The sequence below is a fragment of the Pseudomonas sp. LBUM1646 genome (assembly GCF_059716165.1).
In genome coordinates, this window is sequence record NZ_CP166810.1 from 2,738,362 (window position 1) to 2,795,438 (window position 57,077).

Annotated in this window: 50 protein-coding genes and 2 pseudogenes (1 of these 52 running past the window's edge); 28 read left to right on the top strand and 24 right to left on the bottom strand. The window is 59.1% G+C overall.

The annotated features are described in order from the left end of the window. The first annotated feature begins 444 nt into the window (after positions 1-444). The 4 genes from ACA071_RS12610 (at position 445) to ACA071_RS12625 (ending at position 7,356) form a co-directional block, all read left to right on the top strand. Positions 445-2,274 carry a DUF1302 domain-containing protein gene (locus ACA071_RS12610; RefSeq protein WP_497644648.1) on the top strand — a complete coding sequence of 610 codons (1,830 nt, stop codon included), beginning with the start codon at positions 445-447 and terminating at the stop codon, positions 2,272-2,274. A 31-nt stretch (positions 2,275-2,305) separates the two neighbouring features. After that, positions 2,306-3,670, top strand: coding sequence for a DUF1329 domain-containing protein (locus tag ACA071_RS12615; RefSeq protein WP_497644649.1), 1,365 nt, complete (start codon positions 2,306-2,308; stop codon positions 3,668-3,670). 152 nt (positions 3,671-3,822) lie between these two features. Then, the gene (locus ACA071_RS12620) at positions 3,823-4,899 is read left to right on the top strand and encodes a WD40/YVTN/BNR-like repeat-containing protein (protein WP_497644650.1); all 1,077 of its coding nucleotides are present in this window, start codon (positions 3,823-3,825) and stop codon (positions 4,897-4,899) included. Between the two features lie 27 nt (positions 4,900-4,926). After that, entirely contained in the window at positions 4,927-7,356 is a 2,430-nt protein-coding gene (locus ACA071_RS12625; RefSeq protein ID WP_497645296.1) for an efflux RND transporter permease subunit, read from the top strand. A gap of 12 nt (positions 7,357-7,368) precedes the next feature. On the opposite strand, the gene ACA071_RS12630 is transcribed toward ACA071_RS12625, so the two are convergent. Beyond that, positions 7,369-7,770 (bottom strand): hypothetical protein, encoded by a 402-nt coding sequence (locus ACA071_RS12630; protein WP_497644651.1) that lies wholly within the window; start codon positions 7,768-7,770, stop codon positions 7,369-7,371. A 101-nt stretch (positions 7,771-7,871) separates the two neighbouring features. Next, positions 7,872-8,186, bottom strand: a complete 315-nt coding sequence (locus tag ACA071_RS12635) for a DUF2388 domain-containing protein (RefSeq protein ID WP_497644652.1) — start codon at positions 8,184-8,186, stop codon at positions 7,872-7,874. A gap of 317 nt (positions 8,187-8,503) precedes the next feature. Between ACA071_RS12635 and ACA071_RS12640 the strand changes: the two are divergent. The 3 genes and pseudogenes from ACA071_RS12640 to ACA071_RS12650 form a co-directional block, all read left to right on the top strand. Continuing rightward, positions 8,504-9,259 (top strand): annotated as a pseudogene (locus tag ACA071_RS12640) (HAMP domain-containing protein); the annotation flags it as partial. Between the two features lie 132 nt (positions 9,260-9,391). Continuing rightward, a complete protein-coding gene (locus ACA071_RS12645) occupies positions 9,392-10,117 on the top strand; it encodes a methyl-accepting chemotaxis protein (RefSeq protein WP_497645297.1) in 726 nt (241 codons plus the stop codon). A gap of 66 nt (positions 10,118-10,183) precedes the next feature. Next, positions 10,184-10,849, top strand: a complete 666-nt coding sequence (locus ACA071_RS12650) for a polysaccharide lyase family 7 protein (protein WP_497644653.1) — start codon at positions 10,184-10,186, stop codon at positions 10,847-10,849. A gap of 129 nt (positions 10,850-10,978) precedes the next feature. Here the strand turns inward: ACA071_RS12650 and ACA071_RS12655 are convergent, their stop codons facing one another. Continuing rightward, positions 10,979-11,380, bottom strand: coding sequence for a winged helix-turn-helix transcriptional regulator (locus tag ACA071_RS12655; protein WP_497644654.1), 402 nt, complete (start codon positions 11,378-11,380; stop codon positions 10,979-10,981). A 100-nt stretch (positions 11,381-11,480) separates the two neighbouring features. Here ACA071_RS12655 and ACA071_RS12660 point away from each other — a divergent pair, with 100 nt between their 5' ends. Then, positions 11,481-12,419, top strand: a complete 939-nt coding sequence (locus ACA071_RS12660; protein WP_497644655.1) for an aromatic alcohol reductase — start codon at positions 11,481-11,483, stop codon at positions 12,417-12,419. A gap of 150 nt (positions 12,420-12,569) precedes the next feature. Here the strand turns inward: ACA071_RS12660 and ACA071_RS12665 are convergent, their stop codons facing one another. Then, positions 12,570-13,001 (bottom strand): nuclear transport factor 2 family protein, encoded by a 432-nt coding sequence (locus tag ACA071_RS12665; protein ID WP_463260272.1) that lies wholly within the window; start codon positions 12,999-13,001, stop codon positions 12,570-12,572. A 184-nt stretch (positions 13,002-13,185) separates the two neighbouring features. Between ACA071_RS12665 and ACA071_RS12670 the strand changes: the two genes are divergently transcribed. From ACA071_RS12670 to ACA071_RS12680, 3 genes are read left to right on the top strand one after another with little or no spacing between them, the layout of a single operon-like run. Then, complete coding sequence (locus ACA071_RS12670) at positions 13,186-13,407, top strand: hypothetical protein (RefSeq protein ID WP_497644656.1); 222 nt, start codon at positions 13,186-13,188, stop codon at positions 13,405-13,407. Next, on the top strand, positions 13,407-13,838 hold the full coding sequence (locus ACA071_RS12675) for a DNA methylase (RefSeq protein WP_497644657.1): 432 nt from the start codon (positions 13,407-13,409) through the stop codon (positions 13,836-13,838). The genes ACA071_RS12670 and ACA071_RS12675 overlap by 1 nt, the downstream gene beginning before the upstream one ends. Next, positions 13,835-14,563, top strand: a complete 729-nt coding sequence (locus tag ACA071_RS12680; protein ID WP_497644658.1) for a DUF72 domain-containing protein — start codon at positions 13,835-13,837, stop codon at positions 14,561-14,563. Before ACA071_RS12675 ends, ACA071_RS12680 begins: the two co-directional genes overlap by 4 nt. A 26-nt stretch (positions 14,564-14,589) precedes the next feature. Here the strand turns inward: ACA071_RS12680 and ACA071_RS12685 are convergent, their stop codons facing one another. Continuing rightward, entirely contained in the window at positions 14,590-15,021 is a 432-nt protein-coding gene (locus ACA071_RS12685) for a lysozyme inhibitor LprI family protein (protein ID WP_497644659.1), read from the bottom strand. A 460-nt stretch (positions 15,022-15,481) separates the two neighbouring features. On the opposite strand from ACA071_RS12685, the gene mqo reads away from it, so the two are divergent. After that, positions 15,482-17,128, top strand: a complete 1,647-nt coding sequence (mqo, locus tag ACA071_RS12690; RefSeq protein ID WP_497644660.1) for a malate dehydrogenase (quinone) — start codon at positions 15,482-15,484, stop codon at positions 17,126-17,128. Positions 17,129-17,504: 376 nt separating this feature from the next. On the opposite strand, the gene ACA071_RS12695 is transcribed toward mqo, so the two are convergent. Both ACA071_RS12695 and ACA071_RS12700 read right to left on the bottom strand, forming a co-directional pair. Beyond that, on the bottom strand, positions 17,505-19,127 hold the full coding sequence (locus ACA071_RS12695; protein WP_497644661.1) for a DUF1254 domain-containing protein: 1,623 nt from the start codon (positions 19,125-19,127) through the stop codon (positions 17,505-17,507). A 110-nt stretch (positions 19,128-19,237) separates the two neighbouring features. Next, entirely contained in the window at positions 19,238-21,724 is a 2,487-nt protein-coding gene (locus ACA071_RS12700) for an arylsulfatase (protein ID WP_497644662.1), read from the bottom strand. Between the two features lie 202 nt (positions 21,725-21,926). Here ACA071_RS12700 and ACA071_RS12705 point away from each other — a divergent pair, with 202 nt between their 5' ends. Beyond that, a complete protein-coding gene (locus tag ACA071_RS12705) occupies positions 21,927-23,021 on the top strand; it encodes a formylglycine-generating enzyme family protein (RefSeq protein WP_497644663.1) in 1,095 nt (364 codons plus the stop codon). A gap of 478 nt (positions 23,022-23,499) precedes the next feature. On the opposite strand, the gene ACA071_RS12710 is transcribed toward ACA071_RS12705, so the two are convergent. Next, on the bottom strand, positions 23,500-23,664 hold the full coding sequence (locus ACA071_RS12710; protein ID WP_497644664.1) for a hypothetical protein: 165 nt from the start codon (positions 23,662-23,664) through the stop codon (positions 23,500-23,502). A 12-nt stretch (positions 23,665-23,676) separates the two neighbouring features. Continuing rightward, positions 23,677-24,450 (bottom strand): SDR family NAD(P)-dependent oxidoreductase, encoded by a 774-nt coding sequence (locus ACA071_RS12715; protein WP_201187667.1) that lies wholly within the window; start codon positions 24,448-24,450, stop codon positions 23,677-23,679. A 165-nt stretch (positions 24,451-24,615) separates the two neighbouring features. Here ACA071_RS12715 and ACA071_RS12720 point away from each other — a divergent pair, with 165 nt between their 5' ends. After that, positions 24,616-25,539: a LysR substrate-binding domain-containing protein gene (locus ACA071_RS12720; RefSeq protein ID WP_497644665.1), complete on the top strand. Its 924-nt coding sequence runs from the start codon at positions 24,616-24,618 to the stop codon at positions 25,537-25,539. A gap of 278 nt (positions 25,540-25,817) precedes the next feature. Continuing rightward, on the top strand, positions 25,818-26,129 hold the full coding sequence (locus ACA071_RS12725) for a DUF6124 family protein (RefSeq protein ID WP_497644666.1): 312 nt from the start codon (positions 25,818-25,820) through the stop codon (positions 26,127-26,129). An 85-nt stretch (positions 26,130-26,214) separates the two neighbouring features. On the opposite strand, the gene ACA071_RS12730 is transcribed toward ACA071_RS12725, so the two are convergent. The 3 genes from ACA071_RS12730 to ACA071_RS12740 are packed head-to-tail and all read right to left on the bottom strand — an operon-like array spanning position 26,215 to position 27,807. Next, a complete protein-coding gene (locus tag ACA071_RS12730) occupies positions 26,215-26,592 on the bottom strand; it encodes a hypothetical protein (protein ID WP_497644667.1) in 378 nt (125 codons plus the stop codon). Positions 26,593-26,634: 42 nt separating this feature from the next. Then, on the bottom strand, positions 26,635-27,057 hold the full coding sequence (locus tag ACA071_RS12735) for a DUF4952 domain-containing protein (protein WP_497644668.1): 423 nt from the start codon (positions 27,055-27,057) through the stop codon (positions 26,635-26,637). Next, positions 27,058-27,807 (bottom strand): hypothetical protein, encoded by a 750-nt coding sequence (locus tag ACA071_RS12740; protein WP_497644669.1) that lies wholly within the window; start codon positions 27,805-27,807, stop codon positions 27,058-27,060. It abuts the gene before it with no gap. 338 nt (positions 27,808-28,145) lie between these two features. Between ACA071_RS12740 and ACA071_RS12745 the strand changes: the two genes are divergently transcribed. From ACA071_RS12745 to katG, 3 genes are all read left to right on the top strand, one after another. Further along, positions 28,146-29,213, top strand: a complete 1,068-nt coding sequence (locus ACA071_RS12745; protein ID WP_497644670.1) for an NAD(P)-dependent alcohol dehydrogenase — start codon at positions 28,146-28,148, stop codon at positions 29,211-29,213. 222 nt (positions 29,214-29,435) lie between these two features. Then, positions 29,436-30,287: a TylF/MycF/NovP-related O-methyltransferase gene (locus tag ACA071_RS12750; RefSeq protein WP_497644671.1), complete on the top strand. Its 852-nt coding sequence runs from the start codon at positions 29,436-29,438 to the stop codon at positions 30,285-30,287. 420 nt (positions 30,288-30,707) lie between these two features. Next, a complete protein-coding gene (katG, locus tag ACA071_RS12755; protein ID WP_497644672.1) occupies positions 30,708-32,963 on the top strand; it encodes a catalase/peroxidase HPI in 2,256 nt (751 codons plus the stop codon). A 571-nt stretch (positions 32,964-33,534) separates the two neighbouring features. Here katG and ACA071_RS12760 read toward each other — a convergent pair. Then, entirely contained in the window at positions 33,535-34,179 is a 645-nt protein-coding gene (locus ACA071_RS12760) for a hypothetical protein (protein WP_497644673.1), read from the bottom strand. A gap of 277 nt (positions 34,180-34,456) precedes the next feature. On the opposite strand from ACA071_RS12760, the gene ACA071_RS12765 reads away from it, so the two are divergent. Next, the gene (locus ACA071_RS12765) at positions 34,457-35,149 is read left to right on the top strand and encodes a M24 family metallopeptidase (protein WP_497644674.1); all 693 of its coding nucleotides are present in this window, start codon (positions 34,457-34,459) and stop codon (positions 35,147-35,149) included. Between the two features lie 62 nt (positions 35,150-35,211). Here the strand turns inward: ACA071_RS12765 and ACA071_RS12770 are convergent, their stop codons facing one another. The 4 genes and pseudogenes from ACA071_RS12770 to ACA071_RS12785 form a co-directional block, all read right to left on the bottom strand. Continuing rightward, entirely contained in the window at positions 35,212-35,436 is a 225-nt protein-coding gene (locus ACA071_RS12770) for a hypothetical protein (protein WP_497644675.1), read from the bottom strand. 103 nt (positions 35,437-35,539) lie between these two features. Beyond that, positions 35,540-35,917, bottom strand: coding sequence for a low affinity iron permease family protein (locus tag ACA071_RS12775; RefSeq protein WP_497644676.1), 378 nt, complete (start codon positions 35,915-35,917; stop codon positions 35,540-35,542). A 199-nt stretch (positions 35,918-36,116) separates the two neighbouring features. Continuing rightward, the gene (locus tag ACA071_RS12780) at positions 36,117-38,696 is read right to left on the bottom strand and encodes a bifunctional diguanylate cyclase/phosphodiesterase (RefSeq protein ID WP_497644677.1); all 2,580 of its coding nucleotides are present in this window, start codon (positions 38,694-38,696) and stop codon (positions 36,117-36,119) included. A 278-nt stretch (positions 38,697-38,974) separates the two neighbouring features. After that, positions 38,975-39,199: pseudogene (locus ACA071_RS12785) on the bottom strand (DUF899 family protein); the annotation flags it as partial. A 127-nt stretch (positions 39,200-39,326) separates the two neighbouring features. Here ACA071_RS12785 and ACA071_RS12790 point away from each other — a divergent pair. From ACA071_RS12790 to ACA071_RS12800, 3 genes are all read left to right on the top strand, one after another. Next, the gene (locus ACA071_RS12790) at positions 39,327-40,538 is read left to right on the top strand and encodes a winged helix-turn-helix domain-containing protein (RefSeq protein WP_497644678.1); all 1,212 of its coding nucleotides are present in this window, start codon (positions 39,327-39,329) and stop codon (positions 40,536-40,538) included. Between the two features lie 35 nt (positions 40,539-40,573). After that, the gene (locus tag ACA071_RS12795) at positions 40,574-41,203 is read left to right on the top strand and encodes a Vgb family protein (protein ID WP_497644679.1); all 630 of its coding nucleotides are present in this window, start codon (positions 40,574-40,576) and stop codon (positions 41,201-41,203) included. 187 nt (positions 41,204-41,390) lie between these two features. Next, positions 41,391-41,753, top strand: coding sequence for a hypothetical protein (locus ACA071_RS12800; RefSeq protein ID WP_497644680.1), 363 nt, complete (start codon positions 41,391-41,393; stop codon positions 41,751-41,753). On the opposite strand, the gene ACA071_RS12805 is transcribed toward ACA071_RS12800, so the two are convergent. After that, positions 41,748-42,536, bottom strand: a complete 789-nt coding sequence (locus ACA071_RS12805) for an alpha/beta hydrolase (protein WP_497644681.1) — start codon at positions 42,534-42,536, stop codon at positions 41,748-41,750. The two genes, ACA071_RS12800 and ACA071_RS12805, sit on opposite strands and share 6 nt — an antisense overlap. Before the next feature lie 168 nt (positions 42,537-42,704). On the opposite strand from ACA071_RS12805, the gene ACA071_RS12810 reads away from it, so the two are divergent. Both ACA071_RS12810 and ACA071_RS12815 read left to right on the top strand, forming a co-directional pair. Next, a complete protein-coding gene (locus ACA071_RS12810) occupies positions 42,705-43,196 on the top strand; it encodes a hypothetical protein (RefSeq protein ID WP_497644682.1) in 492 nt (163 codons plus the stop codon). 30 nt (positions 43,197-43,226) lie between these two features. Next, positions 43,227-43,463, top strand: coding sequence for a hypothetical protein (locus ACA071_RS12815; RefSeq protein ID WP_497644683.1), 237 nt, complete (start codon positions 43,227-43,229; stop codon positions 43,461-43,463). A 29-nt stretch (positions 43,464-43,492) separates the two neighbouring features. Here ACA071_RS12815 and yghX read toward each other — a convergent pair whose 3' ends face one another. Then, positions 43,493-44,383 carry a YghX family hydrolase gene (gene yghX / locus ACA071_RS12820; protein WP_497644684.1) on the bottom strand — a complete coding sequence of 297 codons (891 nt, stop codon included), beginning with the start codon at positions 44,381-44,383 and terminating at the stop codon, positions 43,493-43,495. Between the two features lie 24 nt (positions 44,384-44,407). After that, positions 44,408-44,908: a transporter suffix domain-containing protein gene (locus tag ACA071_RS12825; protein ID WP_497644685.1), complete on the bottom strand. Its 501-nt coding sequence runs from the start codon at positions 44,906-44,908 to the stop codon at positions 44,408-44,410. Positions 44,909-45,087: 179 nt separating this feature from the next. Between ACA071_RS12825 and ACA071_RS12830 the strand changes: the two genes are divergently transcribed. From ACA071_RS12830 to ACA071_RS12840, 3 genes are read left to right on the top strand one after another with little or no spacing between them, the layout of a single operon-like run. Then, complete coding sequence (locus ACA071_RS12830) at positions 45,088-46,620, top strand: efflux transporter outer membrane subunit (RefSeq protein WP_497645298.1); 1,533 nt, start codon at positions 45,088-45,090, stop codon at positions 46,618-46,620. After that, the gene (locus tag ACA071_RS12835) at positions 46,613-47,752 is read left to right on the top strand and encodes an HlyD family secretion protein (RefSeq protein WP_497644686.1); all 1,140 of its coding nucleotides are present in this window, start codon (positions 46,613-46,615) and stop codon (positions 47,750-47,752) included. The genes ACA071_RS12830 and ACA071_RS12835 overlap by 8 nt, the downstream gene beginning before the upstream one ends. Continuing rightward, on the top strand, positions 47,742-48,764 hold the full coding sequence (locus ACA071_RS12840) for a DUF2955 domain-containing protein (protein ID WP_497644687.1): 1,023 nt from the start codon (positions 47,742-47,744) through the stop codon (positions 48,762-48,764). Before ACA071_RS12835 ends, ACA071_RS12840 begins: the two co-directional genes overlap by 11 nt. On the opposite strand, the gene ACA071_RS12845 is transcribed toward ACA071_RS12840, so the two are convergent. From ACA071_RS12845 to ACA071_RS12855, 3 genes are all read right to left on the bottom strand, one after another. Then, positions 48,754-49,209 carry a hypothetical protein gene (locus ACA071_RS12845; protein WP_497644688.1) on the bottom strand — a complete coding sequence of 152 codons (456 nt, stop codon included), beginning with the start codon at positions 49,207-49,209 and terminating at the stop codon, positions 48,754-48,756. The two genes, ACA071_RS12840 and ACA071_RS12845, sit on opposite strands and share 11 nt — an antisense overlap. A gap of 40 nt (positions 49,210-49,249) precedes the next feature. Then, entirely contained in the window at positions 49,250-53,386 is a 4,137-nt protein-coding gene (locus ACA071_RS12850) for a CheR family methyltransferase (protein ID WP_497644689.1), read from the bottom strand. A gap of 354 nt (positions 53,387-53,740) precedes the next feature. Beyond that, positions 53,741-55,504: an L-lactate permease gene (locus ACA071_RS12855; protein ID WP_497644690.1), complete on the bottom strand. Its 1,764-nt coding sequence runs from the start codon at positions 55,502-55,504 to the stop codon at positions 53,741-53,743. A 156-nt stretch (positions 55,505-55,660) separates the two neighbouring features. On the opposite strand from ACA071_RS12855, the gene ACA071_RS12860 reads away from it, so the two are divergent. Next, on the top strand, positions 55,661-55,897 hold the full coding sequence (locus tag ACA071_RS12860) for a hypothetical protein (protein ID WP_497644691.1): 237 nt from the start codon (positions 55,661-55,663) through the stop codon (positions 55,895-55,897). A gap of 137 nt (positions 55,898-56,034) precedes the next feature. Here the strand turns inward: ACA071_RS12860 and ACA071_RS12865 are convergent, their stop codons facing one another. Then, on the bottom strand, positions 56,035-57,077 hold the 3' portion of the coding sequence (locus tag ACA071_RS12865) for a heavy metal sensor histidine kinase (protein ID WP_497644692.1). The gene runs 397 nt beyond the window's last position; 1,043 of the gene's 1,440 nt are visible here — the last part of the coding sequence; its start codon lies off the right edge, out of view — the gene reads right to left on this strand; the stop codon is at positions 56,035-56,037.

Sequence of the window (57,077 nt, forward strand, 5' to 3'; positions counted from 1 at the left end):
CGGCAGCTGCTACACGAATCGGACGCAGCCTTCTCCGGCTTTGAATCAATCGCAACTGGCGAAGCAATCGGCCATGTAGCAGCTGCCGAGGCACGAGGCTGCGTTCGGCGGCGAAGCCGTCGTCAAACCTGAGCACGCGTTCCCCCTGAAACACCGCAGCGCCTGATTTCACGACGGCTTCGCCGCCGGACGCAGCCTTCGGCAGCTGCTACACGAGTCGGACGCAGCCTCGTGCCTCGGCAGCTGCTACAAAAGAGTGTGTTTCGCCTGAGGTTCTCTTAACGGCTCCCCCATAAATTGCGCTGACCGACGATTTGGCCCAATTGACCGGCACCCTGCCGGCTGCTCGCGATACAACAGCTTCGACCGATCCGGACAACGCCCCCGTTAAGTGGCACGCCGGCCAGTCGCATGTTCTTGAATCAGCCAAGGCGAGCACGCTAGATGAATAACAACAATAAGATCTGCCATCCAAATCTGCGACGTGGGCTCCTGGCATCGGCGGTTCTCGCCGGGCTGGGCATGAGTCCCGTCTACGGGTTTGAGTTCAACACCGGCAATGACGACCTGTCGGTACGCTTCGACAACACGCTCAAGCTCAACTACGCGCAACGTGTCGAGGTGCCGAACAGCAAGCTGGCCAATACGTGGAACAGCAACGACGGCAACCGTAATTTTTCCTCGGGCAGCCCGGTGTCCCAGCGCCTCGACGTGTTGTCGGAACTGGATGTGGTATTCAAGCAGAACATGGGGTTTCGGGTCAGCGCCAACAGCTGGTACGACCATGCCTATGAAGACACCGGCAGCACTAACCCGTCGACCAATCAACTCAACAACGGCAGGCCGGACTCGAACCATCAGAGTGGCTACGTTGACCGTTACTACAACGGACCGTCCTCCGAATTTCTGGACGCCTTTGTGTTCGGCAGCACCGAGATCGGCGACGAGTCGCTGCTCAGCGGCAAGCTGGGCAAGCACAACGTGTACTGGGGCGAAAGCATTCTGGCGTTCGCCCATGGCAACAGTTATGGCCAGGCTGGCCTGGATTTGACCAAAGCGCTGACCGTGCCGGGTACCGAATCCAAAGAGCTGTTCATTCCGCGCAAACAGTTGTCCACCAGCCTCACCATCAACACCGAATTGACCCTGGCCGCGCAGTATTTTTTCGGCTGGGACGCCTCGCGCATTCCCGAGTCCGGCACCTACCTGGGCTTTAACGACGGCATTCAGAACGGTGGGCACAACCTGTCGCTGATCGGCGGCGCCAACCCGTTTTTCGGCACGCCCGGACCGGTAGGAGCGAATCAATTCCTGCGCCTTCAAAACGGCCACACCTTTACCCCAAGCCAAAGCGGTGACTTCGGCGTCATGGCCAAGTGGAGTCCAGAGTGGCTGGACGGCACCCTCGGTTTCTACTACCGCAAAACCTCGGACATGCTGCCCAACATTGCCCTGCAACCGACCGCCGTCGGCATCCCGCAGCTGATCTCGGGCAACGCCGGCAGTTACAACCAGTTCTACGTGGATGACATCGATATCTACGGCATCAGCCTGGCGAAAAACATTGCAGGCATCAGTTTCGGGCTGGACGTGAACTATCGCCACAACATGCCGCTGTCCAGCGTGCCGGCCACCGTCAACCCTTCGCCGGCAGCGGCGGGGCAGCCGGGCGTCATCAGCAGTTTCAACGGCGAAAACGGCGTGGCCCGCGGCAACACAGTGCACGCGGTGCTCAACGGCTTGACCACCTTCGGTCCGACACCGCTCTGGGACACCGCGCCATTGCTGGTGGAAGTGGCTTACAGCCGCTGGCTGGACGTGACCGACAACCAGCAGTTGTTCAAAGGTGATGACTGGTACCAGGGCATCGATAAGGTCACCAAAGACAACTACATCATGGGGATGAACTTCACCCCGACCTGGTACCAGGTATTTCCCGGCATCGATATGTACCTGCCGGTCAGCTACAACGTCGGCCTGGCGGGCCAGTCCTCAGTGCAACTGGGCGGCAACAAAGGCACCGGCAGCTACTCGGTGGGCGTGGGCATGGACGTACGCACCCAGTACCGCTTCGACCTCAAGTACGTCGATAACTTCGGCGACTTCGACACCTGCGGCTCCGCCGGCAATGCCGCGGCACGTGGCGATGGGGCCGCTCCCGGCGCCAACGGCCAATACAACTGCGTGCCTGGCCAGGCCACTTCGTTTGCCGGTATCCCTGCGCAGCTCAAGGATCGCGGCATGGTCGCCCTCACATTCAAAACCACCCTCTGAACCAAGAGCCGTGCGTTAACAGGAGTCACCCATGTATTTCATCAAATCCATCCTGGCCAGCGCCCTGGCGCTGACCGTTGCCACCTCTGCCTACGCGGCAGTCAGCGCCGATCAAGCCGCGAAACTGGGCACCAGCCTGACCGCCGTCGGCGCGGAAAAAGCCGCCAATGCCGATGGCACGATTCCGGCGTATACCGGTGGCCTGACCACGGTCCCGGCCGAGTTCAAAAGCGGCGACTCGTTCCGCCCGGACCCGTTCGGTAATGAGAAACCGCGCCTGGTGATCACCAGCAAAAATCTCGCCGAGCAGAAAGACAAACTCACCGCCACCGCCCAAGCGTTGTTGACCCGCTACCCGACTTATCGTCTGGACGTGTACCCGACCCACCGCAGCGTTGCCATGCCTAAAGCCGTGCTGGAAAACACCGCGAAAAACGCCGTGACCGCCAAGACCACCGACGGCGGCCTGAGCTTTGAAAACGTCTTGCCTGGCGTGCCGTTCCCGATTCCGGCCGACGGTAACGAAGCAATGTGGAACCACTTGCTGCGTTACCAAGGCGTAGCGATGACCAACAAGTACGATTCCTGGAACGTTGATTCCTCCGGTGCCGCCTCTCTGAGTTCCACCGGCAACTTCTTCATCGAATACCCGCTGTACTCGCCGGTACGTCCGGTGGGGCCGGTGTCGGCCGACGAGGTGTTCTACAAAATCAAACTGGCTTACTCAGGCCCGGCCCGTCGCGCCGGCGAAGCGCTGTTGCTGATGGATTCGGTCAACCCGTTGAAACAGCCGCGTCGCGCCTGGCAGTACTTGCCGGGACAACGTCGGGTGAAGCTCGCCCCGGACCTGGCCTACGACACGCCAAACCCCGGCACCGTTGGCGCCGCGACCTATGACGATGCGTTCCTGTTCAACGGCGCGATGGACCGCTATGACTTCAAACTGGTCGGCAAAAAAGAACTCTACGTGCCGTATAACACCTACAAGTTGAGCTACCACAAAGACGCGGCTGACGTGATGAAGGCCAACCACGTCAACCCGGATCTGCTGCGCTGGGAGCTGCACCGCGTCTGGGTGGTCGAGGCCACGCTGAAACCGGGCAAACGCCACATCTACAGCAAGCGCACCTTCTACCTCGACGAGGACAGCTGGATAGCCCTGGCGTCCGACGAATATGACGCCCGTGGCCAACTCTACCGTGGCGGCTTCTCGCACCTGACTTACAGCTACGACGTGCAAGCCCCGGACACCATCAACCACATGCTTTATGACCTGGTTTCCGGGGCCTACAACATGAACGGTTTCTACGGTCCTTACGGTGGCTTGAAGTACATCGAGCCGCTGTCCAAGGCACAGTGGTCTGCCGAGTCGCTGGCGGGCACCGGCATCCGTTAACCCCCACGATTCCTGTAGGAGCTGCCGAGTGAAACGAGGCTGCGATCTTTTGATCTTCGGTGCCTTCAAGTACGCCGAAAACAAAATCAAAAGATCGCAGCCTTCGGCAGCTTCTACAGGGATCGGTGGTGTTTGAACCCGAGATAATAAAAATGACAACGATCAAGTGGTTTTTACTGGCCGCATTGGCGACTGCGATAGCGGTACCGTTTACCCATCCGGCGGTGGCCGGCGAATTTGCCGATGTACTCGATACGCCTGCATTGCCCAGCGCCCTGGCGACCCACGCCACGTTGACCGGGCTGGCCGGGGCCGGCGAGCGGGTGGTAGCCGTGGGGCAGCGCGGGCACATTCTTTACTCCGATGATGCCGGCCAACACTGGCAGCAGGCCTCGGTGCCGGTCAGTTCCGATCTGGTTGCGGTGAACTTTCCAAGTTCGCAACAAGGCTGGGCGGTGGGCCACGACGGCGTAGTGCTGCACAGCAACGACGCCGGCCAGACCTGGAGCCGTCAACTGGACGGGCGTCAGGTCGGGCCGATCATGCTCGCTTACTACCAGCAGCAACTCGCCAGCCAGCCGGATGATGCCGAGCTGCAAGCGCGGGTCGCCGACGCTCAACGCATGGTCGAGGAGGGTGCCGACAAACCCTTTCTCGATGTGTGGTTCGAGAACGACCGTATCGGCTACATCATTGGTGCTTTCAACCTGATTTTTCGCACCGATGATGGCGGCCAGCACTGGACCCCGTTGCTGGAACGCACCGACAACCCGAATGCATTGAATCTTTATGCGATACGGCCGGTGGGTGACGACCTGTTCATTGTCGGCGAGCAAGGGCTGGTGCTGAAACTGGATCGCGCCAGTGATCGCTTCAAGGCCACGCCTACGCCTTACAACGGCAGCTTTTTTGGCATCACCGGCAAACCTGGTATCGCGTTGGTGTTCGGTCTGCGCGGCAATGTTTTTCGCAGCACTGACGATGGCGTCAGCTGGAACAAAATCGAGCTTGGCCTGCCCATCAGCATCACGGCCAGTACCGTCACCGCCGATGGCCGGATCGTTCTGGTCAGCCAGGCCGGGCAAGTGCTGGTCAGCGTTGATGACGGCGTCAGTTTCCAGATTCAACCCAACACCACACTGGCCCCGGTGGCCGCCGCGCAGATGGCCAGCGGCGATTCACTGGTGCTCGCGGGCACCCGTGGTCTGCGGCAATTGCCCCTCGAATAAGCGTGGCATAACAAAGAGAACAGCATGATGGGTCACTACGAACTCGAAACAATGCCGGTCATCCGCGAGCTCAAGGGCTTCGATGCGCGCTCCGGTAACGCCCTGGAACGGCTGATTTTCAACAACCGGTTGTGGGTGGTACTGGCCTGTCTGCTAGTGACGCTGGCGTTGAGCTTCTTCGCCTCGACCCGGCTGACACTTAATGCCAGCTTCGAAAAAATGATCCCGCAGAGCCAGCCTTTCATCAAAAACTACCTGGAAAACCGTCAGGCCCTGCGTGGCTTGGGCAACGCGGTGCGGGTGGTCGTGGAGAGCAGCAACGGCGATATTTTCGACCCGCATTACCTCGATGCCCTGAAGGCGATCAACGACGAACTGTTCGTGACCCCAGGCGTCGATCGAGCCTGGATGAAGTCCCTCTGGACCCCGGCCGTGCGCTGGACCGAAGTCACCGAGGAAGGCTTTCAGGGTGGCCCGGTGATGCCCGATTCCTATGATGGGTCGGCCCAGAGCGTGCAGCAGTTACGACAGAATATCGCGCGTTCGGGGATCGTCGGCAGCCTGATCGGCAACAACTTCAAGTCGAGCATGATCTTCGTACCGCTGCTGGAGAAAGACCCGGTCACCGGCCAGGGCATCGACTACCACCAGTTCTCCCAAACCCTGGAAGAAAAACTGCGCAACCAATACGAATTCGAAGGCCGCGTCCATGTGGCGGGGGAAGAGGGCAAGGGCCCGCTCAAGATCCGTGTGATCGGCTTCGCCAAACTGGTCGGCGACCTGCTCGACGGGCTGATGCAGGTGATGTTGTATTTCGGCGCCGCCGCGCTGATTGCGACGGCGATCATTTTTTACTTCACCCGCTGCGTGCGCAGTACCGCGCTGGTGATCCTCTGCTCCGTCATCGCCGTGGTCTGGCAGCTCGGCCTGGTGGCGCTGTTCGGATTTGCCCTGGACCCGTTTTCGATCCTGGTGCCGTTCCTGGTGTTCGCCATCGGCGTGTCCCACGGCGCGCAGAAAATGAACGGGATCATGCAGGACGTCGGGCGCGGCACCCATCAACTGGTCGCCGCGCGCTACACCTTCCGCCGCTTGTTTCTGGCCGGCCTCACCGCGTTGCTGGCCGATGCCGTGGGGTTTGCGGTGTTGATGTTGATCGATATTCCAGTGATTCAGGATTTGGCTATTACCGCGAGCATCGGCGTCGCGGTGCTGATCTTCACCAACCTGGTGCTGCTGCCGGTGCTGCTGTCCTATTGGGGCGTGAGTCGCAAGGCTGCCGTGCGCAGTTTGCGTGCGGAAAACGAAGAGCTGCGCGGTAAAGGCATGGGCGCGCTCTGGAGTTTTCTCGACAAGTTCACCGAACGCCGCTGGGCCACGATTGCCGTGACCGTGGCGGGCATGTTGGCGGTGGGCGGGATTGTCGTCAGTCATCACCTCAAGATCGGCGACCTGGACCCCGGCGCCCCGGAACTGCGTGCCGATTCGCGCTACAACCGCGACAACGCCTACATCACCGCCAACTATTCGCTATCCAGCGACCAGTTCGCAATCATGCTCAAGACCCCCAGCGAAGGCTGCCTGAAATACGAGACGCTGGTGGAGGCTGATCGCCTGGGTTGGCTTTTACAGCAGCAACCCGGGGTGCAAACCACCGTGTCGCTGGTCAATGCGGTACGGCAGATCACCGCCGGTTCCTACGAAGGCAATCCGAAATGGCTGACCATCGCCCGCAACCAGAACGTGCTGAACTATGGCGCGCAGCAGGCTTCGGTCAGCAGCCCTGACCTGTTCAACAACGATTGTTCGATGATGCCGATCGTCGCCTACCTGTCAGATCACAAGGCCGAAACCCTCGATCGCGTGGTGCAAGTCGCTGAAACCTTTGCCCGCGAGCACAGTAACGGCGAGCGTCAATTCATGCTCGCCGCCGGCAGCGCCGGGATCGAGGCGGCCACCAACATCGTCGTGCGCGACGCCAACCGGACCATGTTGTTGTATGTGTATGGCGCGGTCATTGTGCTGTGCTTCATTACGTTCCGCAGTTGGCGAGCGGTCGTGGTGGCCGTGGTGCCATTGATGCTGACGTCGATTTTGTGCGAAGCGCTGATGGTCTGGCTTGGTATGGGGGTCAAAGTCGCGACGCTGCCGGTGATCGCCCTGGGTGTGGGGATTGGCGTGGATTACGCGTTGTACCTGCTGAGCGTGCAACTGGCGCAGCAGCGTGCCGGGTTGTCGCTGACCGAGGCGTATCGCAATGCGGTGGCGTTTACCGGCAAGGTTGTGGCGCTGGTGGGAATCACGTTGGCGGCAGGGGTGATTACCTGGGCCTGGTCGCCGATCAAGTTCCAGGCGGACATGGGCATCCTGCTGACGTTTATGTTTATCTGGAATATGGTCGGGGCCTTGGTGCTGATTCCGGCGCTGTCGCACTTTCTGCTGCGTAAAGTGCGCTAGACCACACCTCAATCAGGCATCGTGCAACAGGTCATTGGCGTTGAGCAGCTCGTAGGCAATCTCCGGGCGCTTTTCCAGGCTGCGGCGAATGGCGGCGGGGATCGCGGCGCGGGTCTTGCGGCACAGGCCCGGCAGTTCCTCGATCTGAATGCCGATACCGCGCATGGTCCGCACCTCATTGAAGCTGGGGATCAATTCCACACGAATGCCCAAACGCTCGCGCATCAGCTGTTGCAGGTGCGCAAGGTCGGCGAGGTCTTTGAGGTTTTCCAGGCGTTCGAGCAGGCGCTTTTCGTCCTGGCGGGTCAGGAACAGGATGCGCACATCCGCGCCGGGCGTTTCCAGCAACGGGTCACGCCCGCAGATGCAGGCGCCAGGTGGGCAGGGGGAGCGAATCGGAGCCGGGGTCGTCATGGGCTCAATCATAGAGGCCCGTGAGCGGTTTTGCCCAGAGTGTTCGAGGCAGGCATCCATGCAAGCCTGCCCCTGTTACTCACGCGGGTAAACGTTGGTGTTTAGGGAGCGGCCGGCCCCTCGTACTGCACGAGGATCGCGTTGGCCAGGTCTTCGTCGGTGGCGTTCAGACCTGGGTTGTCCTGACGGATCTGTTGCAACACCGCTTCCATGTAGACCCCGCGGATCGCGCCGTTACTGGCGACAAACGCAGAGACGTCATCCCGGGCTGGAATCACCATTTTGTGGTCTTTGAACGTCGAATACAGGGATGCGGAAACACCCGCCGAGGTCGCGACATCCTTGCCGCTTACGGCCAGAGCTGACCCGATGGGCAAGCACAACATCAGAGAAGTAATGAGTAACATGCGGCGCATGGCGTCGTCCTCCAACAGCGTAAAGCGAAAAGGAAGTAACACATTACTTAGGAGGTGCGGCGAGGCTCAGGAGTTCCGCATAACCCCGAAGGCTGCGAGCTTTTGATTTTGATTGTTAAAAACAGGATCAAAAGATCGCAGCCTTCGGCAGCTCCTACAGGGATTGGGGACATCCGTTCAAGCGATCGGCACAGGAGAGCGGGTGCACCGTTGGTCTCAAACAAGCGCGTGTATGGAAATAGGCTTAAATAACCACAGGCTGGAGTCGATAACTTCTTCAGAACCGCCATTTTCAGCGTCCAACAGGGAAACAGCCAGTGTCCATAAAACTACGTTTACTTCTGTTGATTGGCACCGGCCTGCTCACGGCATTGATCATGAGCCTGGTCAGTTACCTGGGGAACACCCAGATGGCCCAGGCCGTGAACGACAGCGAGGTCAGCATGGCGGCGCTGCGCAACCACCTCGAAGCCGACATGATGCACGATGCGCTACGCGCCGACGTGTTGTCGGCGATGCTGGTGGGCTTGGGCAAAAGCACCAGCAGCAAGGCCGAGGTGCACAGTTCCATCGAGGAGCATGCGACGCGTTTTCGTGAGGTGCTGGGTGAGAACCTCAAGCTGCCGGTCAACGCCACCATCATGGCCGGTCTGAACAAGATCAAGCCAAGCCTCGACACCTACATCAGTGCCGCCGAACGCATTGTTGGGGTCGCACTGGAAAATCCTGAGGCCGCACAGCAGCAATTGAGTTCCTTTAACAGCGTGTTCACCCAACTGGAAGGTGAGATGTCGGCGTTGAGCGAGCTGATTGAAACCAACACTCAACAAGCCAGCCAAGGCACTCAACAAGCCATCAGCCACGCCAACATCGCCCTTGGCAGTGTCCTCGTCGCCAGCCTGTTGTTGCTGTTAGCCCAGGGCCGTTGGGTGATTCTGAGCATCATGGGACCGTTGCGCTCGGCCATTCGCATCGCCGACAGCATCGCCCATGGCAACCTCAGCGAACCGATCATCGAACCCACCGGCAACGACGAAGCCAGCAACCTGATCCGCACCCTGGCGACCATGCAACGGGACTTGCGCGGCATGATCGAAGTGGTGCGCAGCAACGCCCACGGTGTCAGCGGCATGAGCCAGCAATTGAGCAACGGCTGCCACGAAGTCGCTGGCAGCAGCCAGCAGCAAAGCGTCGCCGCCAGCACCATGGCTGCGGCGGCCAGCGAAATGACCGCCAGCATCGAGGAAATCACCCGCCACGCCAACCGTGCGCTGAACATGGCCAACCAGGCCGAAGAACTGGCCAAGGACGGCGGCAAGGTGATTCATCAAGTGGTCAGCGACATGGACGGTATTGCCCGCTCGGCGCAGCAATCGGCCCAGGTGATCCGCACGCTGGACAAGGAGTCCGAGGGGATTTTCAGCATCATCCAGGTGATCAAGGGCATCGCCGACCAGACCAACCTGCTGGCGCTGAACGCCGCCATCGAGGCGGCGCGTGCCGGTGAACAGGGCCGTGGTTTTGCCGTGGTGGCCGACGAAGTCCGCAGCCTGGCGGGCCGCACCAGCGCGTCCACCCAGGAAATCGCCGCGATGGTCGCACGTATCCAGCAAAGCACCCGCGAGGCCGTCACCAGCATGGAGGCCGGCGTGGCTCAGGTCGACAAAGGCATGGCCGTGACTGCCGACGTCGAGCGCGCTATCCGCGAGATTCTTGAGGCGACGTTAAACACCACGCAACTGGTCAACGACATCAGCCGCACCATCGGCGAACAAAGCCTGGCCAGCAACGAAATCGCCCATCAGGTGGAAATGATCGCCGGCATGTCCGAAGACAATAGCAAGGTCATTGGCCGCACGGCTTCGACCACGGATGAGTTGTCGACGCTGGCGGGGCAGTTGTCGCAGTCGGTGGATCGCTTCAGGCTTTAAGCGCTTTCCTTGCGGGGCAACCGGCCCAAGTGCTGTATGGTCCTGTCGCCCCCAAGGAGAGTTGAAATGATTGATTTGGCAACCTGGAACCTGACGATCCCTGTAGGGACGCCCGCCAAAGTCATCGATACGCCGCGACTGGTGGATGGCTATTCCGACACGTATTTTCGCTCCGGCGATAACCTCTTTTTCTGGGCTCCGGTCACCGGGTCCAGCACTTCCAAGTCCGAATTTCCCCGCAGCGAACTGCGTGAAACCCTGAGTGACGGAACGCTGCGCAACTGGACCTACCCGGAAGCCGATCACCGGCTCAAAGCCGTGTTGAAGGTCAATCAAGTGCCTTCAACGGGCCGGATCGTGATCGGGCAAATCCATATCTATCAAGACAAAGGCCCGCTGCTGAAAGTGGAGTATCAGTACGACACCGCCAGGAAAAAGGGTGATGTGATTGCCAACTATCGGCTGAAGCCGGGCAGGGAAGACATCACCGTCGTGATTGCCAGGGACATTGCGCTGGGCAAGCCATTCTCTTACGAAGTTCGCTTCAGTTCTGCCGGCTATTTGAATGTCAGTTCCCAGGGGTATAGCTGGGGCAAGCAAATCAGTTCGAGCTGGAAGAACAAGCTGCTGTACTTCAAGGCCGGGGTGTATGCGCTGGATAACGCAGGCTATAAAAATGAAGGGGGACAGGTGACGTTCAGTCAGTTGGATGTGGCGCATACCCGGCCCTGAAAGAGGTCGCTAGTAAGGGCCTCTTCGCGAGCAGGCTCGCTCCCACATTGGATCGGTGTCGTGCACAAATCCCCTGTGGGAGCGAGCCTGCTCGCGAAGGCATCAGCCCAGACGCCTAAAGGCTCAAATCTACTTAATCCCCTGTTCATACTCATCCCTGGCAGCCCGGAATCCCTCAGCGTTTTCCATCACCCAATCCCACAACGGAATCATGTTCTCCAACAACCCGGTGCCCAGCGCGGAGAGTTGGTACTCCACCCGTGGCGGCACTTCCTGATAGTCATGGCGCAACACCAACCCATCACGTTCCAGCGTGCGCAACGTGCGGGTCAACATGCGCTGGGTCACGCCGTCCATGCGCCGGCCGATCTCGGCGTGGCGCAGCGGCCCGGCCACTCCCAGGGCATACACAATGCTCAGCGACCAGCGATTGCCTGCGTGAGTCAGCACGTCGCGCTTGAGTCCGTCGTCCTCGGCGCTCAACGCTTCGCAGGCGCCTTGTGACCGCTTGATGATGTCTGAAATGTCCACTCGCTTCTCCGGTATCACCCGTGTGCCTACTTATGCGCGGCGTCGAAGGGTGCCAGCATGATTGCTGAATTTCAGTGATCTTGCGAACAGGAGAGACACGATGGGCCACAACGAAAACACTGCCTCCCGGAATATCCTGGTGCTCGGCGCCGGCGAACTGGGCATGGCCGTGATGCGCGAACTGGCCGCCCAGGCCTCGGGCGCTAGCGTGACCGTGCTGCTGCGCGCGTCGGCCATCGACACACAAGACCCGACCCGGCTCGCGCAACTGTCCGAGCTGAATGCACTGGGCATCAAAACCCTGGCGGGCGACATCGCGAAGGATTCGGTCGGCGAGCTGGCGACGCTGTTCGCAGGCTTTGACACGGTGATCAGTTGCGTCGGGTTTGCGGCGGGGCCGGGCACCCAGACCAAACTGACGCACGCGGCGATCGAGTCCGGGGTTAAGCGTTACTTCCCATGGCAGTTTGGTGTGGATTACGACGTGATCGGCGCTGGCAGTGCGCAGGACTTGTTTGACGAACAATTGCACGTGCGCAATCTGTTGCGCGCCCAACAACGTATCGAATGGGTGATCGTCTCGACCGGCATGTTCACCAGTTTCCTGTTCGAACCGTCCTTCGGCGTGGTCGACCTGGCCAACAATACGGTCCATGCGCTTGGGGACTGGGATACACGATTGACCATCACCACGCCTGAGGACATCGGCCTGCTGACTGCCGCGATCGTATTCAAGCAGCCAGCGTTCGTGAACCAGATGGTGTATGTGGCTGGCGATACCATCACCTACGGGCAATTGGCTGACACGGTGGAATCCGCAGTCGGGCGCCAGATCGCGCGGGTGCAGTGGGGTGTGCCGCTGCTCAAGGCTGAACTGGCCAAGCGGCCGGATGATCAATTGAGCAAATATCGGTTGGTGTTTGCCGAGGGCAGGGGAGTGGCTTGGGATAAGGCGGGGACGTTCAATGCGGAAGAGGCCATTGACGTGGTGACGCTTAAGGGGTGGGTTGCCAGGCATTCTGGTAGCTGGGGCGTTTGAGGACCTCATCGCGAGCAAGCTCGCTCCCACATTGGATCTGTGGCGTACACATCAAGTGTGTCCACCAACAATCCCCTGTGGGAGCGAGCTTGCTCGCGAAGGCGTCAGCCCAGACACCCCTTATCTCAGCAATGAACTGCTATGCCACGGTCAGATACGAAACGCCTGACGCCCCACCAGCAACCATTTCCCATGCTGCTTCTGCCAAATCTGCAAGTTCTCGATCTCGGTCGGCACCACTTCCGTACCGTTGAGCGCCTGCGCCGAGAAGTGGTTACGCACCAGCGCCGTATCGCCCGAGAGGGTAATGGTCTGCTTCTGCATTTCCAGGGTCTTGAACGCGCTTTTACCGGTTTCGATATCGGCGATAAAGGCTGCCTTGTCCTGGACCTTGCCGCTGGAATGCCCGTAGCTCAGGTTGGTCGCCGTCAGCTTTTGCAGTTCGGGAATGTCCTTGTGCAGCATGGCTTGGGTCAGGTGATCGACGGCTTGCGCCACGTCTTTCTCGGCGGTCGCCGGGGCGGCGGCGACGTAGCCGCTGAAGAGGCAGAGAAAACCGATCAGCAATTTGGCTTTTTGCATGGGTGTTTCCTTGTTGTTGTGGGGGAGTCGAGACTGATTGAATTCATCAGTCGTCGTACAACTTAGCAGATATTTTGCCGGGCAAACAGAAAGAGCTTTTGGCCGACATCACCATTTGTCGGGCGCGAGGAACGGCCTTTCAACTCGTTCCTTCCAAGGGAAAACGACCCTTGGGAGCCCAACCATGAGTGATGACCCTAAGCAGGAAGCCTTGACCGCCTGGTACAAGCTGCTCAGGCAACCCGAAATCCGCATGGACAGTGAAGAGCACTACGACGAACTGCTGAAGGCCGCCGATGAGATGGAGCGCACCGGGTTGATCAACGGCGCGGAGTGGCGCGTGCTGGTACGGGAGGCGGGCGTTGCCTTCGCCAATTCGATTCAGGGAATCGGTGGTGGAACCTGATGAGCAAAGCGATCAGCGCCCGAGACCTGGGCATCCACTTGAAAAAAGGCGATGAAAGCGCCCTGTTCAAATGGTTTGTCGCCAGCTTCCTGATGGGCAAGCGCATCCAGGCGGACATCGCCGCCCAGGCCTATCGAGTGATTGTCGAAAAATACACCCGCGACACCGCGCGCAAACTGGCGGGTTGTACCCATCGTAAGCTGGTGGCCATGCTCGGCGAAGCCCATTACGTGCGTTACGACGAAACCACGGCCGAGCGCCTGCGCCACCTGGGCAAAAAACTCAGCGATGAATACGCCGGTAAAATCGGCGCCATTCATAGCGCCAGCGAAGACCGCCAGGCCTTCGAAAAACGCCTTGACGCGTTCGAAGGGGTAGGCCCGAAAACCATCGAAATCTTTATGCGCGATGCGGCGGCGGTGCTCTATTGAGTCCGCTCTACATCGGTTGCGCGGGCTGGAGTTTGCCTCGGGAATACTGGCCGCTGTTTCCTGACGCCGGCACCCATTTGCAACGGTACTCGACGCAACTGCCGGCAGTTGAAATCAACAGCTCGTTCTATCGTCCGCATCAGCCGCAAACGTATCTGCGCTGGGCTCAATCGGTGCCGTCAGCGTTTCGATTTTCGGTCAAGCTGCCCAAGCTCATTACCCATGTGCAGCGCTTGCAACACTGCGAAGCTTTGCTCGACGAGTTCCTGGCGCAGTGCCTGAAATTGGGTGACAGATTGGGTTGCCTGCTGATTCAGTTGCCGCCGTCGCTGGCCTATGACGCCACGATGGCTGCGGATTTTTTCCGCATGCTGCGGCACCGCTATGCGGGCACCGTGGTGCTCGAACCCCGCCATGAAACCTGGCGCGCGGCCAGCGGTTTACTGATCGAACACCGCATCGGGCGAGTCGCCGCCGATCCCTCACCGATCACCGGCGGCACCACGCCGGGTGGATGGTCCGGGGTGCGTTATTGGCGGCTGCATGGCTCGCCGCGGATTTATTACAGCGACTATGACGTGGGACGATTGCAGGTGTTGGCGCAGCGAATGCGCAGTTCGATGGAAGAGGGCGCTGAGACGTGGTGCGTCTTTGATAACACGGCGAGCGGGTTTGCGTTGGGGAATGCGTTGAGTTTGCGGGCGCTGATGGAACCATCAGGTTGATGGTATCCACCCAGTCGCCGATTGATTCAAGGCGCGCCAACCAATCCATTCAAATACTCAACGCGCTTTTGCGTCTGCTCCAGCAGGCAGAAGGTATGGATCGTGCCAAAACCGCTGCCTTCCCTTGATTCGTAAGTCTCGAAGTCGCAACTGGCATCCCGTAAGGCAATCCAGGCCAACTGGGCCTTTTTCAGCATCTGATCCTCAGTGGGTGGCTGTCTGGAAATGCCATTGTCTTTGTACCGCGCGATCAAGGTTTTGTAAGCGACATTCAATGCTCGATCGGAAGCTTTGAGTTGCTGTTGCAGGCAATCGTACATCTGACCTTCATCGGTGGCGGCAGGGCAGAGGTTGCTGGCTTGCGCGGTGGTGCACAGTGCGAAAAAAAGGGCTGGAACAAGCAATGAGCGGTAGCGGTGAATCGTTTTCGGCGCAATGCCGGGTTGAAGGCCATCCATGGTTCATCGTTCTCTGGTGTGTGGGGGGCGTCACTTTAATGGTTTGGCGCCGTTTGTAGCGAATCCAGTGATGTGCACCGTACCGTCAGCTCAGGAAGGCCACGATTTGCCGACCACCGCCGATAAATCCAGACACAGACCCAGACCACCAAGTCGCGAACAGACGCGCGGGTTTGCCATGTCGTGATATTCTTCGCCCCAACTTGCTTTGACCATTCAGTTCGCGCGCCCCAGAGGCGAGCAAACAGGATCAATGTCGCTCAAGTAGCTGAAGCCAATAATGATAAAAAGTCAGTTCAGTAGGGACATATAAACTGAGGTCGATGGACACGTCGGCCTTGTGTGCCCACCCTCCAATCCTGATGTGCGGGAACCCACGACATGCTGCCTGCGTGCCGTGAACCAGGGCCTCACGCGTGAGGATGGAAGGGCGGATGGCGTTTTATCATAGGTGCTACAGATGCTTAAAAAACTCAACACGGCCCTGCTGGGGCTGGCTTTGTCGATGGGGATCACGTCCGTTCACGCGGAAGAGGCAAAGAAAGTCGATGTGCTGCTCATTGGCGGCGGCATCATGAGCGCGACCTTGGGCGTGTGGCTCAACGAGCTGCAACCGGACATGTCGATGGAAATGGTCGAGCGCCTCGATGGCGTCGCCCTGGAAAGCTCCAACGGCTGGAACAACGCCGGTACCGGTCACTCCGCCCTCGCTGAGCTGAACTACACCCCGGAAGACGAAAACGGCAAAGTGTCGATCCCGAAAGCCGTTGAAATCAACGAAGCTTTCCAGATCTCCCGCCAGTTCTGGTCGTGGCAGGTTCAGCAAGGCGTTCTGAAGAACCCGCGTTCGTTCATCAACTCCACTCCGCACATGAGCTTTGTGTGGGGCGATGACAACATCAAGTTCCTGAAAAAACGCTACGAAGCCCTGCAAGCGAGCCCGCTGTTCGCCGGCATGCAGTACTCCGAAGACCCGGCTGTGATCAAGAAGTGGGTTCCGCTGATGATGGAAGGGCGTGACCCGAACCAGAAAGTCGCGGCCACCTGGACCCCAATCGGCACCGACGTCAACTTCGGCGAAATCACCCGCCAGTTCGTTGCGCACCTGCAAACCACGCCAAAATTCGACTTGAAACTGTCCAGCGAAGTACAGGACATCACCAAGAACGCCGATGGCACCTGGCGCGTCAGCTACAAAAACCTGAAAGACGGTATCGAAACCGAAACCGACGCCAAGTTCGTCTTCATCGGCGCGGGCGGCGGTGCACTGCACTTGCTGCAGAAGTCCGGCATTCCTGAAGCCAAGGAATATGCAGGCTTCCCGGTCGGCGGCTCGTTCCTCGTGACCGAAAACCCGACCATCGCCGAACAACACTTGGCCAAGGCCTACGGCAAAGCCTCCGTCGGCGCACCGCCAATGTCCGTTCCGCACCTCGACACCCGTGTCCTGGACGGCAAACGCGTCATCCTGTTTGGCCCATTCGCGACCTTCAGCACCAAGTTCCTCAAAGAAGGCTCGTACCTGGACCTGCTGACCACCACCACCACCCACAACATCTGGCCGATGACCAAAGTCGGCATCAAGGAATACCCGCTGGTCGAGTACCTTGCCGGCCAACTCATGCTGTCCGACGAAGACCGCATGAACGCCCTGAAAGAATACTTCCCGAACGCCAAAGCCGAAGACTGGCGCCTGTGGCAAGCCGGCCAACGCGTGCAAATCATCAAGCGTGATGAAGCCGCCGGTGGCGTGCTGAAGCTGGGTACCGAAATCGTTGCTTCCGCTGACGGCTCGATTGCCGGTCTGCTGGGTGCATCGCCAGGTGCATCGACTGCTGCACCGATCATGCTGACCGTGCTGCAAAAGGTCTTCAAGGATCAGGTTGCATCGCCTGCGTGGCAGGAGAAGCTGCATCAGATCGTGCCGAGCTATGGCACTCAATTGAACGGTAGCCCTGAGAAGGTTGCTGAGGAGTGGGCTTACACGGCGAAAGTGTTGCAACTGACTCCGCCGCCGGTTATCCCTCAGGCAGCGGCTGCGGTTGCTGCGCCGGCTGATGCTGGTAAGGCTCCGAAGGCTAATGCTGCTAGTGATATGGCTTTGTAAGTAGAAGCTGAATCGAAAAGCCCACTAGGCCGGTAACGGTTAGTGGGCTTTTTTGTGGGTGGGATTTGAGAGATATATTGCTAGCCCGTGGCGTTGATTGTTTTTTCAGTACCTTTTCTTGTGACCGTAGTGGTTTGCCACAGATAACTGTCGATCCAAAGCGGTTGCTCGGCAAGGACTGCTTTCGCCCCATTGCTGCCGGTGGCGAAAGGCAGAAATCGGCCGATTTCTGCCTGTTGCCACCCGCCACTCTGGGTCGTTTTCTGCCTGTCGTGACCGACTGAAACAACCCATAGCAGACATTGGCTAACGTTGGGGCGCAAGTACCCGTTTAGCGGCGACGCTTCGCGCCATCCGCTGAAACAGATGGTCAGTCTTACTTAACCAATTCGACCTCGCTCGGCCGCCACTCTTTTGTAAAGAACGATTCAAGCGGGCTGTAGAGGCGCAGGAGCGTAAACCACCCTTTGTCGGGCGTAGTCTGGATCCAGTTGCCTGCCTTGGCGTCAGCGGGCTTGGAAGGGCCGAAGTAGATAGTCGTCGAACCGTCCGCGTTCTCTGTGGCGGCCGGTGTAGGGTAGGTCTGGCTTCCTGCGCGCGGGTAACGCTGCTGCGTCTGGAGCATTGACCGCGTCTGGTTGTCGTAGACGGTGAACGACCAGAACTTGGCCGCGGGAATCTTCGGCGGCAGGGTCACCTTGTAGGTCTTGCCGCCATCGAAGGGATTTTTTTCAGCATCAGTGAAGCCCATGAGGTACTGCGAACCGACATTGGGCAATCGCATAATCATGCCCGGCGAATCCATGGTGTAGCCGTAGTAAAAGGCCGCGCGGGAATCGAGGGTCCGCGCGCCAGTCGGTGGCAGCGCTTTAAACAAGCCTTCCTTGGTGATCGTCGGCGGCGGTGTCTCGAAGTCGAAGCCACCTTGCCATAGCATGTTGGCCCACATCGAGTTCGGATAAAGGGACCAACCAGGATAGTCTGCGGCACGCCAATTCAGCGCTCGCCCAGCCGCGTTGCCCACCGCCGCAGCGTCGGTGAGAATCTTCTTCATTCGGGCGTCGGGGCTGAAGGGTTTGCCCTTCACGATGCCAATGGCCGCCAGTTGGCCAATGAGTTCCGGGTTGAAAGAGGTGGCCGGTTCCAGCTGTACGAGCTTGTCGAGCATCTCGAAATAGGAGAAGTCGTTAGGCGCGATTGTATTGAATGACTTGCCGCTCCCCTCAACGAACTTCGTCGGCGGTATCGGTGGATTGGGCGCAAGCCTGACGTTGCCTTCGAGTGCCGTGGCAATGCTGGTGCCAAATCCGCCCGGCGTGTAGGGGTAGATCTTCAGCGACTTTTTGATCTCGGCCACAGCAGGTTTCGGATCGTTGTTCTCCATGAAGGCACGAACGGCGTAGAGCACATGATTGGTTTTTGATCGGCCCACGAAGAAGCCGCTGTCTGGAAGAGGACCATCGTAGTCCGGCGGCACGATCAGATACTTGCCGCCTTCGCCCCGATCAGGGCCGGGCGCGCCGATGTCGATGATCCAGCCGAACCACATGTCATTGAGCGTGCCGAGCGCCTTCGGTGGCACCTCAACCACCAATGGGCCTTTCGTCAAGTCGAGGACCGCGAGCGTATAGATCGTATCGACGTTGGCGGTGAGAAAGAGCGATTTGGAGTCCATCAACTCAGAGAAGATAACCACCGAGTTGTCCTCAGCCCCGATGCTGTGGAAGCCCTCGCGAACCGCATAGGCCGAGGCGCCCGAAAAACTGTTCATGAACGCGTCTACACCACGGGTGAAAGCCAGGGTGTCATAGACGTCCTGGGCGGTTTTTGCGCTCGGCGCGCCATCCTTGAATTCCAGCGTGCCGATACGGGTCTCAAGACGATCGGGCGTGGTGATCGCGGGGGGGATTTCGGTGGTGGTCTGCGTCTCGGCCATTACAGGAATGGCCAGCGCGACGAAGGTCGCCAATACGGCCAGTGGTCTGAGCGTGTGCGTCATAGTGCTCTCCTTGAGAGGCGTCTATTGCATTGACTACCCAAATAAACCTAGTGGTGGACGTGTGCTTTCACGACGCGGGTTGTCTCGTGCGAGTTGGCTCGGGTGCGTTCCTAGTCTTTGTTGCCGACCTTGTTCTGGGCTGCCTCCTTGCCCGCGACATTCAACTGCGGCGGTTCGAGCTTGACGGTGAGTTTGTGCAGCGAGCCGTTGAACGCGAACGGTACCTGGTAATCCTTGTCATCGACGGGAGTGCCGGTGTCAGAGCCGACGTCGAAACTTTCATCCACGCCGAAGACGAATGGAACGCTGTTGGGGATCGTACGGCTCGCCACTTGCTTGCCATCCACCGACAGCACGCCGGTGCCGCCTTTTCCGAACCCCGGCCCAGCGTATTTAAAATCGAAGCTGATGCCGTGCTTTCCGGGAGTAAGCGCCTCGGTCCCTTCCCAACGGAATTGCGCCACTCCCTCAAGGTTGTAGCTGAAAACCGGCTTGCCTTTCAGAAGGTAGAGGGCATAACCACCGAAGCGGCCGCCGTCCGTCACCAGCACGCCGTCGCCGCCGCTTTGCGGAACGGTGACGTCAGCCGAAATAACGTAGGACTTGTTCAATATGTTGGGCTCGTTGCCTGGAAGAATGCCGGTCACCGGCGACAAGTAATTGAACTCGGTGCGTCCGGCCACGATGCTCGGGCGCTGAGCAACGACGCGAGTGAAACCGGAGGCGTCGAGCGGTAACACTTGATACTTGTTCGCTTCCACCCAGAACAAATCCTGGAGTTCCTTGAGTTTGGCAGGGTTGGCTGCTGCGACATCGTCGTTCTGCGTCCAGTCCTTGGTGATGTCGTACAGCTCCCATTTGACGCCATTGACGATGTCCTTGGGTGGCTGCGCGGTGATATCCCAAGGTGCGCGGTAAGGCGTCGTCGATGCCATCCAACCTTCGTGGTAGAGCGCGCGCAGGCCGAGCATTTCGAAATACTGCGTGGTGCGCGTGGACGGCTTGTCGGCATTCGGCTTGTCAAAAAGGTAAGCCATGCTCGTGCCTTCGATGGGCTTTTGCGCAATGCCATCTACCTGGAGCGGCGCGTCTATGCCGGTGGCTTCGAGGATCGTCGGCTCGATGTCAATGACGTGGTGGAACTGGTTACGGATGCCGCCGGCATCCTTGATCCGGTTCGGCCAGGAGATGGCCATGCCTTGGCGGGTGCCGCCAAAATGTGATGCGACCTGCTTGGTCCACTTGAAAGGTGTATCCATGGCCCAGGTCCAGCCCACGGCCATGTGCGGATAGGTCTGGTCCGAGCCCCAAGCGTCTAAATACTTCATCTGGTCGGCCACCGGTACGTTGATTCCGTTGAAGGTAGTCATTTCGTTTGGTGTGCCGTTAGGGGTGCCTTCTGCGCTACCGCCGTTGTCGCCGCTGATGTAGATAACCAGCGTGTTATCGAGCTTGCCCATGTCATCAATCGCCTGGATCACCCGGCCGATTTCATGGTCGGTGTACGCGAGATAGGCCGCATAGACCTCCATTTGGTGGACATACAGTTTTTTCTCGTCCGCCGGCAGTTCGTCCCATTTCTTCAGAGAGTCCGGCCACGGCGTGAGTTTGGCTTGCTGCGGGATGACACCGAGGCGCTGCTGGTTGGCGAAGATCTGGTCGCGCGCGACGTTCCAGCCCATGTCGAACTTGCCCTTGAATTTATCTATCCATTCGGGCGTCGGGTGATGCGGCGCGTGGGTGCCGCCGGGCGCGTAATAAAGAAAGAACGGCTTCTTCGGATCGAGTGCGTTCAATTCATTGACGTAGCCGACGGCGTCATCCGCCATCGCGGTGATCAGGTTCCAGCCTGGTTTGCCGACGTAGGGATGGATCGGGGTGGTGTTGCGCATCAGATTGCCCGGTTGCCACTGGTTTGTTTCGCCCCCCATGAATCCGTAGAAATAATCAAAGCCCATGCCGATGGGCCATTGATCAAACGGGCCGGCCTGACTGATCTGGAAGGAAGGGGTGTTGTGGTTTTTGCCGAACCACGAGGTGGCGTAGCCGTTGTCCTTGAGGATTTTGCCAATGGTCACCTTGTCCTTGGTGATGACGCTGTTGTAGCCGGGATAGCCCGTTGAAACTTCGGTGATGACGCCGAAGCCGACGGAATGGTGATTGCGCCCGGTAATCAAGGCGGCGCGCGTCGGCGAACACAGTGCCGTCGAATTGAATTGCGTGAAGCGCAACCCGGCTGCCGCGACGCGATCCATGGCGGGCGTAGGGATGATGCCGCCGAACGTACTGGGGGCGCCGAAGCCGACATCGTCGGTGATGATCAACAAAATATTCGGCGCGTCTTTGGGCGGAACGACGGTCGGCGACCAGTAGGGTGTGGAGCTTGCGGCGTCGAGGTTGATAACGCCGCGGAATGCTTCTGGAGGATTAGGGAGGTATCTCCCATCGATGGTCGTGGTAGCGCTGGGTGAACCGGGCGTGCCGTTGACTTCCGGTGTCGCTGCATTGGCACAAGAGAACGAAAGCAAGGCAACTGCCAGTCCTGAACTGATGCGCTGGCGCAGCCATAAAGGTTTATTCCAGTGTGCAGTGGCCATGGCCAGCTCCTGTAAACCCCCGAAACCCCAAGTTCGGAGTGTAGAACCGTTTTCTTCTCTCGCCAGTCCATCTCATCGTTCGCGCGAGCGGGCGTTGACATTGGAGTCGTGCTGTCTATACCTGATCTTGATGTCAGGAAGGTTCAGCAATGGCCGCAGCCTGAAATCAAGGGGAGCGCACATGCTTATCAGGAAACGGCGTTTGGGTATCGCCATCGTCTGCGCCGGGATCGTGTCGGCTTGCGTGGCGTTAGTGGTGTATCAGCACATTCGCGGCCCCGTGCCGTTGACGCTGGGTGATGGAAAAAATGGCCCCTTGGGAATGGTCTGGCTTCCTGCCGGCGAATTTTTGATGGGGAGCGATCATAAGCAGGCTCGTCCAAACGAGGGGCCGGCGCACAAGGTTCGACTCGACGGGTATTGGATCGACCGCTATGACGTCACCAATGCCGATTTCGCCCGTTTCATTTCTGAAACGCATTACGTCACCACCGCCGAACGTAAACCCAAATGGGAAGATCTGAAAGTACAACTACCGCCGGGTACTCCTGAGCCGGATGACAGTGTCATGGTGCCTGGCGCATTGGTTTTTGTGGGAACAGAGAGGCCGATCCCACTCAATGATTTCAGCCAGTGGTGGGCATTTGTCCCAGGGGCTGACTGGCGCCACCCGCTGGGGCCTGACAGTACTATCGAGGGCAAGGAAACCCATCCGGTGGTTCAGGTTTCACGCGAAGATGTACAAGCGTATGCCGCTTGGGCCCACAAACGGCTGCTGACCGAGGCTGAATGGGAATACGCCGCAAGAGGCGGACTGGAACAAGCGAATTATGCGTGGGGTAATGACTTCTCGCCCGGCGGGGAAAAGATGGCTAATACCTGGGATGAGGTACAGCCGTTTCCCGTGAGCGGGTCCAGCAATAAATTCAAAATCGGCACTAAACCGGTAGGCAGTTACCGACCTAACGGCTACGGGCTCTATGACATGTCCGGTAACGTTTGGCAGTGGGTCGCCGATTGGTATCGTGCCGATGCGTTTAGAGTAGGGCTCAAGCATCAGTCGGCGGGTGAAGCAGTGTTTAACCCGGTAGGTCCCTCCGACAGCTATGACCCGGATCTCGGAGTAACGGCCAACGCACCACAGCGTGTGATTCGAGGGGGCTCTTTTCTTTGTAGCGACAGCTACTGCACGAGCTTTCGAACCAGTGCCAGGCAGGGCGCAGATCCAATGAACTCGATGTCGCATCTCGGCTTTCGCCTGACGATGAGCAATGATCAATGGGAAAAGAACCGCTGAATGTAATATTCACGCGGGAGCCATGCTTTACCGTCAAGAAATAGCTTGGCATTGCATCGGATTTCGTTTCTGGCGCTTGTATCGCACGAAGATTTATCTGTTGGGCCCTGCGACTGAGCAAAGTGTCGCCGAGGTCGCCGGTTCCGACTTTTACGATGAAAACGCGAATGACGGCTTTTGGCCGTTCTCTTCCGATCATGGTTACAACGCGTGTTGGTCAAATCCGATGCAATCGGGGGTCAGATGTCATGCAAATGACTGGTAAGGTCGAATGCAAAAACGTGGTCAAGTGGAGTTCAATTTCCTATACCTTGATGTTTCCTGACAGGATGAGTGCAGTAACGTGTTTTAAACTCTGCAAGACGTCGTCCACAGCTTCAAGATCCCCTTCCATATAGTCTTGATGTTTCAACGGGGCCTAGAGTGCCGACATGGGAACCGCACTCCCCTTTAGAATTGGGGGAGTGGGGGTTCGGGGTTAATTGTTTTCGAGCGCCGCGTAAGCGTCCAAGACCCGTGCCGAATAGGTCACTGCTGCGCCGTTTAGCACTTGAAGGCCGCCCACTGTATCGGGCGACAGCATGGCAAGGTCACCGATTCGGCCCAGCAGTGTTTCGCGGTAGTCATTCCAATCCAGCATCATCGTTTCTCTCCTTTAAATACGGCCGGCGGTTACGCCGCCGTCAACTGGCAACACGGTGCCGGTAATCCAGGAAGCTTGCTCGGAGGCCATGAATAGAATGGCTTCGGCCACATCCGCAGGCTGGCCATTGCGACCCAGTGGGTGGAACGCGTTGAAGGTCGGCAGTACTTCCTTGATCTGCTCGGTGTCCATGAAGGTGTTGTAGATCGGTGTTTCCACCACCGCAGGGGCGACTGTATTGATACGGATGTTGGACGATGCCAGCTCGATCGCCAGGTTACGGGTCAGCGCATGGACACCGGCGTTGGCGGCCGAGTACGCAGCCGATGGAGTCGCGCCGATCGCTTGCAGCGCCCACAGCGAACCGGTTTGCACGATCACGCCACCGCCGCGTTGCTGCATTGCTTTGGCTGCGGCCTGGGCCATGAAAAATTTGCCCTTGAGAATGATGTCGATGAAGCTGTCGTATTCCTGCTCATCGACCTCCAGGAAAGGCTTGGGATTAAACACGCCTGCGTTGCTGACCAGGATGTCCACGCCCCCGAACTCGGCTGTCGCCAATTCGACCAATGCCTTGGCCGTGGCGGGCATGGCGATATCACCCGCCAAGGTACGTATCTGTTTGCCGCTAGGGTCGATTTGCGCTGCGGCTTTTTCAAGTTTTGCCGAATCACGACCGGCGATCACAACACTAGCTCCCTCAGCAACTAGACGTTGAGCAACTTCTTTACCGATGCCTGAACCGCCGCCGGTTACGATCGCGACTTTGGAAGAAAATCTTTTCATGTTGAAATGCCCTGTGTGAGTGAGGAAAAATGTTCTGACCGGCTTTACTCGGATATTTGCAGTATTTGAGCCTTTAACGTTTCGGTCTGGCTGCTATTCTTCGTCTTCGGGTCAGGGCTCACAAATCAGAAGTTTTTTCCAAACATTAAAGAATTTCTTTAACAGATGACGACACCAACCTATCTAAACGCGCTCCGGGCATTTGAGGCCGCAGCTCGGCATCAAAGTTTTTCAGCCGCAGCAGCAGAACTTCATGTCACGTCCGCGGCCGTGGGGCAGCAAGTGAGAACACTGGAGGCGTGGCTGGGTATTACGTTGTTCAATCGTTCTTACAGTGGAACCGCGCGGCTAGTCCCGACGGATGTCGCCCGAGAAGCTCTACCGGATATTCGGGAAGGTTTTGACCGTTTACGCATGGGGTTGGCGCGGTTGAAGGAGGGCTCGCTCAGCACGGGGTTGACCGTTACCGTCAGTCCGGCATTTGCGGCCAAGTGGTTGTTGCCCCGTATTGAACGATTTCAACTTGCGCACCCACAAATCGATGTGTTGCTGGACACCAATCTCAGGCCTGTGGATTTCATTGCCGAGGGCATGGACATCGGCGTTCGATATGGTGTGGGGCGTTGGCCGGGATTGACGGCGATCAAAATGATGGACGAAGAGATGTACCCTGTCTGCGCACCGACCTATCCATTGCTGAAGGCGGGGCGACTGTCAGGCAATAAACTGCCCCAGGCAACGTTGATTCATGACTTGTCGATGGCGGGCGATCCTGCATACCCCACTTGGCGAACCTGGCTCGATGCGTCGGGATACACCGATGTAAATGCGGAACACGGGCTGCGTATCAACAATTCGGCTGCCGTGCTTCAAGCGACTATCGATGGTCACGGACTGGCACTTGGGCGTAGCGTCATGTTGCGCGACGACTTGGCAGCCGGGCGGTTGATTCGACCCTTCGGCGATGCCATTCGCCTGCTGGATTTTGCTTACTACATTGTGTTCCGGCCTGAGGTTGCTGGGCTGGCGAAAATTCAGGCGTTCCGCGATTGGTTACTCGAGGAGTCATCGAAAGTTGGCAGTGCTTGAGCGCAATTCGTTGATGAATTTTTCCTGAGCATTGAGCGACTGCTTTTGGCCGGCTCCTGCCGGTCAACAGCGTCAAACTAAAGTTGGCCAGCGATCTCAAGTCGATGCTGGCCGATAGCAGCCCTCGATTGGTAGCACATACCTCTCGGATATTTCCCACATGCCGCCAGACTTGCCCCTCGGAAGCCCCCTCGCTAACCTCTCTTCGCCGCTGCCAATACAGCGAACGGGTGTGGTAGCCCGAATTTTTCATAGGAACCCAATCCCTTGGAGTTCCAATGTCCGACGAAAACAACAATTCCACTGAAAGCCCCGAGTCGTCAAAGACCGATACCGTGCCTCCGTCCCGCAACCCAGCCATGGCCGAGCGCCGTCCCAATCCCATCTTCGCCATCGTCCCCAACGTAAACAACGAAACCCTCCTGGTTCACGCCTGTGAAACCCTTGCCTCGGCAAGCGTCATGGCCAGCGAGTTGGCGTTCATTCTCGAAGGGCCCAAGTGCAATCTGGCGTTGGCGATACAGCAGATGATTGCGTTGGCAGAGTTGTCGGTGAATCGGGTGTTGGATGTAGTTGATCCGCAGGGGTAGGTGAGGCCGTCGCCTTACCTGTTACGTAGTAAAAAGCCCACTGAACCGGTGACGGGGCAGTGGGCTTTTTTGTGCGTGGGAGGCGTTATCGCCCCCCCATTGGATAATGCTCAATCCGACACGCATAACTATTGCCATCACCCTTGCACACCCCATCCAGATACCGATAGTCAACCCGCACCGACTGTCCCTTTTTAGGCCACTGTCGACGTGGCAGCGGGTTTTGATAGTCAGCTTGTTCCGGAGTGAAGGTGACGGTCGCTCCCACTTCTGGGCATTCCACCGTGGTCGATGCAGGGCTGACTTTCAGGATTCGGGCCTGTACCTGCGGAAAGGGTCGTTTCAACACATCGGTGACAAGAAGCTCCATAGCGCAAATTTGCCACACGCCTGCTTGCACGGGTTCGCACATGAGTAAGAGCGTTAAAACAAACAGCGCAGATTGCGTGACATGGTTTTTCATTAATACGCCTGCCTGCCTTGGATTCATCGAATCATAGAGCGATCAAATCTCTTCAGTGTCGACCGATACTTCGATGTAGAAGAACTTTACATCGGGCCACAATTCGCGTCGGTTGATGGGCGTTTCCTCAGAAGCCATGACGAAGCCATACCCGATATCTGTTTTTTTATCGCGATAAAAATAGGGCATGGAGTCCCAAACGCAGCAGTAAAACTTGAGTGGCGGCAGGCCAAAACGCTGGCTCATGTACCGCTCTGCCTTGAGCGCGTCAGCACCCGTTACGCGGTACTGGGCAACGAAGGGTTTTCCCTGTCGGTCAGTGGCTTGAGTGCATTGTAAAAACTCTACAAAGGCAGGTTTGTCACTGATCTTCGAGAGGAAATCCTCGCAGCCTGGTTCCGCCACTGCACAGTTCGACAGCATGGACAGGGCTAGTAAAAACAGTCCGCAGATTAATCGGCTCATTTACGACTTCTCTGTCTTCACTTTCTGCGCCAAATCCCCCGTCACCCCCGCCGTGATAACCCCCGCGCCCGGTGCCAGGTTGGTCACGGTGCTGGTCACGCTGGTGGTTATGTTGCGGGTGTACGCATCAATAGGCATGCCGCCACGCATATGGGCCGAGACCATTTGTGGCGAGATGACGGTGCGGGTGATGGTGGAGCTGACGGTGCGGAACAGGTTACCCAGGGCCGATACGATCGAGATGATGGTGAGGGCGGCGAAGGGGATGGATAGCCACATGATGCTCATCTTGAACAGCGCATGTTCGGTGGCGAAGCCATTAAGGCTGCGGCAGTAGACAATCGATGCGATCAGGTAGGCGCCGGCGAGTGTCGCGATGGCCATGGGGTCGCGGATGTCGAAGGCCAGGCGTGCGCACAGCAGGCCGTAGATTACCAGGCTGGCGAGCACGTCCGGGAGCAGGCTTTTAAGGCCTTCCAGGGCTTTGGAAATGTTGTAGATGACGAAGCCGATGATCACGATCCAGCCGAGCACGGGAATGATGCCGATGGCCATGACGAGTACCGAGAGCAGCAGGCTTTTAATGATGCCGTGGTGCAGGTTGTTTCTGATCAGGTAGAAGACGAAGTAACCGAAGGAAAACAGCGCGATCAACGCGAGGGAGCCCAACGCGGCTTCACGCGGAAGAAAAAAACTCATGCCGCCTACCGCCATCATGAAGGCCAGGCAAAGGTAACCACTTTTGTTCATCGATGTTCGTCCGTGATCTGGAAGCAACCTGGGTGTTGTTCCGTTGGGCGTGCATGCTACTAATTTGCCATTACTTTTGTCGAGCCGCGACGCTATCGGCAAAAGGGCACGCCACGGGATGACCTCGCCCAGTTCGGCGGGAATAGGCAATAAATCAGCAGGATGGGGTCATCGGTCGTGCCTGCGCCGGTCTTATCCTGTGGGCAACGCGGTGCAACGCAGCCGCCAAGGTTTGTGAGCGGTCGGCGATCGATGGGTCGCCACTGTCATCCACTTGAACGATTCAGCACCTACGCTACTCCTCTGATATTCGACATCCGACTCAAAAGGCGATCGTAATGACCAAGACTTACAGCTACGCCGCGCAGGATTCCAAGGACTCGCTCAAGCCCTTCACCTTCGAACGCCGTGCGCCAGGCGCCGATGATGTGCAGATCGATATCCTCTATTGCGGCGTCTGCCATTCCGACTTGCATACCGCACGCAATGAGTGGCAAAACACTTTGTATCCTTCCGTTCCGGGCCATGAAATTGTTGGTCGGGTGACCGCGGTTGGCGCGAATGTCAGCAAGTTCAAGGTGGGCGATCTGGCCGGCGTCGGCTGCATGGTCGACAGCTGCCAGCACTGTGCGTCGTGCGCCGAAGGCGACGAGCAATATTGCGAGAACGGCTTCACCGGCACTTACAACGGCCCGGTGTTTGGTGGCGAGAACACCTTTGGTGGGTATTCGGACAATATCGTGGTCAAGGAGAAGTTCGTTCTGCGCATTTCCCATGGCGACGCCAACCTGGCCGCCGTCGCGCCGCTGCTGTGCGCCGGCATCACCACGTATTCGCCGCTGCACCACTGGAAGGTCGGCCCAGGCAAGAAAGTCGGCGTGGTCGGCCTCGGTGGTCTCGGGCACATGGCGGTGAAGATCGCCCATGCCATGGGCGCGCATGTGGTGCTGTTCACCACGTCGCCGAACAAGCGTGAAGACGGTCTGCGCCTGGGCGCCGACGAAGTGGTGGTGTCGAAGAACCCGGAAGAAATGGCCAAGTTCGCCAACACCCTGGACTTCATCCTCAATACCGTGGCGGCGCCGCACGATCTGGATGCCTTCCTCTCGCTGCTCAAGCGTGATGGCACTATGACGCTGGTCGGCGCGCCGGACAGCCCGCATCCATCGCCTTCGGTGTTCAACCTGATCTTCAAGCGCCGCAGTCTGGCGGGTTCGTTGATTGGCGGGATTCAGGAAACCCAGGACATGCTGGATTTCTGTGCCAAACACGGGATTGTCTCGGACATCGAGATGATCAACATCCAGGACATCAACGAAGCCTATGAGCGCATGCTTAAAGGCGATGTGAAGTACCGCTTCGTGATCGACATGAGCAGTCTCAAGAAGGAAGCTAATGCAGCCTGATTGAGGGTAAAGAGGCCCGAGTTGAGGCTTCCCTGAAGCAAAGAAAAAAACCGCTGGGCCGATAACGGTCGAGCGGTTTTTTTGTGGTTTTCTGTATAGGTGATGGCGCGTCGCTACTGTAGTATCGCCGCGCGCTGAGCCTGCTGAAGATGTGACGGTTTTACACGCAACAATCGTGTTGCGGGTGCCGATGGACCTGCTGATGGCTAACAAGGAAATGGAATGAGTTTGCCTAACGATTTTTCTGCTGAGCAATACCTGTTTTTACACCCTGACGTCAGATATTCAGGTATCGATCCTGCCGAGCACTACCTGACTTGGGGGCTCCAGGAAGGTCGTCCTTATAAACTGAGTACCGACCCATTACTGTCTAAAATCAGGGGCGAATACCACTCGGACGGATTGAAGACGGTGCACAACCACGACTTCATGAGCGATCCGAGTTATATCGCTGCCTATGACCGAGGCGTGCAGGCCTCCGGCTCTGACTATCAATGGTATTGGCGTGTTCACCTGGGGCTTTGGGCGGCACGCACCGCTGCAAAACACCAGGGTGATTTTGTCGAGTGCGGCGTCAATTACGGTTTCTTGAGTTCAGCGATCATGCATGACCTGGACTGGGACTACACCGGCAAAACGTTCTATCTGCTGGACACTTTCTCGGGTATTGATGACCGCTATTTGTCGGACGAAGAGAAAGTGGGCGGTGTCTCGGGTAAAAGCCAAAAGTGGGTGGATGACGGAACTTATACATCCAATATCGACGCGGTCAGGGCGAATTTCTTGCAATGGTCCAATGTGAAGATCATTCAGGGCTCAATCCCGGAAACCCTGAGCCAGATCGATTCAACCCGGATTGCTTACTTGCACATCGACATGAATTGCGTGATGCCGGAAGTGTCTGCGATCGAGTTTTTGTGGGATCGCCTGGTGCCGGGGGCCATCGTTTTACTGGATGACTACGCGTACTTTGGCTATCAGCCACAAAAGGACGGCATGGACCAATGGGCCGCGAAAAGGAACATTGCGATCGCCAGCCTGCCAACGGGGCAGGGGCTTATGATCAAGCCGTGACGGACTCACCGTTGCGCTATGGAAACCCCGTAGCGCGACGGTCGGCACCCTGTTTGCATCGCACGCAACCCCTCGCTCCGGCCCCTCTTGACCCTCAGCCGTTCAGGCAAAAGATTCTGCCTATCAAGCCCTAACACTGCGCCTATTAGCAGTCCGCCTCAGACGGTCTAGTCTTACCGTTGCGCTGGCGTAAGCTGGCCACTCAATACCTGATGAAAGAGATAAGAAAGCGTCACAGGCTTGCCGTGGGCCCGCGTGCTGGCGAATCGGTCGCCACTCTCCAGACTTCCCGTGTGGCCACAATGAGCAGTTGATCGAACTGCCTGGCCCAGCAGCCTATGTCATTGATTTCACTCATTGCTATTGCAGGCCCAGACCGGGCCGGGTAGCTGGATGAACACGACCGAAGGTAGCTCTTACATGGCAAACGAATCGAAATGCCCGTTCAATCACGCCGCTGGCGGTGGCACGACGAACCGCGACTGGTGGCCGAATCAACTGAACCTGAAGATCCTGCACCAGCACTCGACCCTGTCCGATCCTCTGGACGAGGGTTTTGACTATGCCGAGGCGTTTAAAAAACTGGATTTCGCGGCGGTCAAAGCGGACTTGAATGCGCTGATGACCGACTCGCAAGACTGGTGGCCGGCGGACTTCGGTCACTACGGGCCGTTTTTCATCCGCATGGCCTGGCACGCTGCCGGTACGTATCGCACCGGTGACGGACGGGGCGGGGCGGGGTCCGGTCAGCAGCGCTTTGCGCCGCTCAACAGTTGGCCGGACAACGTTAGCCTCGACAAGGCGCGGCGGCTGCTTTGGCCGATCAAGCAAAAGTATGGCCAGAACATTTCCTGGGCTGACCTGATTGTCCTCACCGGTAACGTTGCGCTGGAGTCCATGGGCTTCAAGACCTTTGGTTATTCCGGTGGCCGCGCTGACGTCTGGGAGCCGGATGAAGACGTGTACTGGGGCTCCGAAAACAAATGGCTGGGCGGCGACACCCGCTACGACAAAGCGCAAAAACCCGTGCAAGCGCCCGGCGATGTTCCACTCGTGGCCGAACCTGGAAGAAATGAGGACAGCCGTACCGACCACGGCCGCAACCTGGAAAACCCGTTGGCCGCTGTGCAAATGGGCCTGATCTACGTTAACCCCGAAGGCCCGGAAGGCGAGCCAGACCCGGTCAGGTCCGCCATCGATATCCGCGAAACCTTCGGCCGCATGGCCATGAATGACGAAGAAACCGTGGCGCTGATCGCCGGCGGCCACGCCTTCGGCAAAACCCATGGCGCCGGCCCTGCCGACAATGTCGGGGCAGAGCCCGAAGCCGCTGGCCTCGAACAACAGGGCTTTGGCTGGAAGAACAGCTTCGGCACCGGTAAAGGCCCCGACACCATCACCAGCGGCCTGGAGGTGACCTGGACTACTACGCCGACCAAGTGGAGCAACAACTACCTGGAAAACCTGTTCGGCTTCGAGTGGGAATTGACTAAAAGCCCGGCCGGCGCGCATCAGTGGACACCGAAAAACGGCGCTGGCGCCGGCATCATTCCGGATGCTTTCGATCCGTCGAAACGTCGTAACCCAACCATGCTGACCTCGGACCTGGCGCTGCGTTTCGACCCGATCTATGAACCGATTTCCCGGCGCTTCCTGGCCAATCCCGATCAACTCGCCGATGCGTTCGCCCGCGCCTGGTTCAAACTGATCCACCGCGACATGGGGCCGCTCTCGCGCTACCTCGGCCCGGAAATGCCCGCCGAAGAATTGCTGTGGCAAGACCCGATCCCGGCGCTCGACCATGAAGTCGTCAACGACAGCGACATCGCGGCACTAAAAGGCAAACTCCAGGCTTCGGGCCTGAGCGTTTCGCAACTGGTCTCGACCGCTTGGGCGGCGGCTTCGACCTTCCGTGGCTCCGACAAACGCGGCGGCGCCAACGGCGGACGTCTGCGCCTGGCCCCACAAAAGTCCTGGCAGGCCAACCAGCCTGAGCAACTGGCGAACGTGCTGGGGAAACTCGAAAGCATCCAGAGCGAGTTCAACAGCGGCGGCAAGAAAATCTCCCTGGCCGACCTGATCGTGCTGGCCGGCAGCGTGGGCGTTGAGCAAGCGGCGAAAAATGCTGGCCACAACGTGACGGTACCGTTCACGCCGGGGCGGATGGACGCGTCGCAAGAGCAGACGGACGTGGAATCGTTCGGCTTCCTTGAACCCATCGCCGATGGCTTCCGCAACTACCTCAAAACCCGCTACCGCGTACCGGCCGAAGCGCTGCTGATCGACAAGGCGCAACTGCTGACCCTCACCGCGCCCGAAATGACCGCGCTGATTGGCGGCCTGCGAGTGCTGAACACCAATGTCGGCCAAACCAAACACGGCGTCTTCACCCAACGGCCAGAAGCGTTGACCAACGACTTCTTCACCAACCTGCTGGACATGGGCGTGGAGTGGAAACCGACGTCGGAGGCGCAGGAGGAGTTTGAAGGACGGGATCGTAAAACCGGCGCAGTGAAATGGACGGCGACTCGGGTTGACCTGGTCTTCGGCTCGAATGCGCAGTTACGGGCGCTGGCGGAGGTGTATGCCAGCAGTGATGCGAAGGAGCGGTTCGTTAAAGACTTTGTGGCCGCGTGGGTCAAGGTGATGAACCTGGACCGGTTCGACCTGAAGTGACGTAAGCAACAACAAGCCCGCTGAACCGGTCACGGTCAGCGGGTTTTTTTTACCTGCCGGTGGGTCAAGCCATAGCGCGATCTGTAGCAGCTGGCGAAGCCTGCGTTCGGCTGCGAAGCAGTCGTGAAACCTGAGCACGCGGTCTACCTGAAGAATCGCGTCGGCTGATTTCACGACTGCTTCGCAGCCGAACGCAGGCTTCGCCAGCTGCTACAAAGGGCGCGTATTGCCAGAGATTTGGGCCGCATTCGGGTTTTTTTGATGAGCAGCGAAGCGCCCCCCCAAACATCTGATCCGTATTTTCTCGCGCCACCTGCATCTGTAACGAGATCAGTCACGGTCCCACAATGCCTCACCGGCCCGGCCGCCTGAAGCGAACACGTTTCAATGCGCCTGTTGCGCCGCAAACTCAAGTGGTAGGAGGCCTTATGGCTAAGATGGCGATTTTCCTGGGTGGGTTTCTGGTGCTGACTGTCTTGATTGGTGCCTTGGCCACGATCTCTCCGGTGTAAGACAAAATGCCCGCTGAACCGGTGACGGTGAGCGGGCATTTTTGTGGGCGGAGTTCGCGTTACTCGTCGCCGTACATCAACTCCAGGCTGCTGATCCACTCTTCAGTAGCGCCGTACCTTACGTAATAGGCGTTCTTTTCTGCTGCGCTCAAAGCGGTGAAAAATGGCAGGAAGTAGCCGTCGTTGTAGTAACCATTCGCCCCTTGCATCGCGCCGCCCCACCACGCGGGGTTGTACCCCTCGAACGCAACCCACGGTGGAGGAACGGCGAAACGTTCACGACGAATGATGTCGAGGAAATCGACGCTATTCGTCACCAGCCGCACGGTGGTGGCATTGAAGGCTTCGTCGCCGGTGAGACAGAGCAGACGGTGGTTTTTTTCGGTTATCGAGTATTGCTTGACGAGTGCGCCGTTGAACGTCTTTTCCGTCTCGTAGCTGAATCCTGATTCCACGAGGGTCCAAAAATGATCGACGTCTTCCTTGTCGATTAAAAACGAACAGTAATAGGCCGGAACACCAATGCTCTCCAGCGAAACCGCTGGTACAGAGTCAGCCAGAAGGCATGCCAAAGGCTCGGTAAAAACAACCTTCAATTCGTCTGGGGAATACCCGACGACCTGTTCTTTGGGGGCTTGCCTTACGATGGCTTTGAAACGATCAAAAAGACTCACTGCCCACCTTCGATCCTTGAGATTTAACATCAAACTTATCCGTTGTTGAGCGAGGGGCATCACCGCGTGGGCCAAGAGAAATGCAAGAGGGGTGTAGCTGGCCGTCTTCGTCTGGGGAGAGCCAGACTTCGTGGTAATACCGATTGGACATTGGGAATGCTGTATCGATTGGGAGGGAGATTTATGACAGGTGCGGCGCTTAATCTCAAATGTCGTGTCGCACCTTGCACCTCACGCAGGCAATCCGATGCTATAAATATTCAAAACCTCGCCACAGGTATGCATTCGACGCGGAGTTACGCCGTACATGCCAACACCCGTGAACTTTCCCGTCCAAGCCGCTGCAAAAGCCGTCTTGCAGCAACTCGTCGAACACATCACACCCACGTCCACAGAAGCATCCATTGCCCGATTTGCCGCCCAGGCTTTGGGCCAATCCGGCTATCCCGAAACCTGGTATTACGACTGCCCGGCCTTTGTACTGCTAGGGTCTCGAAGTGTGCTCTCGGTGTCAGGACGAACATACAGGCCGAGCGATGAGGCGGTTGGCCCCCATAATTTAATAACAGTGGATTTAAGCCCGAAATCGGGCGATGTCTGGGGCGACTGCGCGCGCTCGTTTTATGTGGAGGGTGGTGTGTGCAGGGCCGTGCCCATTGGGGATGAGTTCGGTAGAGGGTATGAGGTAGAGCGCCAGTTACACGAGATGATGTGCCAGTTTGCCCAGCCGCAGACGACTTTTCATGAGCTCTATGAGTTCGCCAATGACTCGATCATTTCGGCAGGGTTCGAGAATCTCGATTTCAGCGGGAATGTCGGGCATAGCATCTGTGAGCGACGGGATGACAGGTTGTATGTGGAGGCGGGGAATTACCGGCGTCTCGGGGAGGTGGGTTGTTTCACCTTTGAACCTCATATTCGCCAGAAGGAACGCGTATGGGGATTCAAGCATGAAAATATATATTTCTTCGATAGCAATGGCGGCGTGTCTGAGCTCTGAAGTTGATTCAGGGGCCCCTGTGGCCAGGGAGTAAGCTCCCACGCCACAGGTGTGCATTCGATCTAGTTGCCGTCTGCTACTTTGCGCTCTATCTCATCAATTTTCCGCTGCAGTTCCTCGGCATCCTGTTCTTTAGCCCGGGTTGAAGAGGGCGTAATAATTTCATCTACCCCTCGGGTATCGCTATCGCTATCCCGATCCTCAAGATCCCTTTCCACCACATTGACGGGTTTTCCCGATGTATCAGTGGGCGGGGCGTTGGGTGTGGTTTTCGATTCGTTGTTCATATCGCGTACCTCCGTTGGCCTAAACATTGGAGGCACCGATATGGCCAGAGTTCGAGATTTCTACAGTCGACTCTCACGCCTGCGATGCGCCCGGCCGATCTGCCTATTCAACGGGCACCGGAATATGCATCGGCTCGCTTTCCCCCATCGTGCTGTATTGCTCACGCAGAGCACGCAGTTCCTTGGTTCCCAGCTTGTCCAGGCACATCGCCGCGTTCTGCGCCTCCTGGGTGGCACGCAGTAATTCGTCAATTTTCAAATGCAAAATGTCGTTGTCGCGGTTCTGGGTGTTTTGAATGAGGAAGACCATCAGGAATGTGATGATGGTGGTCGAGGTGTTGATGATCAGTTGCCAAGTGTCGTTGTAATGAAAGTACGGCCCTGTACATGCCCAGACGGCGATCAATGAGATGGCGAGCAGGAAGGTTTTTGAACTGCCAGCCCGGTTGGAAAGGGTTTGACAGAGTTTTGCAAATTTCATGGCCGTGAATCCTGAGGGTTGGTATTCCGTGGACCGTGGCCGACTCTTGAAATTCTTTTTTACATTTAAATCGTCCGACGAAATGTCGACTCCTCACCTTAGCCCTCTGCGACGGGGTTCGATGCATACCTGAATCAGGCGGTGATTCTCAGGGCCTCTTCGCGGGCAAGCCTCGCGCCTGCCGGGGGAGCAGGCTTGCTCAGGATCGGGATTTGCTCAGCAATTTGCTGAACGCCACCTTATCGACGGGCCGGCTCATGTAGAAACCTTGCACCTCATGACATTGATCGGCGCCCAGTATTTTCAGTTGTTCTTCCGTTTCGACCCCTTCGGCAGTCACGGTCAGGCCCATGGCTTTGCCCAGGCTGATGATGGCCTGGACCACCGCGCGGTCGTTGCCGCCGCTGCCCATCGAGGCGATGAAGCGTTTATCAATTTTGATGCCGTCGAACGGGTAGGCGCGCAGATAGCCCAGTGAGGAATAGCCGGTGCCGAAGTCGTCCATGTTCAAGCGCACGCCCAGTTCCTTGAGCGCATTCATGGTGGTGAGGGCGCCGTCGATGTCGTTGAGCATGACGTTTTCGGTGATTTCCAGTTCCAGGCGGCTGGCCGGGAAGCGGGTCTCGACCAGCACTTCGCGCACGTCCTCCACGACGTCGCTGCGGGCGAATTGTGCGGGAGACAGGTTGACCGACAGCAGGATGTCGTCCGGCCAGGTCAGGGCGGTTTCACAGGCTTCGCGCAGCACCCAGCGGCCCAGCGGCACGATCAGGTCGGTTTGCTCGGCCAACGGGATGAACAGGTCCGGGCCGAGCAGGCCTTGCGTTGGATGCTCCCAGCGGACCAGCGCTTCCACCGAGACGATTTCCTTGCCGTCCACCTTGTAGCGCGGCTGGTAGTGCAGCACAAACTGATTATTCAGCACCGCCTGCCGCAGATCATCTTCCAGTTGGCGACGATGCTGGATCTGGTCGCTCATGTGCGCTTCGAAATAGCACCAGGTGTTTTTACCGTCGGACTTGGCCTTGTACAGGGCAATATCGGCACAGCGGATCAATTCGCTGGGCACGTATCCCTGGCGACGACTGAGGGCAATGCCCAGGCTGGCGCCGACGTGCAGCGTATGGTGTTCATAGGGGATGGGCCGGTGCAGGCTCTCGATCAGGCGGGTGCAGAACTTGTCGATCTCGCTGTGGCTGTTCATGCCGAGGACCACCACGACAAACTCATCTCCACCCAGCCGGGCGACGATGTCATGGTCGCGGGTGCACTCGCGCAAGCGCACGCCGACTTCCTGCAACACCGCATCGCCAGCGGGATGGCCGAGTGAATCGTTGATCGGCTTGAAGTTGTCCAGGTCGAGCATCAACAGCGTCAAGGGCGCCGAGTGTTCCTTGAGCTGCAAGGCGTCTTCCAGGTAGCGCGCGAGCTTGTTGCGGTTGGGCAATCCGGTCAACGCGTCGTGCATCGACAAATGCTGGATTTGCGCGTGGGCGGCAACTTCGTCGGTGATGTCGCTGGCCGTGCCCCGGTAACCCATGACCTTCTGGTTATCGAAGATCGGTCGGGCGGACACCCGGCAGTAACGCTGTTGCCCGGTGTGATCGCGGTAAGTGCAACGCAGGTCGCTGACACTGGCTTCCTCCGTCAGTTTGTTCAACCAAAGGGCCAGCGGCGTGGTGTCGCAATACAGCAGTTGTTCGATGTTTTGCCCCAACCACTGCTGATCGGAGAACCCGGTCACTTCGCTGAAACGTCCGGAAAGGTAGGTGATGTACTGGTGTTGATCGATTTCCCAGATCCAGTCGGACGCGGCTTCCGCAACCGCGCGAAAACGTTCTTCGCTGGCCTCCAACGCGTGATTGGCGCTTTCCAGTGCCTGGTTGGACGCTTGCAACACCTCATAGCTGGTATCGACGTAGCGAGAGGAGCGCAACGCATACCGAAAGAAATAAGCGGTGAGCAACATCAGCACCACCAACGTCCCGCCCAGAGTTGGCAGCAACGACCATAACAAGTGCTTTCCCGGCTCATCGAGTTGGGCAATCAGGCTGTAGCCGGTGCCTTCAAGCGGGATTTGCGGCTGGTCTTTAGTGAAGTTGGCATCGGGGGCCAGATTCAAAACCTTCAGGCCATAACTGGTGCCCAAGGTATACAGTTTGGCCGTGGTCAGTTGATCGACGAACACCAGCACCGAGAGGGTTTTCGGATCATCAATCGGCCGTGCGTCATTCGGCGTGATCGCCTGGGCCGTCAACAAGGCGGGCCAGCCCTCGAACATCGTGTACAGGCTCATCGGTTTGGTGAGATCTTCCTGGCTCTGAACCTGATCGATCAGCGTCGCGGCTGACGCCATCACGTAACTGGAAAAATCCGCCTGGACCATCAGCCCCCGAATCACCGCGTATTTGGTGTGTCCCCGGTCGAGTACGAACAGGCCTTCGTAGCCATCGTTACTGAACAGCGTTTTGCCTATGTTTTGCTCGGTGTACGCCCAATCGATGTCGACTTCACTGTTTAAATGCTCGTACGCCGACGTCCAGTAGGCATAACTGGTGATGTAGTTTTTTGACGCGGTGATGCGATTTTCCAGGGCGCGGGCGGTGTAGAACCGTGTGTCGTTGATGTCTTCGGTGTCGAGGCCGGTGGCGATGCTGAACAGCGCACCGACCACCATGCAGACGCCGACGATAAACAGAATGCCCATGGCAAGCGCCAGGCGCCAGGTCACCGAGCTTTGGCGGGAGGGGACCGAAGCTGTGTAGGCTGAAACGTCCATTGACTCGTCCTTGATCCATGTCACGGCGTCTGGCGAGCCTGGACGGTTGCATAGTTCAGGCTGGCCAGCGATCCAGTCATCCGCAACGGTCGGTGATGAATCTATGGGCGTGAGTATAGGCAGCGTGGGGCAGAACGTTGGGATCATCCATGGATTGGCTGCGGGTGATCGGGGCTCATCGCGAGCAAGCTCGCACACTGGTTCTGCGGCGCAAGCAAATTCCCTGTGGGAGCGAGCTTGCTCGCGATGACGGCAGTCCAGACACTACAAGTCCCAGATCAGCTGTACTCATCATGCCGCCGCCACCAAGGCCCTTTTTCATTCCTCCCCAACGGCGCCCGATCCAGCCACTGATACATCCCCCACACCCCGTCCAGCCCTCGGGCATAGGTGGAATAGGTGTGATAAATCACACCATCCTCGCGCACAAACGCACTCAACCCCGGCCGGTCCCGCGAATAGGTGGGCGCATCGGTGCCGCAGGTAGCAGCGAACTGCGCGACCAACCATTCCTGGCGTGTGGTCATCGTGTGTGTTCATCATGCTTGCCTCCCATCGGGGTCAGTCATCGTGAGATAGACTAAATTCGAGACTTCGGACGGTGGGAGTGACCAATGTGGCGCAACTCATATGGACTCGCTGATCACCGCAGCAGCGCGAGCGCTGGCGGCGGGTGATCCCCTCGGTGCGCTGAACCGGGTGGCCTTGCGCGACGATGCGGCGGCGCTCGCATTGCGCGGTATCGCGATGGCGCAGCTCGGTGACCTGGTCTTGGCCAGGACGCTGGTGCAGCGGGCGGCGCGGGCCTTCGGGCCGAAGGAAGCCTTGGCGCGGGCGCGGTGTGTGGTCGCCGAGGCCGAGATCGCGCTGGCCTCGCGGGACCTCGGTTGGCCCGTCAAGAAGCTCGACACGGCGCGGGTGACGCTTGAGGCGCACGGCGATGGCGTCAACGCCGCCCATGCGCGCTATCTGGAGATTCGGCGCTTGTTGCTGATCGGGCGCCTCGATGATGCGCAGCAAAAACTCACCGAACTTGACCCCGCGCCACTGCCGCCGGCCTTGCGCGCGGTGCATGAACTGGTCGCCGCCGGGATCGCCATGCGGCGCCTGCAATCGAACACGGCCCGCGCCGCGCTGACCCGCGCCGAAGAGGCCGCCCGCAACGCCGCGATCCCGGCACTGACCGCCGAGGTCGAGCACGCGGCGCTGATCCTCAACACTCCCGTCGCACGGCTGATTACCCAAGGCACAGAACGGCCGTTGTTGCTGGAAGAGGTTGAAGCGTTGCTCGCCTCAACTTCGCTGGTGGTGGACGCTTGCCGCTACAGCGTGCGTGGCGCCGGCATGTCCGTTTCCCTTGCGACGCGCCCGGTGTTGTTCGCCATTGCCCGGGCATTGGCCGAAGCCTGGCCCGCCGACGTGTCGAGAGAAGTTCTGATCGCCCGGGCTTTTCGCCTGAAACTCAGTGACGAGTCCCACCGCGCCCGGTTGCGCGTCGAAGTCGGGCGCCTGCGGGCGGCCCTTGAGCCCCTGGCCAGCGTGACCGCCACCCCGCGCGGTTTTGCGCTGGTGGCGCCTGATGTTGTGTTGCTGGCGCAACCGGTCGAAGAGAAATACGCCGCCGTGTTTGCTTTCCTTGCCGACGGTGAATCGTGGTCGAGCTCCGCCTTGGCGCTGGCCCTCGGCACCAGCCAGCGCACGGTGCAACGGACCCTCGACACGTTGGCGGCGGACGGCAAGGTGCAATCGTTCGGGCACGGGCGGGCGCGGCGCTGGATGACCCCGCCAGTGCCGGGTTTCGCGACGACTTTGTTACTCACGGCGCCGTTGCCCAGTGATTAGGATCACTTCACCAACCCCGTGACGAGGAAGCCAACATGAAACACTCAACCGCTGAAATCCTTCGCGAATATGGACCCTTTGCCGGTGTCGACGCCGTGCATGGCGTGAGCTGGGACGGGCAAAATGTCTGGTTCGCCAGCGGCGAAAAACTCAACGCCCTCGACCCGGCCAGCGGCCAGACCTTGCGCTCGATCGACGTCACCGCCGATGCCGGCACCGCGTTCGATGGCGAGCACCTGTTCCAGATCGCCGCCGACCGCATCCAGAAAATCGACCCCAAGACCGGGCGCGTGCTGCACACCATCCCCGCGCCCGGCAACAGTGACTCGGGCCTGACTTGGGCGGAAGGTACGCTGTGGGTCGGGGAATACCGCGACCGCAAGATCCATCAGATCGACCCCGAGACCGGGAAGATTCTGCGCACCATCGAATCCAACCGTTTTGTCACCGGCGTGACCTGGGTCGAAGGCGCGTTGTGGCATGGCACCTGGGAAGGCGATGAGAGTGAGCTGCGGCGGGTTGATCCGGCGACAGGCGAAGTGCTCGAAAGCGTGAAGATGCCGGCGGGTGTCGGCGTTTCGGGGCTTGAGTCCGATGGTGGCGACCGCTTCTTTTGCGGCGGTGGGGGCAGTGGCAAGGTAAGGGCGGTTCGTCGGCCTAAATGAGCCTGGTTTTTGCGGAGGCAGTGAGGGCCTCATCGCGAGCAAGCTCGCTCCCACAGGTGATCGTGTTGTTCAGACAGACTCGGTCCACTGTGGGAGCGAGCTTGCTCGCGATGAGGCCCGTCAAAACAGCGATAAACTGATTGCCGTATGATTGCCGCTCTCCCAAGCCAGCCAACAGGACCCGCCCATGGCGTTAAGCAAACGCGACCAAACCCACATCGAACGTCGCCTGGTCGCCACCCTGACCGACGCGTGCGAGACGGCCAAAGCAGAAATCGTCGGTTTCAGCTGGCTGACCCATGAGGTCGATTACACCGTGTTCCCTTCAAGTTTGCGGGTGATCTGGGTATTCGATACCGAGGCGCAGAAGGACCAGGCGCTGGCCAGCGGGCAGGGCGAGCGCATGGTCGCGCTGACGGCCACCGCACTCGATGAGGCGCAAGTACTCGTCAGCCCCGTAGCGGCTCATGTGCAGTTCGATTCAGAGGAACAATGCCAGCGCGCCAACGGCGGCAACTGGCAGCAACGCCTGGCGCGGCGCCGTTCATAGCCCGGCGCCGATCAACTTGAGGTACTCGGGGCTTTCAGAAATTGAATTGTGCCCCACCCCCGCAATCACCTTCATCGACGCCACGCCCTGGATAAATTGCCCATAGAGCCGCACCGTACTTGAGCGCGGAATCACTTCGTCATGTTCCGCCGCGATCAACAGGGTCGGCACGCTGATGTGCGCGGCGTATTGGCCGGAATCAAACGTGTCTTTCAACAACCACTTCACCGGAAAAATCGGGTACTGACGGATACCGAGTTCCAGCAGGCTGTTATAGGGCGTGATCAGGACCAGCCGCGCCGCCGGACGTTGGCTGGCCAGGCGAATTGCAACGCCAGTGCCGAGGCTGCGACCAACCACCGCCACCTGCGGGTGTTCGGCGTAGACCCGGTCAAACAGATCCAGGGCATCGCGGGCAATGGCCTCCTCGGAGGGCGACCCGGAACTGCCACCGAAGCCCCGGTAATGCAGCAGGTAGAGCGCCTGATCCGGGAAGGCGGCGGAAAACGAAGGCAGGTTTTGCGAGACGTCCTCGGCATTGCCGCCGAAGTAGATCAACGCCTTGGGGCCATCGTGTGGTCTGACGGATACCTGCAAGTCCGCATCGGCCACCGACAGCTTGAGCAGGGTTTCAGGCGTTCCGATGGCGCTGGGTTGCGGGAAGTAAATGAGGGCGCGCTGAAACACGAACAGCGCCACACACAGCAGCAGGTACAAGGCTGCAATCGTTACGAGGACGTACACCAGGATTCGTGGCATTCGGCTGATTTTTTTGGGTGGCATTGACTGCTCGGGGTTGAAGACGGTTGTCGCTGATCACGGTCAAAGTCTAGCCCTGAAAAGGGATCACCACAGAAATCCCAGTGTGGCTTGCTCACGAAAGCGGAGTGTCTGCCGACATCTTTATTGGATAGGCTGGCCTCTTTGCTAGCGAGCTTCGGAGCGTAGTTGATGAATGATGAGCAGCAAGAACTGATATACGATTATTCGTCGAGGAAGATAACCGAAGAAAAGCTTATTGAATTGCTATTTGCGGGGGAGGGCATTCCGGAAGATTATTTGTTCCACGAACTAGAGTCGACGCTTGCAAACAAAGACGTGGACAGTGTGGAGTGTTTGCTGATTTTTGGTTTTGTATTCGGGATTTCGGATAAATGCTCGGATGCTTTGAGTCGGTTGTTAATTGAAGATTGGCACTTTCGTCACGAAGACATTGCCAGTGCGTTGCAGTCGCTTAAATGGCCTGGCTCTGTTGATTATTTGTTTAAAACGGCACTGACTGATTACCCCTATACAGGTTCTAAATTTGCTTTAGGTGTTAAATGTATACATGCGCTGCGTGAGATAGGTACAGACAGTGCCAGGGAAAAACTGCGGCTGCTGGCGCAGGCGGACAATCCTGTTCTAGCTGAGCGTGCAGGCCGAATACTTGCGTACATGTGAGGGATTTTAGCGGCGCTGAGAGGGATAAAAATGGCCTTTTACATTGAAATGGACAAGGTAATAGAAACTGAGGAATACGTTGAGTATACGTTCGGCCGGAACGTGGAGGTGGGGAGCATTCGGCTGGATAAAATCAGTACGATTATTACGGTGTTGAAAGAGTGTCCTCTGGATAAAAACGGGGCGTGGTCGGAAAGAGCGGCAATGAAGCTGGCGCGTCTTTGGAAAAATGGAAGTTTTCCAGAGAAAACTCAGTGGGCGTCTTGAAAAGGCAGTAAACAAAAGGGCCGATCTGTTCAAGACGTGAGATACCGCTTGAACCAATCCAGCGTCCGACTCCAGGCAAGTTTGGCCGCGGCCTCATCGTAGCGAGGCGTGGAGTCGTTATGAAAACCATGATTCACCCCGGGGTAAATGTAGGCTTCATACGTCTTGCCCGCGGCTTTCAACGCCTGCTCGAAAGCCGGCCAGCCTTCGTTGATGCGGGTATCCAGCTCACCGTAGTGCAGCATCAGTGGCGCCTTGATCCGCGGCACATCTTTGGCCTCGGGTTGACGACCATAAAAAGACACCGCCGCCCCCAGCTCCGGATAGGCCACGGCCGCCGCATTGACGACACCTCCGCCATAACAGAAACCGGTGATGCCGACTTTGCCTGTGCCCGCGGCGTGATTCATCAGCCACTCGATAGCGGCGAAAAAATCATTCATGAGTTTTTCCGGGTCGACGGTCAGTTGCAGCTCCCGACCCTTGTCATCGTTGCCGGGGTAGCCACCGACCGAGGTCAGACCATCCGGGGCGAGGGCGATGAAGCCGGCCTTGGCCACGCGCCGGGCGACGTCCTCGATATACGGGTTGAGCCCACGATTCTCGTGTACGACCACCACCGCCGGCACCTTGCCGGTGGCTTTCGCCGGGCGCACCAGATAACCCCGGACCTGGCCGTGGCCCTTGGGTGACGGGTAGGTGATGTACTCGGCGAGGATGTCCGGGTCGGTGAATTCCACCTGCTCGGCCAGGGCGTAATTGGGGCTCAGGGCGGCAAGCAGGGCGGACGCGGTCAAGCCGCCTAGCGCAAACAACGCCGCGCGGTCGAGAAATTCTCGGCGGTTGATCTGGCCATGCACGTAGTAGTCGTACAGTTCCAGCAATTCGGGGGCGAAGTCCTTGGCGGTCAGGCGATTCATTGGTGTGGTTCCTGTCGATGCTTGCTAGGCATTGGCGACCTTGGCGGTGCGGATAAACAACGCGCGGACCTTGTCCCAGAAATTGCCGCCCAACACGAAAAAGCTGCCGATCAGCATCAGATCCCCCAGTAGTTGCAGTTGCCAAAGATTTGGACGCAACCCGGGCCAGATACTGTCGACGTAAGGTTCCAGAAACGCGCAGATCAGCGGCAAGCAAAACATGACCAGGCCGATGCGATGCCGAATCGGGCCGACTTCAGTGTCTGCGCTGGGCGCCAGCGACGTCACGTAACCAAACACGCTGCGTTTCAATTGCTGGAACCCGGCCTTGCCCATGACGGCAATGACCAGGATCAGCAGGACCTTGTTACTGATAAACAGCACGCCAGTCAGCGCCGCGACCTTGGAGCCCGGCACACCGACAGCCGCCGCAAGCGGCACCATCAGCCACGACCCCAACATCAAACACAAAATGACGATGCCCAGTTTGAAACGCCAGCCGGCGGAGTGAGGTTGGGTGGTCATGAGCGTTGTACCTTTTTGATGGATCGTTGCGGTTTTGAGGGCACGTGAAAAGCGTAGCAGCTGACACGCTGGCGTGAGTAAGCCGATCGCTTGATTACCACCATTCAATTTTCTTTCGGGCGGCTATGCTCCAGTCATCTTCCTTGGCTGGGAAACCATCCATGCCTTCACGTTCCGCCATGCTGATCCGGTCGGGGCCGCTCCTGCTGCTGCTCGGCCTGGGCGGCTGCGCGCGCGTGGGCCCGGACTTCCAGCCGCCCGGAGAGGAATGGGTCAAACACTGGAGCACACCGGCGCTGGAGCAGTCCAGCGAGCGGGGCGCGAGTCCGGATCTGCGTCAGTGGTGGCAAGTGTTCAATGACCCGGTGCTCGACCAACTGATTACCGACGCGGATGCGCACAATTCCAGCCTGAAAATCGCCGGCCTGCGGGTGATGGAAGCCCGGGCGCAACTGGGCATTGCCCAGGCCGGGCGCTACCCGCAATTGCAGCAGGCCAATGTCGATCTGCTCTACGCGGAGCGCCGGCAATACAGCGGCAGCAACCCGAAGAACAGCCGGTTCTGGCAATTCAGTGAAGGCTTCGACGTGGGCTGGGAGCTGGACTTCTGGGGCCGCTTCAGCCGGGCCATCGAGTCCTCCGATGCCAGCTACTTCGCTGCCCAGGCCAATTACGAAGACGTGTTGGTGCTACTGCGCGCCCAGGTGGCCGACACTTACTTTTCGCTGCGCACCACCGAGGCGCGACTGCGCGTCGCCCGGGAAAATACCCGGCAGCAAAAGCGCAGCCTGGAGATCACCCGCAAGCTGTTCGACAGCGGCCAGACCGCCGAACTCGACCTGCAACAGGCCAAGACCCAATACCTCGGCACCCTGGCCAGCATCCCCAGCCTCGAAGACCAACTGCATCGAACCCGCAATGTCCTGTCGGTGCTGACGGGGCAGGCGCCGGGTGAGTTGCCGCAAGTGACGGCCAATGAGGAACTGATCCCGCTGCTCGACCGCGCCGTGCTGCAGGATGTACCGGCCAACCTGTTGCTGCGCCGCCCCGATGTGCGCGCCGCCGAGCTGAACGTCGCCGCGCAATCGGCGCTGATCGGCGTTGCGGTCAGCGATTTCTACCCGTCGCTGACCTTGCTTGGCAGCATCGTCTGGACCGCCAGTTCCGTGGGCGGCACGCCGAACAATCTGGACTTTGTCGGCGGCCCGAGCCTGCGCTGGAACCTGTTCGACCACGGCCAGATCAGCAACAACGTGCGGGTCCAGGATGCGCGCTTGCAGCAGTTGATCGAGTCCTATCGCGACACCGTGCGCCAGGCCGCCCGTGAAGCCGACGATGCCGCCAGTGGCTTGAGTCATTCCCTGGAACGCGAACGCATCCTGCGCCAGGCCGAGGTGGCGGCCAAGCGCTCGCTGGTGCTGGCCCGCGCTCAATACAGCGAAGGCTTTTCCGATTTTCAGCGGGTGCTGGATGCGCAACGGGCGTTGCTCGAACAACAGGACAATTACCTGGTCAGCCGCAGTAATGCCGTGAGCAACCTGATTGCTTTGTACAAGGCCCTGGGCGGTGGCTGGTACGCCGCCCAGCCACTGCTTGACCACGCGACAGCCAAGCAAATGGAAAAGCGCACGGACTGGGGCGACTTGCTCGACGAGCCCGCCGCGACGCAGCCCGTCTTTCCCCTGCCAGACAAGGTGAACCACCATGAGTGAAGCCGCGCCGCCTGCTGTTGAAGCGCCTCCGGCAAAGGCGCCCGCGCCGGCCGCCGATCCGGCAAAGAAAGGCATCAAGTGGGTGTTGCTGTTGATCGTCCTCAGCCTCGCCTGGTACTTGCTGGCCGACCGCTTCACGCCTTACACGCAACAGGCGCGGGTCGGGGCGTTTGTGATTCCGGTGGCATCGGAAGTGGCGGGGCGGGTGATCCGGGTGAATGTGCGCAACAACCAGGACGTCCGCGCCGGGGACATTCTTTTCGAGGTCGACCCGCAGCCGTATCAGATCGCTGTTGACCGCGCCCGCGCCGACCTGGAGTCGACCCGTCGCCAGATCGGCGCCAGCACCGCCGGCATCGCCTCGGCGCAAGCTTCGTTGCGGGCCGCCCAGGCCAACGAACTCCGGGCGCGGCAGGACAGTCAGCGGCTGGAAGGCTTGTACCGCGCCGATAAAGGCACGGTGTCCGTGCGCCTGCTGGAAGTGTCGCGGGCCACTCTCGAGCAGGCCACCAGCCAGGTCGCCGCCGCCGAAGCCGAAGTGCAGCGGGCCAGGGAGCAGGAGGGCGGCAGCGAGGCGGAGAACGCCTTGCTGCGCAGCGCCGCGACGGCGTTGTCGAAAGCCGAACTCGATTTGGCCAACACCCGCATCGGTGCGCGCTCGGCCGGGTTGATCACCGACCTGCGCACCGATGTCGGCCAATTCGCCGCCGCCGGTAGCCCGGTGATGACGCTGATCGCCATCCACGACGTGTGGATCAGTGCCGACATGACCGAGAACAATCTGGGCCTGGTCAAACCCGACACACCGGTGGCCATCGTGCTGGATGCCTTGCCCGGCGAAGTGTTCGGCGGCCGGGTGCGCAGCGTCGGCTACGGCGTCAGTGTCGGCCAGGGGACGACGCCCGGCACCTTGCCGAGCGTGCAGAACAGCCGCGACTGGCTGCGTCCGGCCCAGCGCTTTCCGGTGGTGATCGAGTTCGATGAGGACGCCTTGAACACCCTGCGCGACAGCCGTTCGATCCGCGCGGGCGGGCAGGCCGAAGTCATGGCGTTTCCGGCGCCGGGCAATCCGTTGAACCCGCTCGGCCGGGTGTTTTTGAGTCTGATGAGTTGGCTGTCGTATGCCTACTAAACGCACGGCCCGGGATCAGCGTTCTCTGCGTCTGGCCACGGGCACGGCGCTGTGCCTGGCTGCCAGTTTCGGGTTGGCCTTGCCGATTCCGTTTCTTGCGCCGGTGCTGGCGCTGCTGTTCCTGGCCACGCTCAATCGGCCGCTGCCGCTCAAGGCCGGGGTGGTGCTGGCGTTGGTGGCGATGCTGACCACCGGCGTCGGCCTGTTGTTGTTTCCGCTGCTGCGCTATTACCCGGTCAGTGGTCTGCTGCTGATTGGTGTCGGGCTGTTCCTGGTGTTTCGCTTTGGTTTGCGCGGTGGCAACAACCTGATCGTGACCTTTCTGGTGATCGGCCTGACCATGATTTCGGCGGCCGGCACCGCCAGTTTCGAGCTGGCGCTGCTGGTCATCGGCGCGCTGGTCAAGGGCTTGCTGCTCGCGGTGCTGGTGGTGACCGTGAGTCATGGACTGTTTCCCGATCCGCTCAATGCCCCGCCGTCACCCGCCGCCCCGGCGCTCGCCGCCGAAGACGTCGACCGGGTGGCGTTGCGCGCGACCCTGATCGTGTTGCCGGCGTTTCTGCTGGCGCTGATCGATCCGGCCAGCTATCTGCCGATCATCCTCAAAGCGGTCAGCCTGGGTCAGCAAAGCTCCACCACCACCGCACGCAACGCCGGGCGCGAGTTGCTCGGCTCGACGCTGCTGGGCGGTGTGCTGGCGATCCTGTTCTGGTGCGCCCTGAGCCTGTTCGTGCACCTGTGGATGTTCTTTCTGTGGATGCTGCTGTTCGGCCTGGTGCTGGCGCGCAAACTCTATGCCCTGAGCCCGACCCGGTTCAGCCCGGGATTCTGGCTCAACACGATGATCACGCTGATCATTTTGCTGGGCCAGTCGGTGCAGGACAGCGCCGCTGGCAAGGACGTCTACACCGCATTCGCGGTGCGCATGGGGCTGTTTATCGGGGTGACGTTGTATGCCTGCTGGATGGTCCACCTGCTTGAACCGCGATGCCAGCCTCACATCAGGGTGTGACCTGATAACCCCGACCTTGCAGGCAACCGGTATAAGCCGCTGAACTGTTCGTCGACGTGGTTTGTTGCTGGGCCCGACGTTGCTGGCGCTGCCGTGCACCGCCCACCACCGCCCCAGCCGCAGCAGTTTGCTGGGCGTTGTTTTGGCGGTAGGCCTGCTTGGCGTCATCATCGGCGCGATCATAAAACTCGTCGTGTTGACGCCCGCGCGCCTCTGCGCCAACCGCGCCGGCGGCAGCGCCCACGGCGGCACCGCGTAATCTGCCCCCGGCCGGAGGTGGGGCGGTCGAAGAGGCCTGACTGGCGGCCACGTTCTTGCAATCGCCCATGTCGGCTTGAACTTGTTGCGAACTCTGGCCTTTGAGGGGCACGACCGTTTCGGCCCATCCTTGGGCACACGTCACCGACAACGCAACAAACAGACTGATGGAAGACAACCGTTTCATGATGACCTCCGACTGTGTAAAGGGGACAGATCTATGTAAATCAGTCCGTGCGCGTCTGCCTCAGCTCTTCAATCGTCTCGATCAGCGCGTCATAGGACACCGGTTTGCCCAGATGGCGGTCGAAACCGGAGTTGCGGGATTTCTCGACATCGCTTTCAGCGCCATAACCGGTCAAGGCAATCGCCGGCACCTGCTTGATATGCGGCAGCTCCCGCAAGGCGCGCATCAAATCATGGCCGCTCATGCCCGGCATGCCCACGTCGGAGACTACCAGGTCGTATTGTCCGGTCTGGGCGGCTTCCAGCGCCTGGTGCGGCTCGGCGAAGGCGATGACCTGGGCATCTTCCATTTCCAGCAGCATCTTCATGGTGTCCAGCACTTCGCGCGAGTCATCCACCAGCAACACGGTGAGGCCGGCAAGGCGTCCGGACTGTTCGCCGGTCTGGGTTGATGGCGTTACTTCGTCACGGGGCCGGCTCAAGGGCAGGCGGACGGTAAAGGTGCAGCCCAGGCCCAGGCCGGGAGATTGGACTTCGACACTGCCCCCATGGGCTTCGGTCAATTGCCGCACCAGCGACAGGCCGATTCCCAGCCCATCACGGTGATGGGTCGCGTGCTGGTTGGCCGCCTGACCGAACAGGTCGAACACTTCATTCAGACTTTCGGTGCTCAAGCCCACGCCGCTGTCCTGCACGTCGAGCCGGGCCATGCCGGCTTCGCGCGTGGCGATCAAGCGGACCTGGCCACCCGCAGGGGTGAACTTCAGGGCGTTGTTCACCAGGTTCCAGATGATTTGTTCGACCCGGGTCGGGTCGGCATCAATGGCCAACGCTTCAGGCAGTTGCAGCGTTACGTCAACGCCTGGATGGGCATTGGTCACCACCTGATAGACGTCTTGCAGCATCCGGTTCAAATCCACGACGCTGCGCTTGAGCCGCAGCTTGCCGGTGCGCACCCGGGCGACATCGAGCAAATCATCGATGATCCGTGCCTGGCTACTCACTGCCTCGCAAATGGTGTTGACGGCTTTTTCCGCAGGCGTCGTCCCCTTGATCAGCGGCAGGCGCCGCAGCAGTTCGGCGTTGAGCTGAATCAGATTCAGTGGATGCTTGAGCTCGTGGGACATCACCGCAAAGAACTCATCCTTCAGGTGGCTGCTGCTCTGGGTTTCCGCCAGTTGCTGGTTTTGTTCTTCATGCAGGCGCTTGTGACCTGTCAGGTCCCGGGCAATTTTCACGTAGCCTTGAAGGTTGTCGCCGCGCAGCAGCGTGACTTCGCCGCTGCAGAAAAAGCGGCTGCCGTCCTTGCGCAAGTGCCAGCGTTCGTCTTCGTTGCGGCCGTTGATGCGCACTGTCGATAACTCGCTTTCCGGTACGCCGGCGGCACGGTCCTCTTCGGAGAAAATGAAGTCGTAGTAAGCGCCTTCGGCTTCGGATTTCCTGTAGCCGAAAATCAATTCGGCGCCTTTGTTCCAGGTGGTGATGATGCCCAGTTCATCGAGGGTGATGATCGCGTAGTCGCGGGTACTTTCAGCCACCAGGCGCATGCGTTCTTCACCCAGGCGCAGTTCTTCTTCGGCGGCATGGCGCTTGGTGATGTCGATGAACGTCAGCACGGTGCCGTCGATGTGATCGGCGCTGGAGCGGTAGGGCAGGAGACGGGCGATGTACCAGCGATTGTCGGTGCTGCTGACTTCACGTTCGATCATGTTCAAGGATTCGAACACCAGCGCCGCGTCACCGGCCAGGTCTTCGTAATCCAGGCGATGGGTGATGTCGAGCAACGAGCGCCCGGTGTCCACCGGCAACATGCTGAAGATATCGGTGGCTCGCGGGGTGAACCACTTGATGCGCATGCTGCTGTCGACAAACACCGTGGCAATGTCGGTGGAGGCGATCAGGTTGGTCAGGTAGTCATTGATCTTGTCGGTTTCTTCAACTTTGGTCTTCAGCTCGAAGTTGACCGTCAGCAACTCTTCGTTGATCGACTGCAATTCTTCCTTGCTGGTTTCCAGCTCTTCGGTGGCCGAGCGCAGTTCTTCGTTGATCGCCTGCATTTCTTCGTTGGAGGCCTTGAGCTCTTCGCTGGAGACTTCCGATTGTTCGATGGTGTCCTGCAGCTGCAACTTGGTGCGCTGCAGTTCACGTTCGAGGTTGGACAGCACCTGGTTTTCGGAATGCAGCGCCGTGGAGTTCGAGACTTCGGAAGGGTCGACTTCGACTTCCTCGAACATCAGCAGGACGAACTCGCTGTCCGATTCTTCATCACGGTAGGGGTGGGCCGTCAGGTCGACCCGATAACTGCGTTCCTCGCGTTTGATCGCCACCGTGCGCGACCTCACCATCAGGCTGCCTTGTTGCGCCTGGAACAGCGTCGTACGCACCTCAAGGCGCAATTCCGGAAGAATCAGCGTCAACAAGTTGCGTGACAGCTCACCGCCAACATGCCGCAGGAAACGCCCCGCGCTTTCGCTCATGTGCAGGATGTCGGCATTGGCGTCGACGATCATGCTCGGCGGTGCGGAGTATTCCAGTGCGCGTTGGTGAATATCGGCGAACGACAATTTGCGCGGCTTGCTGCTGGGTGGGGCTTGGCGGGTAATGTCGGTTCGCACATAGCCTCCACGGGGCATGGTCGGAGCGCGTCGGCTACTGCCGGTGCCGGTCTTGGCCCGGAAGATCCGGTTGCGTTTGTCGACCGGGGCAAACAGGTCGTGGCAGGCATCCGCGCTCTCGGAGGTGCCCAGGAACAGGAAACCACCGGGACGCAGGGCAAAGTGGAACATCTGCAGGATCTCGCGTTGGACTTCGCGATCCAGGTAGATCAGCAGGTTGCGACAGACGATCAGGTCCATGTGCGAGAACGGCGGATCCGACAACAGGCTGTGCTTGGCAAACAGGACCTTTTCGCGCAGCTCTTTACGAATCCGGTAGTGCTGGTTTTCTTTGCTGAAATAGTGGCGCAGCCGCGTCGGCGGCACATCGGTGACGATCGCTTGCGGATACAGCCCGCTGCGCCCGATGCTGATCGCACGCTCGTCGATATCGGTGGCGAATAACTGCAACGACGCCTGGCTGGCGTCCAGTTGCATCTGATCATTGACCAGCATCGCCAGGCTGTAGACCTCTTCGCCGGTGGAGCAGCCGGCCGACCAGACACGGATTTCTTCATTTTCCGGGTGAGCAGAGATGGCCGCGCTGACCAGTTGCGGCACCACGTCGCGCTCCAGCGCTTCGAAGGCCTCACGGTCGCGGAAGAAGTTGGTCACGCCGATCAACATGTCAGCCAGCAACGCCTTGGTTTCTTCGGGGCTGGTCAGCAGGTATCGATAGTAGGAGGGGAGGTCGGGTTGCGCCGTCACCTGCATCCGCCGCTCGATGCGGCGCAACACGGTGGCGCGCTTGTAGTGCTTGAAGTCATGACCGGTGCCGGCGCGCAACTGGATCAGCACGTCACGCAGCACTTGTTCGGCAGCCGCCGCGTCGCGCTCGGCGACCGAGGCGATGGATTGCAGGTCCGGGTCGTCGGCCGTGGGCAGGGAAATGGACTTGGCATTGCGCCACAACTCCAACAACTTTTGCGGCATCTCCACGACGGGCAGGACCAGATCGACCATCTGGGTGTCGATGGCGGCTCGGGGCATGCCGTCGAACTCGGCATCTTCCGGCGCCTGGGCCAGGGTCACGCCACCTTGTTCCTTGATGCGGGACAAACCGACCGCACCATCGGAACCGGTGCCGGACAACACCACGCAAAACGCCCGTTCGCGATGCACATCGGCCAGGTCGCGGAAGAACAGATCGATGGCCGAGGTTCGGCCCAGGCGTGGGTCGGACGGACTGACCTCAAGGTAACCGTCATTCATCGTCAGCCGATGGGCGGGAGAAATGACATAGACGTGATTCTTTTCGATGGGCACCGATTCGATGACCTGCAGGACCGGCATCTGGGTCGATTCCTGGATGATCTTGTCGGCAATGCTTTCGTGATCCGGTGACAGGTGAAGAATGATCACGAACGCCATGCCGTTGTCCTGGGGCATGTTCTCGAAAAACAGTTTGATCGCTTGCAGGCCACCGGCGGACGCACCAATGCCGACCACACCAAAATCGAGTTGGTGAAGCGGGTGTTGCTTGGACTGGGCAACATTGGACGATGGGTCGGATGAAGTTGTCATGCCTGTGCCTTGAAAAGGCGACGTCTACGCCGCGACAAAATTATTTGGCTTGCACCTGCCTCGAGCATCATTGGCAGGGCCATTTTATTACTGCTGTCGCAATCACTTACATGCATTCCATCCACGCAAACTTGGCGGCGGAGAAATTTAGCATTCTATTCATGAACGGGTGGACGTTTCTTCGGGGACTGAGTCGAGCAATCGACGCGCTCGGGCGCACTGGCTCAGTCTATTAAGACTAGCCGATTATCAAGGGATAAGCGGCGAGGGGGAAAGGTTCCCGGTCACTTGGTACGAGTGTGCTTGCTCGCCATGCCCGGGGTTGAAAAACCGGGCATGGCTGACCTTGGTGATTCAATGCCCACCCACCACCATATGCGTGAACGGTGCCACATACGCCTGCAACGTCACCAGCCCGCCGACCAGGATCGCCAGCACGATGGAGTGGAAGAACACATAGCGCAGAATCTCCCCTTCATGGCCGTACCAGCGGGTGGCGGTGGAGGCGACCACGATTGATTGGGCATCAACCATCTTGCCCATGACCCCGCCGGAACTGTTGGCGGCAGCCATCAACACCGGGCTGATCCCCAGTTGTTCGGAGGTCACCCGTTGCAAACCGCCGAACAGCACGTTGGAAGCCGTGTCGGAGCCGGTCAGCGCCACGCCGAGCCAGCCGAGCAGGGTGCCGAACATCGGGTAGAAAATCCCCGTGGCGGCGAAGGCCAGTCCCATGGTGGCGTCCAGTCCCGAGTAGCGGGTCAGGTAGCCGAGGGCAAGCATCGCCGCAATGGTGATCAGCGAATAGCGCACCACCCACAGGGTTCGCAGGTACTGCTGCGCCAGTTGCGGGATCGAGTAGCCCATCAGCAACCCGCCGAGGATGGCCGCGAGCAAGATGCCGCTGCCGGTGGCGGTGAACCAGGTGAACTTGTAGATCGCGTCCTCGGTTTTCGGCGTCGGTACGACCGGCGGTACTTTCTCGACTTGCTGGTGCAGGGTGGTGAAGGTCAGGGCCGGCGAGAAAATCGGGTTGGCCTCACGCAACGGTTTGCCCTGAGGGTCGAGGGTGGCGGAATGGGTTTGCGGGTCGATGACGGCGCGGGTATCGAACAGGTTCTTGAAGCCCTGGGTGCCCCAGGCGAACACAAACACTGTGAGGATGATCCACGGCATCCACGCGCGCATGACCGCCGGTTTGGCATCGGCGGAAAACGTCGCACTGGCCTCGGGTTTTTGCTCGTGCTCCGGGTCGATTTTCGAGTTGTCGACACGCCCCGACAGCGCGGCCGAGGTGTGCACATTTGCTGGCTTCCACACCTTGAGGAATCCGGTCAGGCAGGCCATGGAAATCAGTGCGGCGATCACGTCCACCAGCATCGGCCCGTGGTAGTTGGAGACGAGGAACTGCGGCACGGCAAAACTGACCCCGGCCACCAGAATCGCCGGCCAGATTTCCAGCATCTTGCGCCAACCGGCAAAGGCCCAGATCAACCAGAACGGCACCAGCACCGAGAAAAACGGCAACTGCCGACCGACCATCATCGACAACTCCATTTCATCCAGCCCGGTGACCTTGGCCAGGGTGATGATCGGGGTGCCGAGTGCGCCGAACGCCACGGGCGCAGTGTTGGCGATCAACGCCAGGCCCGAGGCGGCCAGCGGCGAGAAACCGAGGCCAATCAGAATCGCCCCGGTCACTGCCACCGGCGTGCCGAACCCGGCCGCGCCTTCGAAGAAAGCACCGAAGCAGAAAGCAATCAGCAGCAGTTGCAGGCGCCGGTCGTCGGTAATCCGCGCCAGGGAATCCTGCAACACCTTGAACGAGCCGTTCTCGGTGGTCAGTCGGTGCAGGAAGATGATGTTGAGCACGATCCAGCCAATCGGCAGCAGCCCGTTGGCCGCGCCAAAAAGCGCCGCGGTACCAGCCATGTTCGCCGGCATGCCGAAGGCGAAGATGGCGATCAACAAGGCTGAGGCCAGGGCCAGCAGCGCTGCCATGTGCGCCTTGATATGAAAGAACGCCAGGGAGGCCAGCATCACCACCACCGGCACTGCTGCCATGATGGTCGATATAACCGGGTTGCCGAACGGGTCGTAGATTTGCTGCCAGACCATGTTCCACCTCAACTTTTATTGTTGGAAGCGCAGGTCCTTTTGCGGGTTAGGTCGTTGCAGTATAGGTGGCATTTGGCCGCTGTCTTGGCGGTCGTTCTCGCTGAGCTAACATGACTCAGGCGTGATTCGTTTACCCACGACAAGAGGAATGCAGTAATGACCGAGCGCCATATGGTCCATACGGAAACCCTGTCGAACGGCTGCAAGATCGAGGTCAAGGCCAAGATATTGAGGGACGGCTCGCTGGAGATGTTTATCGGCGTCTACCAGCCGGACGGCACGGTCGTTGTCGAAGACCATGCGCCGAAGCCGCATCTGCTGGACATGGAAGATGCGTTCGATTGGGGGATTGAGCAGGCGCGGGGAATCGGCAATAGCCAGCGGACGCTGTAATACGCAATCTGTAGCCGCTGGCGAAGCCTGCGTTCGGCTGCGAAGCAGCCGTAAAACTAGAGCACTCGGGTCTTCCTGAAGCACCGCGTCGGCTGATTACCGTCTGCTGCGCAGCCGAACGCAGGCTTCGCCAGCTGCTACAAAGCGCGTGTTTCGCCTCGGGATTGCCAAGGGGGCTGCCCGTCGATGTTCGCAAACACCAGCCTGAACACCGTGACGCTGCCGGGCAGGCTTTGCACTTCGGCGGTGCCCTGATGCAGGCTCATGATCGAGCGCACAATCGCCAGCCCCAGACCGGTCCCGCCTTCTGCGCGGGCGCGACTGGTATCGACTCGATAGAAGCGGTCGAACAGATGCGGCAGGTGTTGCGCTTCGATCCCGGCGCCAGGGTTGCCCACCAATAGCGAGACGTGGGTGGCATGGTTTTCGATGACAAGGGAAATGGCCTGGCCAGCCGGGCAATGGCGTATCGCGTTGGACATCAGGTTGGAAATCGCCCGCTGAATCATCAACCGGTCGCCAAGGGTCGAGCCACTGCCGGTGACGCTCAGGCTGATGCGTTTCTCTTCCGCTGACAGCGAAAACAGGTCGATGACCTTCAACGCTTCATCTTCCAGGGCAATGGTTTCGAACGGCACCAGCGCGGCGGGGTGACTGACCTGCGCCAGGAACAGCATGTCCGAGACAATCCGTGTCACGCGGCCCAACTCTTCGGTGCAGGACTCCAGCACCGTTTTGTATTCCTCGGTCGGCCGCTCCCGGGACAGCGTCACCTGGGCCTTGCCCATCAGGTTGGTGATGGGCGAGCGCAGTTCGTGGGCCAGGTCATCGGAGAACTGCGACAGCTGCTGAACATCGCTGTCGAGGCGATGCAGCATGAAGTTGATGCCGTGGGCCAGTTCGCTGAGCTCCTGGGGCATCTTCACCACCGAGAGCCGGTGGCTGAGGTCCTGGGCCGAGATCATCGCCGCCACCTTGCGAAACTCCCGCAGCGGCGCGAGTCCGCGTTGCACCACCGCCCAGGCACTGATGCCGATCAGGAGCAGCAACAGCGGCAAGGCAATGATCGTCGAGCGCAGGTACGCGCTGAGTAACGCTTCATCGTTGGCGCAATCAATCGACAGCAACACGGCGACGCTCGTACCGTTCTGCAGACGGATGAGCCTGGAAACGGTCAGGA

Coding starts and splice junctions, on each gene's coding strand:
- ACA071_RS12610 (WP_497644648.1), top strand. CDS start 445: ATGAATAACAACAATAAGATCTGCCATCCAAATCTGCGACGTGGGCTC.
- ACA071_RS12615 (WP_497644649.1), top strand. CDS start 2,306: ATGTATTTCATCAAATCCATCCTGGCCAGCGCCCTGGCGCTGACCGTT.
- ACA071_RS12620 (WP_497644650.1), top strand. CDS start 3,823: ATGACAACGATCAAGTGGTTTTTACTGGCCGCATTGGCGACTGCGATA.
- ACA071_RS12625 (WP_497645296.1), top strand. CDS start 4,927: ATGGGTCACTACGAACTCGAAACAATGCCGGTCATCCGCGAGCTCAAG.
- ACA071_RS12630 (WP_497644651.1), bottom strand. CDS start 7,770: ATGACGACCCCGGCTCCGATTCGCTCCCCCTGCCCACCTGGCGCCTGC.
- ACA071_RS12635 (WP_497644652.1), bottom strand. CDS start 8,186: ATGCGCCGCATGTTACTCATTACTTCTCTGATGTTGTGCTTGCCCATC.
- ACA071_RS12645 (WP_497645297.1), top strand. CDS start 9,392: ATGGCTGCGGCGGCCAGCGAAATGACCGCCAGCATCGAGGAAATCACC.
- ACA071_RS12650 (WP_497644653.1), top strand. CDS start 10,184: ATGATTGATTTGGCAACCTGGAACCTGACGATCCCTGTAGGGACGCCC.
- ACA071_RS12660 (WP_497644655.1), top strand. CDS start 11,481: ATGGGCCACAACGAAAACACTGCCTCCCGGAATATCCTGGTGCTCGGC.
- ACA071_RS12665 (WP_463260272.1), bottom strand. CDS start 13,001: ATGCAAAAAGCCAAATTGCTGATCGGTTTTCTCTGCCTCTTCAGCGGC.
- ACA071_RS12670 (WP_497644656.1), top strand. CDS start 13,186: ATGAGTGATGACCCTAAGCAGGAAGCCTTGACCGCCTGGTACAAGCTG.
- ACA071_RS12675 (WP_497644657.1), top strand. CDS start 13,407: ATGAGCAAAGCGATCAGCGCCCGAGACCTGGGCATCCACTTGAAAAAA.
- ACA071_RS12685 (WP_497644659.1), bottom strand. CDS start 15,021: ATGGATGGCCTTCAACCCGGCATTGCGCCGAAAACGATTCACCGCTAC.
- mqo (WP_497644660.1), top strand. CDS start 15,482: ATGCTTAAAAAACTCAACACGGCCCTGCTGGGGCTGGCTTTGTCGATG.
- ACA071_RS12695 (WP_497644661.1), bottom strand. CDS start 19,127: ATGACGCACACGCTCAGACCACTGGCCGTATTGGCGACCTTCGTCGCG.
- ACA071_RS12700 (WP_497644662.1), bottom strand. CDS start 21,724: ATGGCCACTGCACACTGGAATAAACCTTTATGGCTGCGCCAGCGCATC.
- ACA071_RS12710 (WP_497644664.1), bottom strand. CDS start 23,664: ATGATGCTGGATTGGAATGACTACCGCGAAACACTGCTGGGCCGAATC.
- ACA071_RS12715 (WP_201187667.1), bottom strand. CDS start 24,450: ATGAAAAGATTTTCTTCCAAAGTCGCGATCGTAACCGGCGGCGGTTCA.
- ACA071_RS12720 (WP_497644665.1), top strand. CDS start 24,616: ATGACGACACCAACCTATCTAAACGCGCTCCGGGCATTTGAGGCCGCA.
- ACA071_RS12725 (WP_497644666.1), top strand. CDS start 25,818: ATGTCCGACGAAAACAACAATTCCACTGAAAGCCCCGAGTCGTCAAAG.
- ACA071_RS12730 (WP_497644667.1), bottom strand. CDS start 26,592: ATGAAAAACCATGTCACGCAATCTGCGCTGTTTGTTTTAACGCTCTTA.
- ACA071_RS12735 (WP_497644668.1), bottom strand. CDS start 27,057: ATGAGCCGATTAATCTGCGGACTGTTTTTACTAGCCCTGTCCATGCTG.
- ACA071_RS12740 (WP_497644669.1), bottom strand. CDS start 27,807: ATGAACAAAAGTGGTTACCTTTGCCTGGCCTTCATGATGGCGGTAGGC.
- ACA071_RS12745 (WP_497644670.1), top strand. CDS start 28,146: ATGACCAAGACTTACAGCTACGCCGCGCAGGATTCCAAGGACTCGCTC.
- ACA071_RS12750 (WP_497644671.1), top strand. CDS start 29,436: ATGAGTTTGCCTAACGATTTTTCTGCTGAGCAATACCTGTTTTTACAC.
- katG (WP_497644672.1), top strand. CDS start 30,708: ATGGCAAACGAATCGAAATGCCCGTTCAATCACGCCGCTGGCGGTGGC.
- ACA071_RS12760 (WP_497644673.1), bottom strand. CDS start 34,179: ATGTTAAATCTCAAGGATCGAAGGTGGGCAGTGAGTCTTTTTGATCGT.
- ACA071_RS12765 (WP_497644674.1), top strand. CDS start 34,457: ATGCCAACACCCGTGAACTTTCCCGTCCAAGCCGCTGCAAAAGCCGTC.
- ACA071_RS12770 (WP_497644675.1), bottom strand. CDS start 35,436: ATGAACAACGAATCGAAAACCACACCCAACGCCCCGCCCACTGATACA.
- ACA071_RS12775 (WP_497644676.1), bottom strand. CDS start 35,917: ATGAAATTTGCAAAACTCTGTCAAACCCTTTCCAACCGGGCTGGCAGT.
- ACA071_RS12780 (WP_497644677.1), bottom strand. CDS start 38,696: ATGGACGTTTCAGCCTACACAGCTTCGGTCCCCTCCCGCCAAAGCTCG.
- ACA071_RS12790 (WP_497644678.1), top strand. CDS start 39,327: ATGGACTCGCTGATCACCGCAGCAGCGCGAGCGCTGGCGGCGGGTGAT.
- ACA071_RS12795 (WP_497644679.1), top strand. CDS start 40,574: ATGAAACACTCAACCGCTGAAATCCTTCGCGAATATGGACCCTTTGCC.
- ACA071_RS12800 (WP_497644680.1), top strand. CDS start 41,391: ATGGCGTTAAGCAAACGCGACCAAACCCACATCGAACGTCGCCTGGTC.
- ACA071_RS12805 (WP_497644681.1), bottom strand. CDS start 42,536: ATGCCACCCAAAAAAATCAGCCGAATGCCACGAATCCTGGTGTACGTC.
- ACA071_RS12810 (WP_497644682.1), top strand. CDS start 42,705: ATGAATGATGAGCAGCAAGAACTGATATACGATTATTCGTCGAGGAAG.
- ACA071_RS12815 (WP_497644683.1), top strand. CDS start 43,227: ATGGCCTTTTACATTGAAATGGACAAGGTAATAGAAACTGAGGAATAC.
- yghX (WP_497644684.1), bottom strand. CDS start 44,383: ATGAATCGCCTGACCGCCAAGGACTTCGCCCCCGAATTGCTGGAACTG.
- ACA071_RS12825 (WP_497644685.1), bottom strand. CDS start 44,908: ATGACCACCCAACCTCACTCCGCCGGCTGGCGTTTCAAACTGGGCATC.
- ACA071_RS12830 (WP_497645298.1), top strand. CDS start 45,088: ATGCTGATCCGGTCGGGGCCGCTCCTGCTGCTGCTCGGCCTGGGCGGC.
- ACA071_RS12835 (WP_497644686.1), top strand. CDS start 46,613: ATGAGTGAAGCCGCGCCGCCTGCTGTTGAAGCGCCTCCGGCAAAGGCG.
- ACA071_RS12840 (WP_497644687.1), top strand. CDS start 47,742: ATGCCTACTAAACGCACGGCCCGGGATCAGCGTTCTCTGCGTCTGGCC.
- ACA071_RS12845 (WP_497644688.1), bottom strand. CDS start 49,209: ATGAAACGGTTGTCTTCCATCAGTCTGTTTGTTGCGTTGTCGGTGACG.
- ACA071_RS12850 (WP_497644689.1), bottom strand. CDS start 53,386: ATGACAACTTCATCCGACCCATCGTCCAATGTTGCCCAGTCCAAGCAA.
- ACA071_RS12855 (WP_497644690.1), bottom strand. CDS start 55,504: ATGGTCTGGCAGCAAATCTACGACCCGTTCGGCAACCCGGTTATATCG.
- ACA071_RS12860 (WP_497644691.1), top strand. CDS start 55,661: ATGACCGAGCGCCATATGGTCCATACGGAAACCCTGTCGAACGGCTGC.